32 protein-coding genes and 1 tRNA gene are annotated in these 42,837 nt (G+C 70.3%); 23 read left to right on the top strand and 10 right to left on the bottom strand.

Annotation, left to right across the window (positions count from 1 at the left end; all coding sequences use genetic code 11):
* The first annotated feature begins 6 nt into the window (after positions 1-6).
* Together MKK53_RS08930 and MKK53_RS08925 are read left to right on the top strand one after the other, a co-directional pair.
* A tRNA-Met gene (locus MKK53_RS08930) sits at positions 7-83 on the top strand.
* Positions 84-217: 134 nt separating this feature from the next.
* Positions 218-1,090 (top strand): polysaccharide deacetylase family protein, encoded by an 873-nt coding sequence (locus tag MKK53_RS08925; protein ID WP_243928343.1) that lies wholly within the window; start codon positions 218-220, stop codon positions 1,088-1,090.
* Positions 1,091-1,142: 52 nt separating this feature from the next.
* On the opposite strand, the gene MKK53_RS08920 is transcribed toward MKK53_RS08925, so the two are convergent.
* Complete coding sequence (locus MKK53_RS08920) at positions 1,143-1,952, bottom strand: TrmH family RNA methyltransferase (RefSeq protein WP_243928342.1); 810 nt, start codon at positions 1,950-1,952, stop codon at positions 1,143-1,145.
* Positions 1,953-2,679: 727 nt separating this feature from the next.
* On the opposite strand from MKK53_RS08920, the gene MKK53_RS08915 reads away from it, so the two are divergent.
* Both MKK53_RS08915 and MKK53_RS08910 read left to right on the top strand, forming a co-directional pair.
* Positions 2,680-3,792: a replication protein RepA gene (locus MKK53_RS08915; protein WP_243928344.1), complete on the top strand. Its 1,113-nt coding sequence runs from the start codon at positions 2,680-2,682 to the stop codon at positions 3,790-3,792.
* A gap of 82 nt (positions 3,793-3,874) precedes the next feature.
* A complete protein-coding gene (locus tag MKK53_RS08910) occupies positions 3,875-4,405 on the top strand; it encodes a winged helix-turn-helix domain-containing protein (RefSeq protein WP_243928341.1) in 531 nt (176 codons plus the stop codon).
* A gap of 64 nt (positions 4,406-4,469) precedes the next feature.
* On the opposite strand, the gene gspG is transcribed toward MKK53_RS08910, so the two are convergent.
* Entirely contained in the window at positions 4,470-4,916 is a 447-nt protein-coding gene (gene gspG, locus MKK53_RS08905) for a type II secretion system major pseudopilin GspG (RefSeq protein WP_243928340.1), read from the bottom strand.
* A gap of 193 nt (positions 4,917-5,109) precedes the next feature.
* Here gspG and MKK53_RS08900 point away from each other — a divergent pair, with 193 nt between their 5' ends.
* Together MKK53_RS08900 and MKK53_RS08895 are read left to right on the top strand one after the other, a co-directional pair.
* Positions 5,110-5,943 (top strand): hypothetical protein, encoded by an 834-nt coding sequence (locus MKK53_RS08900; RefSeq protein ID WP_243928339.1) that lies wholly within the window; start codon positions 5,110-5,112, stop codon positions 5,941-5,943.
* A 5-nt stretch (positions 5,944-5,948) separates the two neighbouring features.
* Positions 5,949-6,482 carry a prepilin peptidase gene (locus tag MKK53_RS08895; protein WP_243928338.1) on the top strand — a complete coding sequence of 178 codons (534 nt, stop codon included), beginning with the start codon at positions 5,949-5,951 and terminating at the stop codon, positions 6,480-6,482.
* Positions 6,483-6,660: 178 nt separating this feature from the next.
* Here MKK53_RS08895 and MKK53_RS08890 read toward each other — a convergent pair whose 3' ends face one another.
* Together MKK53_RS08890 and MKK53_RS08885 are read right to left on the bottom strand one after the other, a co-directional pair.
* Positions 6,661-7,875, bottom strand: coding sequence for a type II secretion system F family protein (locus MKK53_RS08890; protein WP_243928337.1), 1,215 nt, complete (start codon positions 7,873-7,875; stop codon positions 6,661-6,663).
* Positions 7,875-9,605, bottom strand: a complete 1,731-nt coding sequence (locus tag MKK53_RS08885) for a GspE/PulE family protein (RefSeq protein WP_243928336.1) — start codon at positions 9,603-9,605, stop codon at positions 7,875-7,877. Before MKK53_RS08885 ends, MKK53_RS08890 begins: the two co-directional genes overlap by 1 nt.
* A gap of 163 nt (positions 9,606-9,768) precedes the next feature.
* On the opposite strand from MKK53_RS08885, the gene MKK53_RS08880 reads away from it, so the two are divergent.
* From MKK53_RS08880 to MKK53_RS08870, 3 genes are read left to right on the top strand one after another with little or no spacing between them, the layout of a single operon-like run.
* Positions 9,769-10,848: a hypothetical protein gene (locus MKK53_RS08880; protein WP_243928335.1), complete on the top strand. Its 1,080-nt coding sequence runs from the start codon at positions 9,769-9,771 to the stop codon at positions 10,846-10,848.
* On the top strand, positions 10,845-11,375 hold the full coding sequence (locus MKK53_RS08875) for a hypothetical protein (protein ID WP_243928334.1): 531 nt from the start codon (positions 10,845-10,847) through the stop codon (positions 11,373-11,375). Before MKK53_RS08880 ends, MKK53_RS08875 begins: the two co-directional genes overlap by 4 nt.
* The gene (locus tag MKK53_RS08870; RefSeq protein WP_243928333.1) at positions 11,372-11,872 is read left to right on the top strand and encodes a hypothetical protein; all 501 of its coding nucleotides are present in this window, start codon (positions 11,372-11,374) and stop codon (positions 11,870-11,872) included. The genes MKK53_RS08875 and MKK53_RS08870 overlap by 4 nt, the downstream gene beginning before the upstream one ends.
* Positions 11,873-12,338: 466 nt before the next feature.
* Here MKK53_RS08870 and gspD read toward each other — a convergent pair whose 3' ends face one another.
* The 3 genes from gspD to MKK53_RS08855 form a co-directional block, all read right to left on the bottom strand.
* The gene (gene gspD / locus MKK53_RS08865; protein ID WP_243928332.1) at positions 12,339-14,771 is read right to left on the bottom strand and encodes a type II secretion system secretin GspD; all 2,433 of its coding nucleotides are present in this window, start codon (positions 14,769-14,771) and stop codon (positions 12,339-12,341) included.
* Between the two features lie 300 nt (positions 14,772-15,071).
* Positions 15,072-16,427: an HlyD family type I secretion periplasmic adaptor subunit gene (locus MKK53_RS08860; RefSeq protein ID WP_243928331.1), complete on the bottom strand. Its 1,356-nt coding sequence runs from the start codon at positions 16,425-16,427 to the stop codon at positions 15,072-15,074.
* Positions 16,427-18,163 carry a type I secretion system permease/ATPase gene (locus MKK53_RS08855; protein WP_243928330.1) on the bottom strand — a complete coding sequence of 579 codons (1,737 nt, stop codon included), beginning with the start codon at positions 18,161-18,163 and terminating at the stop codon, positions 16,427-16,429. Before MKK53_RS08855 ends, MKK53_RS08860 begins: the two co-directional genes overlap by 1 nt.
* A gap of 559 nt (positions 18,164-18,722) precedes the next feature.
* Here MKK53_RS08855 and MKK53_RS08850 point away from each other — a divergent pair.
* From MKK53_RS08850 to MKK53_RS08810, 9 genes are all read left to right on the top strand, one after another.
* Positions 18,723-19,427: a sugar transferase gene (locus tag MKK53_RS08850; RefSeq protein WP_243928329.1), complete on the top strand. Its 705-nt coding sequence runs from the start codon at positions 18,723-18,725 to the stop codon at positions 19,425-19,427.
* 205 nt (positions 19,428-19,632) lie between these two features.
* Positions 19,633-20,808 (top strand): glycosyltransferase, encoded by a 1,176-nt coding sequence (locus MKK53_RS08845; RefSeq protein WP_243928328.1) that lies wholly within the window; start codon positions 19,633-19,635, stop codon positions 20,806-20,808.
* A 480-nt stretch (positions 20,809-21,288) separates the two neighbouring features.
* Positions 21,289-22,959: an oligosaccharide flippase family protein gene (locus MKK53_RS08840; RefSeq protein WP_243928327.1), complete on the top strand. Its 1,671-nt coding sequence runs from the start codon at positions 21,289-21,291 to the stop codon at positions 22,957-22,959.
* Between the two features lie 530 nt (positions 22,960-23,489).
* Positions 23,490-24,443, top strand: a complete 954-nt coding sequence (locus MKK53_RS08835; protein ID WP_243928326.1) for a Wzz/FepE/Etk N-terminal domain-containing protein — start codon at positions 23,490-23,492, stop codon at positions 24,441-24,443.
* Positions 24,440-25,750: a polysaccharide biosynthesis/export family protein gene (locus tag MKK53_RS08830; protein WP_243928325.1), complete on the top strand. Its 1,311-nt coding sequence runs from the start codon at positions 24,440-24,442 to the stop codon at positions 25,748-25,750. The genes MKK53_RS08835 and MKK53_RS08830 overlap by 4 nt, the downstream gene beginning before the upstream one ends.
* A gap of 7 nt (positions 25,751-25,757) precedes the next feature.
* Entirely contained in the window at positions 25,758-27,173 is a 1,416-nt protein-coding gene (locus tag MKK53_RS08825; RefSeq protein ID WP_243928324.1) for a hypothetical protein, read from the top strand.
* A gap of 194 nt (positions 27,174-27,367) precedes the next feature.
* Positions 27,368-28,429, top strand: coding sequence for a glycosyltransferase family 4 protein (locus tag MKK53_RS08820; protein ID WP_243928323.1), 1,062 nt, complete (start codon positions 27,368-27,370; stop codon positions 28,427-28,429).
* 251 nt (positions 28,430-28,680) lie between these two features.
* Positions 28,681-29,589 (top strand): glycosyltransferase family 2 protein, encoded by a 909-nt coding sequence (locus MKK53_RS08815; RefSeq protein ID WP_243928322.1) that lies wholly within the window; start codon positions 28,681-28,683, stop codon positions 29,587-29,589.
* The gene (locus MKK53_RS08810) at positions 29,586-31,286 is read left to right on the top strand and encodes a tyrosine-protein kinase domain-containing protein (RefSeq protein WP_243928321.1); all 1,701 of its coding nucleotides are present in this window, start codon (positions 29,586-29,588) and stop codon (positions 31,284-31,286) included. The genes MKK53_RS08815 and MKK53_RS08810 overlap by 4 nt, the downstream gene beginning before the upstream one ends.
* 33 nt (positions 31,287-31,319) lie before the next feature.
* Here the strand turns inward: MKK53_RS08810 and MKK53_RS08805 are convergent, their stop codons facing one another.
* Positions 31,320-32,321 (bottom strand): glycosyltransferase family 2 protein, encoded by a 1,002-nt coding sequence (locus tag MKK53_RS08805; protein ID WP_243928320.1) that lies wholly within the window; start codon positions 32,319-32,321, stop codon positions 31,320-31,322.
* A gap of 643 nt (positions 32,322-32,964) precedes the next feature.
* On the opposite strand from MKK53_RS08805, the gene MKK53_RS08800 reads away from it, so the two are divergent.
* Positions 32,965-33,528 (top strand): acyltransferase, encoded by a 564-nt coding sequence (locus MKK53_RS08800; protein WP_243928319.1) that lies wholly within the window; start codon positions 32,965-32,967, stop codon positions 33,526-33,528.
* 45 nt (positions 33,529-33,573) lie between these two features.
* Here the strand turns inward: MKK53_RS08800 and MKK53_RS08795 are convergent, their stop codons facing one another.
* Positions 33,574-35,085, bottom strand: a complete 1,512-nt coding sequence (locus MKK53_RS08795) for an oligosaccharide flippase family protein (RefSeq protein WP_243928318.1) — start codon at positions 35,083-35,085, stop codon at positions 33,574-33,576.
* Between the two features lie 969 nt (positions 35,086-36,054).
* Between MKK53_RS08795 and MKK53_RS08790 the strand changes: the two genes are divergently transcribed.
* Both MKK53_RS08790 and MKK53_RS08785 read left to right on the top strand, forming a co-directional pair.
* Complete coding sequence (locus MKK53_RS08790; protein ID WP_243928317.1) at positions 36,055-36,987, top strand: hypothetical protein; 933 nt, start codon at positions 36,055-36,057, stop codon at positions 36,985-36,987.
* A gap of 32 nt (positions 36,988-37,019) precedes the next feature.
* A complete protein-coding gene (locus MKK53_RS08785) occupies positions 37,020-38,066 on the top strand; it encodes a glycosyltransferase family 8 protein (protein ID WP_243928316.1) in 1,047 nt (348 codons plus the stop codon).
* Positions 38,067-38,102: 36 nt separating this feature from the next.
* Here the strand turns inward: MKK53_RS08785 and MKK53_RS08780 are convergent, their stop codons facing one another.
* Positions 38,103-39,083: a glycosyltransferase family 8 protein gene (locus tag MKK53_RS08780; RefSeq protein ID WP_243928315.1), complete on the bottom strand. Its 981-nt coding sequence runs from the start codon at positions 39,081-39,083 to the stop codon at positions 38,103-38,105.
* Between the two features lie 984 nt (positions 39,084-40,067).
* Here MKK53_RS08780 and MKK53_RS08775 point away from each other — a divergent pair.
* Both MKK53_RS08775 and MKK53_RS08770 read left to right on the top strand, forming a co-directional pair.
* Positions 40,068-41,165: a glycosyltransferase family 4 protein gene (locus tag MKK53_RS08775; RefSeq protein ID WP_243928314.1), complete on the top strand. Its 1,098-nt coding sequence runs from the start codon at positions 40,068-40,070 to the stop codon at positions 41,163-41,165.
* Positions 41,166-41,745: 580 nt separating this feature from the next.
* On the top strand, positions 41,746-42,837 hold a 1,092-nt coding region (locus MKK53_RS08770), incomplete at its 3' end, for a glycoside hydrolase family 16 protein (protein WP_243928313.1).

Raw genomic sequence — 42,837 nt, 5'->3', positions numbered from 1 at the left:
GTTTGCCGCGGGGTGGAGCAGTCCGGTAGCTCGTCAGGCTCATAACCTGAAGGTCGTTGGTTCAAATCCAACCCCCGCAACCAAATCCCACACCACCACACCCGCCCCGTCGAAAGACAGGGCGGGTTTTTTCGTGCGCGCCGATGGCGGGAGAACAGGCCCCGAAGGGGCGCGGGTCCTTTGGAAACACCGCCCGGGGTGCGCTATCTCCGGTGGCATGAGCTTCCCCCATCACGGACGTTACCCCTACAGCGCGCTGCCGGACCGGCCGGTCTACGACTGGCCTGGGGGGAGGCGGCTCGCCGTCTACATCGCCCTCAACCTCGAGACCTTCGATTTCGGCGATGGCCTCGGGGCCGAGCTGGCGCCAGGGGGGCCGCAGCCGGACGTGCTGAACTACGCGTGGCGCGACTGGGGCAACCGGGTCGGCGCGTGGCGCCTGCGCGACCTGTTCGACGCGCTGCAGCTGCCCGCCAGCGTCCTTGTCAACAGCCGCCTCTACCGGGACTGCCCCGGCCTGATCGAGGCGTTCCGCGCCCGGGGCGACGAGATCGTCGGCCACGGGCGCAGCAACGCCGAGCGCCAGGGCACCCTCGACGAGGCCGCCGAGCGGGCGCTGATCGCCGAGGCGACGGAGGTGCTGACCCGGGAGGAGGGCCGGGCGCCGGAGGGCTGGCTCGGGCCCTGGATCTCGCAATCCCGGACCACCCCCGACCTCCTCGCGGAGGCGGGCTACCGCTACCTCCTCGACTGGTGCCACGACGACCAGCCGACCTGGTTCGCCACGCGCACGCGCCCGATCCTGGCGATCCCCTACCCGCAGGAGCTGAACGACATCCCGGCCATCGTGGCGCGCAAGGAGACCGGCCGGGACTTCGCCCAGGCCATCATCGACGGCTTCGACGAGATGCTGGCGCAATCGGCCGGCGCCCCCCTGGTGATGGGCATCGCCCTCCACCCCTACATCGTGGGCCAGCCCCACCGCCTGCGCCCCCTGCGCGCGGCCCTCGCCCACATCGCCGCGCACCGGGACCGGGTCTGGCTCACCACCGCGGGCGCCATCGCCTCCCACGCCGCCGCGATCCTCTGATCCCGGCCCCCACGGGGCGTCCGGGCGACGCCCCGGCGGGACGCCGACCGCCTCAGCCGCCGGAGCGACCAAGGGCGTAGAGGGCGATCGCCGCGGCGTTCGACACGTTCAGGCTGCGGATCGCCCCCGAGAACGGGATCTTGGCGAGGGTGTCGCAGCAGCTGCGGGTGCGCTCCCGCAGGCCCTTGCCCTCGGCGCCCAGCACGATGACCAGGGGCCGCGGGGGGACGAGGGTGTCGAGGGCGACCTCCGCGTCGGAATCGAGGCCGATCCGGGTGAAACCGCGCTCGCCCAGGGTGATCAGCGCCTCGGCCAGATTGCGCACGGTGATGAACGGCACGTGCTCCAGGCCGCCGGAGGCGGACTTGGCCAGGACCCCGGTGGCCCCGGGGGCGTGGCGCACCGTCGTGACGATGCCGGTGACGCCGAAGGCCGCCGCCGTGCGCACGATGGCGCCGACATTGTGCGGATCGGTGATCTGGTCGAGGGCGAGCAGCAGCGCGTCCTCCGGCATGGCGTCGAGGGCCGGGGCGGGGAGGGCGTCCGCCTCCAGATACAGCCCCTGATGCACCGCATCCGGCCCGAGGAGCCGCCCGATCTCCGGCGGCCGCACGATCTCCGGCACGATGCGCAGGGCCTCCCCGAAGGTCTCCGTGAGGCGCAGGGCGGCATTCTCGCTGGCCAGCAGCCGGCGCAGGCCCCGGCGCTCGTTGGCGAGGGCCTCGGCCACCGGGTGCCAGCCGTAGAGCACGACGGAATCCTCCGCCGCGGGACGGGGAGGGGGGCCGCCGGCATGGGCGGGGCGGCCGGGAAACCGGGGCCTGAAGGGCCGGCCGGGCTTGCGGGTGTCGGGGGGCGCCAAGGGGGGGACGGGCTCCTTCGAACCATGTCTCAACATACGAACCTTCGGTGAAGCGCCCGCCCCCGGTTTCGTCAAGTCGCGTCCGCATTCCCTCCGCCGAAGGGCCCCCCGATGTGGACAAGCGGGGGTTATTCCCTTCAAAACATGTTCATTCCTTCCGGCCGTTCCGTCCTTTAAAGCGGATGATCCTCGCCCGCATTAGGAAAGATATCAAACCAATGATATTCAGGAGTCAGTTCGGAAGGTTATATGCCGAGGGCCTTTCCCACGGTGCCACAAGGGGTTGAGGCCCATTCCGGTATCGGACTCTGCGCGGATGCGAATGCGACTCTGCGCAGGTCCGTATGGGAGTCTGCGCCGGGCCGGGCCGGGCCTGCATGGGATTCTGCGTGGCCGCGTATGCGATTCGGCGCGCCGCGACAGGGAAGAGTGTGAATAACGGGGAGAACGGGGCGTATCGAACTCTGCGTGCCCTCCCGGAGGGGCTCCCCCGGCGGTCCTGCATAGCCGCCGCCGGGGTGGGCCGGCGGGGCTCGGGCCCGTCCGGCGGGCGAGGCCGGCTGGCACGGCCGGGACCGTGGGCAGGAAGCCGGGCCGGGAAGCGGGGCGGGGATGCGTGGATTGCCGGGACAAGTCCCCCGGGCGGGCGCAGGGCGAGGGCGAATCGTGCCATGCCGGAGGATGGCGCGCCCCATCCGGGGCCGCCGGGAGCTGGGTGCGGGAGCCGATGGGGATCGAGGCCACGATCGCAGAGATCCGCGATCCCGACCTCCTGGCCGAACTGGAGGCGGCGCGGGGGGGCTTCCTGTTCGCGCAGATCGTCGCCCACCTGCACCACCGGCAGCGGGAGCGGAATGCGCAGGCGGCGGCCCTGGGGCAGGAGGAGGCCCGGCGGGCGGACCTGTCGCGGGACCAGCGGCGGCGGGATGCGGTGCGCCTCGTGATCGAGAACGAGCCCGCTCTGCCGGAGAACCTCCAGCACATCCATTCGGTGCTGGCCCTGTGCGGCCTGCCCTACCGGGACCCCGGCCCGGTGCGGGAATTCTCCCGCACCTACGGGCGCAACTCCCTCAACCTGATCGCCGGGCGGCTGAAGGACCCCACCACGGGCTCCTTCGAGCCCCAGGGCCTGCCCTACGGGCCGAAGGCGCGGCTGGTGCTCCTGCACCTCTGCACCGAGGCGGTGCGCCAGCGCAGCGCCGTGGTGCAGGTCGCCGACACCCTCTCCGGGTTCATGCGCGAGATGGGCTTCGCGGTGACGGGGGGCGAGCGCGGCACGATCCGGCAGTTCAAGGAACAGCTGAACCGGCTGGCCGCCTGCACCATGCAGATCGGCCTGTGGGACGGGCGCGACAGCGCCACCACCCTCAACGTGCCCCCGTTCCGCAGCCTGGAGCTGTGGCAGCCCCGGGCGGGGGAGGGGGAGGACGCCCAGGACATGGCGCGCACCGTCCGGTTCGACCAGGAATTCTACGAGACCCTGATCCGCCACGCCCTGCCCGTCGACATGCGGGCGGCGAAGGCGTTCTCCGGCTCGGCGCGCAAGCTCGACCTGCTGTTCTGGCTCGGCTACCGCCTCCGGGCCCTGCCCCGGCCCCTGCGGCTGACCTGGAACAACCTGCACCTGCAGTTCGGGGCGGAGAACGCCTCGATCCGCAGCTTCCGGCAGGCGTTCAAGGCCGACCTCGCCCACCTGCAGGAGGTCTTCCCGAAGCTCCCCGCGGCCCTCGACGACAACGGCCTCGTCCTCTCCCCGGCCGACGAGTCCGCGCTGCTGGTGCCGCCCCGGAAGGGAACGAAGAAGAGAACGGCCCACGGGCGCACGGAAGAGATGGAATAATCAGAGGGAAGACGATTTATTCCGTTGAACCGCCGGGCATACCGCGTTATTCCATCAAGGGAATTTAGGCGGTCGGAATGGAATGAGCCTGTCGGAACATGACGCGGAGGAACGGCTGGCCCAGCTGCGGCGGCAGCGCGAGGCCCTCGACCGGGAGATCGCCGACCTCGTCCTCTACCTCGAACTGGGCCGGCGCCTGAAGGCGGGGCCATCCCCGGCCCCGGCCCCGTCCCCGGCGGAGGAGAGGCCGGAGGCGGTGCCCGCCGCGGCACCCGTGGCGGCGTGGGGGATGCCGGCGGCCCCGGTGCCGGCCGCCGATCCGCCCGCCCGGCCGCGGCGCCAGGGGGCGCCCGAGCCCGTCGCCTTCGCGGAGGATCCCACCGGCGCCCGCCGGTACGGGCGCGCCCTGGTGGAGGCGGCTTGCGCGGTGCTCGCCGGGGCGGGCCGGCCGCTCCATGCCCGGGAGATCCACGACGCGCTGATCGGGCGTGGCTTCGCCATCCCGGGGCGGGACCCGGTGGCGGCGCTCAACACCCGTCTCTGGAAGCGCGCGGGCGAGGGCGGCCCCCTGCGCCGCCACGGCGAGGCGGTCTACGGCCTCGCGGAGGAGTAGGCCCCCGGGCCCTGCGGGGCGCCGCCCTGCACCCGCGACAGGGCCCGGCCCTTACGAAACCCCGTCAGTTGCTGGCGACGTCGGCCGAGTCGCCGGTGCCGCCGACCTTGCCGTCGCTGCCGAGGGAGTAGACCTCGTAAGGGGCGGTGCCCAGGCCGGGCGCGCGGTACAGGTAGGGGTGGCCCCACGGGTCGAGGAGGCCGCGGGCGTCGCGGACGTAGGGGCCGCGCCAGCCGGGGCCGGTGGGCTGCACCAGGGCCTGGAGGCCCTGCTCGGGGCTCGGGTAGCCGCCGAGGTCGAGGGAGTAGAGCTCCACCGCCTGGGCGATGTTCTTCACCTGGATGCGCGCCGTCTCGCCCTTGGCGCGGCCGAGATAGCCCAGCACCTGCGGCGTCACCATGGTCGCGATCATCCCGATGATCGCCAGGACGACCAGCAGCTCCACCAGGGAGAAGCCCGCCTCGCCCGCCCGCCCGTCGGGCACGGCGCCCCCGTTCCCGTCTTCGTCCATCGCCCGGCTCCGACAATACCTCTGCCTATAGGCATTCAGGATGACGGGGCTTTCTAAAGATTTCGCTGGCGCCTAACCCCTCGAGCGAAGGGTTTCGCGGGAAACGGCGGCTGGTTTTTCGCCTTTGTTAACGCGGTCCTGCGACAGAACGCGTGCATTTCCGAAGGGCGGGCCCGCGAGGGCGGCAGAGACGATGAGCGCTTCGCGCACGAGCATCCTTCTCCCCGTCGGCGCCGGCGCCGTCCTGGCCCTGGTCCTGGCCCTGGTGCTGGCCGCGGGGCCGGCCCTGGCCGAGCCCCTCACCCTCGCCCTCCCGGGCGCCCTGCCGCCGGTGCGGGTGCTGACCCTGCTCGTGGGGCTCCATCTGGTCGGGCTGTGCTTCGGCCTCGGCGGGGCCACGATGCTCGATTTCTGGATCCTGCGCTGGATGCGCTGGGGCGGCCTGCCGCCGGAGATCGCGCGGATCTTCCTGTTCGTCAGCAAGGTCTGCACGGTGGGCATCGTGCTGCTCTGGCTGTCGGGCCTCGGCTTCCTGGCCGTCTACGCCGCGGAATCCCCCGAGAAGTTCCAGAACCCGAAGCTGTGGGCGAAGATCACGGTGGTGGTGGTGCTCACCCTGAACGGGCTCGTCATCCACAGCGCGGTCCTGCCGGGCATCCTGCGCGACGTGGGCCGCCCGATGCTCGACGGCATCTCCGGGGCGCGCACGGGCATCTTCCTCGTCTCCGGCGCCGTCTCCGGGGTGTCCTGGTACACCGCCTTCGCCCTGGGGCTGATGCGCGAGCTGAACGGCACGGTGGCCTACGGGGTGCTGATCGGCCTGTGGCTCACCGGGGTCGCGGCGGCCTCCCTCGGCGCCTACACCCTCTGGCTCCACCTGCGCGAGTGGAGCGCCCTGCGCCGGGGGGCGCCCGGCCGGGGGCCCGCCGCGGCCGGTGTCGGGCGCGGGCGCGGCGGACGCATCCCGGCGAGCCAGTTCGTGCGGGTCGGTGCCGCCCCCGGGCCGGCCGTGGCCGCCCGGGGCTGAGGCGCATGGCGGGCGACTGCTTCGGGGCCGGCTGCCTCGCCCCGGCCGCCTGGTCCACCCTCCTGTCCGCTCTCCCGTCCGCGCCCTTGCCCACCCTCCTGCTCTTGCCGCTGACCGTGCCGGTGGCGGTGATCGACCTGCGGCGGCGGATCATCCCGGACGGGTTGAACCTCGCCCTGCTCGCGGCGGGGCTCGGCCTCGCCGCGTATCGCGCGCCCGATCCGCAGGCGGTGCTCCTGCGGATCGCGGAGGTGGCCGTGGCCTTCGGCCTGTTCTGGTCGGTGCGGGCGCTCCATGCCCGCCTGCGGGGTCGGATCGGCCTCGGCCTCGGGGACGTGAAGTTCCTGGCCGCGGCGACCGCCTGGACCGGCCTCGCCCAGGTGCCGCTGCTGATCCTGGTGGCGAGCCTCGCGGCCCTGGCGGGGGCCGGCCTCGCGGCCCTGGTGGGCCGGCGGATCGGCCGGGCGACGCGCCTGCCCTTCGGGCCGTTCCTCGCCCTCGGCCTCCACGTGGCGCTGCTCCTCCCGCCTCCGGCGTGAGGTGAGCGAATAGGGAGTAGCGAATAGCGAATAGGTGGGGGGTTGACGCACGCCCGCCGAACCGCATCATGCTATTCGCTATTCGCTATTCGCTATTCGCTATTCGCTATTCGCTATTCGCTATTCGCTATTCGCTATTCGCTATTCGCTATTCGCTATTCGCTATTCGCTATTCCCCCTACTGCGCCAGCTGCCCGACGCTCAGGATCGCGCCCATCACCGAGACGATGAGGCCGCCGATCAGCCCGCCGATGGCGACGGTGACGAGGGGGGTGAACAGGGCGAGCATCCCGTCGATGCGCTGGCGGGTCTGGGTCTCGTGCATGTCGGCGGCGTGGCCCAGCACGCTGCCGAGGCGGTTCACCTGCTCGCCGCTGGCGATGAGGTTGAGGGTCGAGGGGGCGTAGGGGCGCAGGCGCCCCAGGCCGGAGGCGAGGCTGCCGCCCTCGGTGAGGCGCTGCCCGGCCTCGTCCAGGGCGAGGCGGAACACCAGGTTGCCGGCCAGCGGCCTCGTGGCGGCCACCGCGTCCGGCACCGGCACCTGTGCCTGGAGCAGGGTCGCGAGCACCCGGCAGATCCGCCCGAGCTCGATCCCGACCACCACCTCCCGCACCAGGGGCAGGCGCAGGGCCAGGGCGGAGCGCGCGGCGGCGAAGCCCGGCCTCGGCCAGAGCCGCCCGAGCGCGAGGGCGGCGAGCCCCGTCCCGCCGAGGAGGACCGGCCACCACCCGGAGACGAAGGCGCCGAGGGCCCCGGCGGCGCGGATGGCGAAGGGGGGCGCCTGCCCGCTGCCCTCGAACATCGGCGCGAGCGCGGGCACCAGCACGCCGACGATCATCGCCACGGTGCCGATGGCCATCAGCACCAGCAGGCCGGGATAGATCAGCGCCGAGGTGAGGTGGCGGCGCACCGCGTCCCGGCGCTCCACGGAGGCGGTGAGGGAGGCGATCACGTCGGTGAGGGTGCCCGTGGCCTCCCCGGCCCGGACGATGTCCACCATGTCCGGCGGGAAGGCCTGGGGGTGGGCGGCCATGGCCCGCGACAGGGAGGCGCCGCCCACCACCCGCTCCAGCAGGTCGGCGAGGACCGGCTGCAGGGCCCGGGGGGCCTGCCGCTCGGTGAGGCGGAGGGCCCGGTCGACGGTGAGCCCGGCCCCGAGGAGGGTGCCGAATTCCCGCAGGAAGGCGACCCGGCCGGCATCGTTCACCCGGTCGCGGCGCAACAGGTCGCGCTTCCAGAAGGCGTCCGGCCCCGGGGCGGCGGGGGCGATGGCGAAGACCCGCAGGCCCTCGGCCTGGAGCTGCGCCACCGCCCGCTGGCGGGTCGGCGCCTCCACCTTCCCCGTGCGGGTGCGCCCGTCGGCGGAATAGGCCCTGTAGGCGAAGTGGCCCATCACGCGAGACCCTCGAGCACCCGGCCGACCTCGTCGAGGCTCGTCCGGCCCTCGAGGGCCAGGGCCCGCCCGCGCGCGGAGAGGGAGGTCATCCCGCCGGCCTGGGCCCGCCCGGCGATGGCCCGCTCCCCCGCCCGCTCGGCGATCATGCCTCGCAACTCCCCGTCGAGGAGCATCACCTCGGACACCACCATCCGGCCCCGGTAGCCGGTGCCGTTGCAGGCGGCGCAGCCGCAGGGCCGCCGGAGGGTGAAGGGGGGGCCGGGGGGCAGGCCGAGGGCGAGGCGGTCCCGGTCGGTGCCGGGGACGGTCTCGGCGCAGCCGTCGCACAGGCAGCGCACGAGGCGCTGGGCGACGACGCCGTTGAGGGTGGCGGCGAGGAGATAGGGCTCGACGCCCATGTCCATCAGCCGGGTCACCGCGGCGGCGGCCGAGTTGGTGTGCAGCGTCGAGACCACGAGGTGGCCGGTGAGCGAGGCCTGCACGGCGATCCGCGCGGTCTCGCCGTCGCGGATCTCGCCCACCATCACCACGTCCGGGTCCTGGCGCAGGATCGAGCGCAGGGCGGCGGCGAAGTCGAGGCCGATGGCGGGATGGGCCTGCACCTGGTTCACCCCCGCCATCCGGTACTCCACCGGGTCCTCGACGGTGACGACCTTGAGGTGGGGCCCGTTGAGGCGCTTCAGGGCCGCGTAGAGGGTGGTGGTCTTGCCCGAGCCGGTGGGGCCGGTGACGAGGACGAGGCCGTTCGGCCGGGAGGTCATCGCCTCGATCCGGGCGATGGCCGGGGCGTCGAAGCCCAGTCCCCCGAAATCGTCCACCCGGCGGGAGCCGTCGAGGACGCGCAGCACCACGCTCTCCCCGTGGGCGGTGGGCAGGGTCGAGACGCGGATGTCGACCTCCTGGCCCCGGTCGGGGGCCTTCATGCGCCCGTCCTGGGGCAGGCGCCGCTCGGCGATGTTGAGCCCGGCCTGGATCTTGATGCGGGTGGTGAGCGCCAGCTGCACCGACTTCGCCAGCCGCTCGGATTCGATGAGCACCCCGTCGACCCGGTAGCGCACCCGCATGTCGGCCTCCTCGGCCTCCAGGTGGACGTCCGAGGCCGACAGCTCGAAGGCCTTGCGCACGAGGCGGGCGGCCAGCCGCACGATCGGCGCCTGGCTCGCCACGTCCTGCAGCCGGGCGAGGTCGTCGTCCACCGGCCCGTCCTCGTCCGGGGCGGCGTCGCCGTAGACCGCCCGGTGCGCCCGCTCGAAATGGCCCGGCCCGATCAGGCGGCGCTCCACCCGCCGGTCGGCGAGGTGGGAGAGGGCCGTGGCGATCTCGGGATCGAACGGATCGACCACCGCCACGGTCAGGGTGTCCGGCCCGGCCGCCAGGGGCAGGACCCGGGCGCGGAGGCAGTAGTCGGCGCCGACCGCCTCCGGCAGGACCGGGGCGGCGGGCACCGCGTCGGGGTCGAGGATCGGCAGGCCCGTCGCCTCCGACAGGGCGGTGACGAGGGTGGCCTCGTGGATCAGGCCCATCTCCACCAGCAGCACCGGCAGGGCGCGCCGGCCGGGCAGGTCGAGGGCGGAGAGCGCCCGCGCGTGACCCGCCGCGTCCAGGGCCTCCCGCTCCGCCAGGAAGGCGATGAAGTTGGATGCCGCGTCGCGGGGGTCGCGCCGGCCGCCCCGCCGGTCGGGCTGGGAGCGCAGCGGGCGGCTCTTGGCGGCCCAGATGTTCAGCATCGCCCGGTCGTCCCGTGAGGAGATGCGGCGCGACAGGGGTGGTCGTGCCGGTCGTTCCGCCTGCATTCGCCTGTTTCGCGATCGAATGCTGTCGATACAACCTTAAGCGGTTAGCAATACCGGAGGCTTAACGAAGGCCCATGCGATCTTCCGGAGCTCGAGCGTGAACGCCCCCTCCGCCGTCCCGTCCGGGCTCCGCCTCCTGCTCGCCGGAGCCCGGAGCCCGCGGCTGCGGCAAGCCCTCGACGCGGCGGTCCACCTGTCGGGCTTCTCGGAGCCCCGGGCCGACCGGCTGCCCACCGCCCTGACGGTGCATCTCGGGGCGCCGGGGGCGGTGACGGTGACCGACCGCCGCGAGGGGGAGGTGCGGACCTACCGGTTCGCGGGCGAGGCGGACGACCTCGCCGAGCGCATCGCCGCCGTCGCCGGGGGGCGGGGCGGGGTGCGGGCCAAGGTGCTCCTCGACCCCGGCGCCTGCTTCATCCGCGCCCTCGACCTGCCGAGCGCGGCGCTGCCGCGGATGCGCGCCCTCCTCGCCGAGGAGCTGGAGGCGGCCACGCCCTTCCGGGCGGGGGCGGTCTACAGCGACTGGTTCGTGGAGGGCGAGGACGTCGCCGGCCGGACCCTGCGGGTGCGGCACGTGGTGATCAAGAAGGCGCGGCTCGATCCGCTGCTGGATGCCCTGGCCCGGGCCGGGCTGCCGGTGGGGCCGGTGGCGGTGGGCCGGGCCGAGGACCAGACCATGCCCGTCGATCTCCTGAGCCACGGGCACCGGGCGCTGCCGGCCCTGCTCGGGGGCGCCCGGGCGGGGGATCTCGGCCTGTGGCTCGGCGCGGGCCTCCTGCTCGCCCTGGCGTTCGCGGGCTGGCGGGCGCATCAGGACGCGACCCTGGCGGCCCTGGACGGGGCCTTCGCCGCCGCCCGGCACGCGGTCGTGCCGGTGCCGCCCCCGGTCCAGGCGGGCCTCGCGGTGATCGAGGCGGGCCGCGCCCCGCCCCTGGCCCGGTCCTGGGACGCCCTGGCCGCCGCCCTGCCGGACGGCGCCTCGGCGACGTCGCTGCACCTCGACGCGACGGGCGCGCTCCTCACCCTCACCGCGGGGGACGAGGCCGAGGCCCTGGCCGGCCTCGCCCGGGTGCCGGGCTTCGGGCCGCCGAGCCTGCGCGGCTCGCTGGCCGAGGCCCCGGGCCTCACGCGCCTCGTCGTCTTCCTGCCGCGGGCCGACCGGGGGGGCGTGCGGTGACGCGCCTCGCGGACCTCGCCCTGCGGCCCCTGCTGGTCCGCCTCGCCGGGGCCGGGGCGCTCCTCGCCCTGATGGCGGGGGCGGTCTTGTCCTCCCTCGACGCCTCCGGGGCGATCGAGGCCGCCCGCGAACGCCTGGACCGGGCGCAGGCGCGGGCGGCCCAGGCTCCCGTCGCCCCGCCCCTCGTGGCGGCGGACGGGGACGCGCTGCTCGCCGCCTTCCGCGGGCGCCTGGACACCCTGGCGGCGGACCGGGCGGTGATCGTCGATGCGGCCACCCTCGAGGCCGACCCCGCCCGGCCGGGCGTGCCGCGCCTGCGCGGGACCCTGCGGGGCACCGCCGAGGGCCTGCACGGGCTGGCCTACGCCCTGGAGACCGGCACGCCCCCCGTGGCGGTGGAGGAGGCCGATCTCGGCATCGAGCGACCGGCCGATTCCGAGATCGGCCGCCCGCTGCTCATGCGCATGGTGGTGACGGCCCGCGGGGTGGTCGTGCCGCCCGCCCCCGCCCCCCGGAGGACGCCGTGAGAGCCCTGCCTCGCATCCCGGCCGCGGGCGGCTGGGGGGCGCGCTGCGCCTTCGCCGTTGCGGCCCTGGCGGCCTGCGGTGCCTACGCCCTGCCGGCGGAGGAGGTCCCCGCCGTGACCCGCGCCGCGATCCTGCCGGCCGCCCCGGCCGACGGCTCGGCCCTGCGCCGGCCCCTGTTCGACCCCGGGCGGCGGTTCTGGACGGCCCAGGGCAGCCGCGACCTGATCCTGCGGCCCGACCCCACGGCCCCCGTGCTGAGGCTCCTCGGCCTCCGCCTGGACGGCGCGCAGGCCCGGGCCTTCATCGACGACGGCAGCGGCGACCAGACCTGGCTTGCCCAGGGCGAGGGGCGGGGCGACTGGCGCGTCGCCGCCATCGGCGCGGACCGGGTGACGGTCACCCAGCGGGGGCAGCGCTTCGACGCGGAGTTCCTCGGCCCGCCCACCACCCTGCGCCCGGCCCCCTTCGAGGACGGGCCGCCGCCCCTGCGGCGCTAGGGCATCGATCCAGACGAAGGCGTCAGCCGTGTCTGGAAAAAATTGATGCAAAAACAAGAAGCCAGGGCAGAGACGCATGAACGGAGTGAGTGCGTCACTGCACTAGGGCCCTCTCCGGTACCACCCCCACCCCTGCCCCTCCCCACCAGGGGGAGGGGACCCGCGCGGAGCCGCGGGACCACCTGATCCAGGGTGTGCGGAAGGCGCTCTCACTCGCCGCGCGGCGAACACGCCGTTCGAGGCCGCCGGAAACCCGGCCGGAGAGGTCGCCGAAGGGACATGCGATCGGGCAGGTCGCGACGTCCGGGGCCGATCTCCGCCGGCGGGGCGATGAGGGCTTCGCCGGCCTCCCCTCCCGGCGCGAGTCCTTTTTCTGTAATCCATGGATCACAGAAAATGGTCCAATCCCTTGTCTTTCCCGCATTTACTTGCGCCGAACCGGCATCCACTTCGGCGGACACTGCGTCTAGTCCATCATCCGCCGCAGCACGCCCTCGGTGCCGGGCAGCGGCATCGCCATGGGCGGGGGGGCGGGGACCGGGCGGACCGGCATCATCGCCCGGAACTGCTGGCGGAAGTCGTCGGAGATCTTGTCCGCCTCGGCCGTGCCGCGGATCACCTTCGGGCGGATGAACACGATCAGCTCCGTCCGCACCCGGATGTCGGCGCGGTTGCGGAAGGCCATGCCGATGATCGGCAGGTCGCCCAGGATCGGCAGGCTCTCGTTGGAGAGCTGCGACTTCTCCTGCACCAAGCCCCCCAGCGCCAGGGTGTGCCCGTCGTTCACCGCCACGCTCGTCGCCACCCGCCGCTGGCGGATCGTCGGCGAGTTGATGGTCGAGGTGGTGGTCGGCACCACGTCGCTGACCTCCTGGTTGATGTCGAGGACCACGAGGCCGTTCTTGTTCACCCGCGGCGTCACCGACAGGATGACGCCGGTGTCCTTCAGCTCGATCTGGTTGAGGATCGGCGCCCCGGCGGCCAGCGCGCTCTGGCCGCTCTGCTTCACGATCGGCACCTGATCGCCGATCTGCAGCTTGGCCGTGCGGTTGTCGAGGACGGTGATGTTGGGCGAGGACAGGACGTGGACCCGGGTGATGCCCTGGAGGGCGTTCAGCACCACGTTGAAGTTCGTGGCGCTCATCAGGTAGTTGAAGCCCGGCACGCCCCGGGTCGCGGCGCTGACCAGGGCCGCCGTCCCGCTGACGGCGGTGCCGGTGCCGGTGACGGGCACCGCCGAGCCGGCGATGCCCCCGGTGGCGCTGGAGGCGAGGTTCAGCCGGTCGCCCCGGTTCTGCAGGAACCACTGCACGCCGAACTGGAGCTCGTCGTTCAGCGTCACCTCGGCGATGACGGTCTCGAGGAGCACCTGCGTCGGCATCGCGTCGAGGCGGCCGAGGATGCGCAGGATCTTGTCGTACTGGTTGCGGGTGGCCGAGACCACGAGGCTGTTGTTGGTCTCGTCGGCCACGATGCCGATGATGTCCCGGCGCTGCGCCCCCACGGCCATGCCGTAGGCGCCCGTCTCGCCCCCGTAGGCGCCGGAGCCGCCCTGCAGCCCGCCGCCGCCCGCCCCGAAGGCCGCGCCGCCGCCGTAGCCGCCCGGCGCCGGCCCGCCGGACTGGCCGAAGCCCGGGGCCCCGCCGAGGGGGGCCGTGGCCGCGAGGCTGCCCGCGCCTCCAAGTCCCGCGCCCCCAAGTCCCGCGCTTCCAAGTCCCGTCGCCCCAGGACCCGTCGCCCCGAGCCCCGATTGGCCGCCCGCGCCGAATCCCCCCGCCGGGTCGCCCCCGAAGCCGGAGGCGCCGAGGCCCGCGCCCCCGCCGAAGCCCCCCCCGCCGAAGCTCCCCCCGTCGGGGCCGAAGCCGGCCCCGGCCCCCGCGCCGAGCCCCGCACCGAAGCCGGCCCCGGAGGAGACGTTCACGCTGGTGCCGGTCTCGGCGGCGACGACGCCCTGGAGGACAGCGGCGAGTTCCTTGGCCGAGCGGTTCTGGATCCGGTAGACGAAGAGCTGCCGCTCCCGGTCGCCCGCGAGGGTCTCCAGCTCCGACAGCCAGACCCGCGCCCGGTCGAGGTAGACCGCCCGGGAGCTGACCACGAGCACCGCGCTCAGGGCCTCGTTCGGCACGAAGCGGATGACGTCGCCGGTCCCGGCCGTCTCGCCGCCGAAGATCTGCGTGAGGTCGCGGGCGATGGCCCGGGGATTCGAGGAGCGCACCGGCAGCATCGCCGTCGACATGCCGCGCATCCAGTCGACGTCGAACACCTCGATGGTCTGGCGCAGGGTGCGGATCTGGCCGGCATCGCCGTTGAGGATGAGCACGTTGCGCGCCCGGTCGGCCCGCAGCAGCACCTCGCGGGGGGCGACCGAGGCCAGGATCGCCTGCATCTCCGCCGCCGAGATCCAGCGCAGGGGCACCACGACGGCGCCGGCCTCGGCGCCGGTCCCGCGGACCGGCTGGAGGCTGTTGCCCCCCGCCGTCACGATCTGCGCCATCCGGCCCCGGCGGCGCAGGGCGAGGCCGCGGCTGGAGAGGGCCCCCTCGAACATCGACAGCAGGGCCGCCCGGGTCACCGGCCCGCCCGTCTGGAGGGTGACCGGGCCGCCGGCCTCCGCGTCCAGGGTGTAGCCCCAGCCCATCGTGTCGGCGAGCACCGCCTTGGCGGCGACGGGGAGCGGGACCTCGACGAGGTTGAGGCTCACCATCCCGGCGGGGAGGGGCTCCTGCACCCCACTCTCGCTGCCGACCAAACGGTCGGTGCCCCGGGCGACCACGCCGGAGGCCCCGCGCAGCCCGCCGCCCGTGCCGTCCGGCACATCCGAGAGGGGTTCGGCAGCCCAGGCTGCGGTGGCCGCGGCGCACAGGATTGCCGCGCCCACGAACTTTGCGCGACCCTTCATACGACTGGAGGCTCCCGTTCCGGCAGCTGTGCCGTGGGAACCGGGATAGGCGAATGTGGTTAATAAACCCTTTATTTGCAATCTATAGCTGTTTACTTGCGCTCAAACTACACGCCTGAATACAGTGAAAGAGCAACCTGAAGTCGAGCATGACAGAAATGACCGGGTATTTGCATTCGCGTCCCCGCCCGGTCCTATAGGCCACCACCGGTTCGGTTCCGGGGCCTGCCCCGCGGGAAGACGGGGCGGACGTGGCAGGGGGGCTGGGGATGAGGGAGGGGTAGGGGAAGCCCCCCGCGCCTAGCGCTCCTTCCAGGCCTTGGCGACCTGATCGGTGAGGGGCTTCGTCAGGTAGGAGAGGACGGAGCGCTCGCCGATCTGCATGTAGGCCTCCACCGGCATGCCGGGGACGAGGCGCAGGGCGCCCATCGCCTCCTTGGCCCCGGCGTCGAGGCGCACCCGGGCGGTGTAGTAGGACATCCCGGTCTTGGGATCCTGGCTGACGTCGGCGGAGACCCGCACCACCTCGCCCTCCACCTCCGGCGTGGTGCGCAGGTTGAAGGCGGGGAAGCGCAGCATCGCGCTCTGGCCCAGGCGGACGTTGTCGATGTCCTGGGGCTGCACCCGCACCTCGACGAGGAGCTGGTCGGCCTGGGGGACGATCAGCATGGCCGGCTCGTTGGGGGTGACGAGGCCGCCCACCGTGTGGACGGTGAGCTGGTGGACGATGCCGTCCTGGGGGGCGCGCAGGTCGATGCGCATCAGCTGGTCCTGGGCCGCCACGCGCTTCTCCACGAGCTCCGACCACTTGCCGCGGATCTCGGCGAGGTCCTTGCCGACCTCGGTGCGCATCTCCCGGTCGATCTGGATGATCTGCAGCTCGGTCTCGGCGATCTTGCCCCGGGAGGAGGCGGTGGACGCCACGAGCTGCCCGCGCTCGCCCTCGAGCCGGGCCGCGTCGCGCTGCAGCACCGTCACCCGCGAGAGGGGGACGAGGTTCTTGGCATAGAGGTCGCGCACGCCGACGAGCTCCTGCTGGATCAGGGCGATCTCGCGGTTCTTGGCCCCGGTCTGCTCGCCGAGCCCCTGGATCTCCTGGCGCAGCTGGGCGATGCGCTCGGTGAGCTGCGCCTTCTGGCCCTCCCGGGCCGAGACCCGGGACTGGAACAGGCGCGCCTCGCTCTTCATCAGGTGGGCGACGGACGGGACCGTGCCGGCCCGGGCCACGAGGTCGGCGGGGAAGGCGACGGAGGCGGCCCCGTCGCGCTCGGCCTCGTCGCGGGCGCGGCGGGCGGCGAGTTCGTCGAGGGCGTTCAGCACGATCTCGAGGTTGGTGCGGATCTGGGTGCCGTCGAGGCGCACGAGCACGTCGCCGGCCTGGACCCGGCTGCCCTCCTGCACGCGGATCTCGCCGACCACGCCCCCGGTGGGGTGCTGGACCTTCTTGACGTCCGATTCGACCACGAGCTGACCGGGGGCGATCACCGCCGCCGAGACCTGGGTGAGGGCGGCCCAGCCGCCGACGCCCGGCACCAGCACGAGGCCGAGGCCCAGCGCCGCGGCGAGGTGGCGGCGGATCGAGGGGAGGGCGACGGGCGAGGGCGCCGCCAGGGGCACGCCGAGGGAGCCGATGGCGGACAAGGCGGCTTCTGTCATCACGCGCTCTCACGCAGGTTCGCGACGGCCGGGGCCTGGCCGGGGACGGGCACCTGCGCGGGGCGCAGGACATGCTTCAGCACCTCGTCCTTGGGCCCGAAGGCCTGGACCCGGCCCTCCGCCAGCACCAGCACCCGGTCGAGGGCGGCCAGGGCGCTCGGCCGGTGGGCGATCACCACGCAGATGCCGCCCCGGCGGCGCACCCCGAGGATCGCCTCGGTGAGGGCGGCCTCGCCCTCGGCGTCGAGGTTGGAGTTGGGCTCGTCGAGGACCACGAGGAACGGGTCGCGGTACAGGGCGCGGGCGAGCCCGATGCGCTGGCGCTGGCCGGCGGAGAGGCCGGCGCCGTTCTCGCCGATCGCCGTGTCGTAGCCCTCGGGCAGGCGCAGGATCAGCTCGTGGACGCAGGCCGCCTTCGCCGCGGCCAGGACGCGTTCGGGCTGTGCCCCGGCCTCGAACCGGGCGATGTTCTCGGCCACCGTGCCGGGGAACAGCTCGACCTCCTGCGGCAGGAAGCCGAGATGGGCCCCCAGCGCCTCGCTCGACCATTGGTCGAGGGCCGCGCCGTCGAGGCGGACCTGCCCGTGAACGGGCGTCCAGATGCCCACCAGCGCCCGGGCGAGGGAGGACTTGCCCGAGGCGCTCGGCCCGATCACCCCCAGGCCCTGGCCGGCGGAGAGGGCGAAGGTCGCGTCCTGCACCACGATCCGCCGGGGGCCGGGCGGGGAGACGGCGAGGGCCTCCACCGTGAGCTGCCGGGTGGGGGCGGGCAGGGCGTGCGGCCGGGGGGCCTCGGGCAGGCGGGCGAACAGGTCGGACAGGCGGCGCCAGCTCTGCCGGGCGGCGGCGAAGCTCTTCCAGTGGGCGATGGCGAGCTCGGCCGGGGCGAGGGCGCGGGAGACGAGGATCGAGGAGGCGATGATGATGCCGCCCGTGGCCTCGTTGTGGATCACCAGCCACGCGCCGAGGGCCAGCACCCCCGATTGCAGGGCGGTGCGGAACACCTTGGACAGGGCGCCGAACCCGCCCACCGCATCGGACGCCCGCTGCTGGGCGAGGCCGTACTCGCGGTTGACGAGGGCCCAGCGCAGGCCGAGGCGCCCCTGCATCCCGAGGGCGGCGAGCGCCTCCGCGTTGCGGCGGGAGACCTCGGCGAGGGCGTGGCGCTTCTGGGCATGCACGGCCGACTGGATCGTCGGGCGGCGCGTCGCCCGGTCGTTGAGGAGCGTGACCGCCACCAGCACGAGCATGCCGAAGATCGCCGCCACGCCGATCAGCGGATGGAACAGGAAGCAGATGGCGAGGTAGACCGGCATCCACGGCAGGTCGAACAGGGCGGGCGGGCCGCCGCCCGCGAGGAAGGCGCGCAACTGGTCGAGGTCGCGCAGGGGCATCCCCCCGTCGCCGCCGAGGCCGCCCCGGAGGGGGGCGCGGACGGTGACGTCGAACACGCGCCCGCTCAGGGATTCGTCCAGCGCCATGCCGATGCGCACCAGCACCCGGGCGCGGATCGCCTCCAGCAGGCCCTGGATGGCGTAGAGCATGAGGGCCAGCACGCACAGGCCGACGAGGGTCGGCACCGACCGGCTCGGGATCACCCGGTCGTAGACCTCCAGCATGAAGAACGAGCCGGTGAGGTAGAGCACGTTCACCAGCGCGCTCATGCACGCCACGCCGATGAACGCCAGGCGGCAGCGCTCGAGCGCCGAGGCCAGCGTGGAAGGGCTGCCTGTCATCGGGATCGCGACTCGCTGAGCGTGGCGGCGTGGATCGAATGCTCGGACGATTACTTGGAGGTCCGGTCCATCGACCCGGTCCTCCCCGTATCGGGACCATGCTCGGGGGTGATTAACAATGTCTGCGTCGCCGCCATGGCCGCCCCGCGACTCAATTGCGGCACCTTGGCGGGAGGCGTGGCGCCGCCGGACCGGCGGGACGGGCCGTCTACGTAGAATGCCACGCGCCCCCGGCCCCGACCGTCAGGGGGGCAGAATTATTTCCATGGCGGTTTTCGAGGCAGCGGCCGAGGGGGGCCGGCGGGGCCGGAACGGCGCCGGATTATTGCAATGCACCAAGGGCGTTGCGCGGGCCGGACGCTGCGCGCCGACGGGCCTAACCCCTTGAAGAATTTAGTCCTTGAAATCGAACCCCCCAAAAGGGTTCCATACTCAGAATCGAAAAAATTAGGCAAAGTGCCCGATCATCGAACTTGAGTTGTGCAACGCAATCTGCCATTCAAAATTTAATATCTCGTGAAAACTTGACGTCCTTGGCTGTGCCAGAGAGGGAAGCAGAATGCTGCATCACAACCTGCCCCTTGCCGTGCTGCGCTCCAAGGCGCCGTCCACGGTCGCACGGACGAAGGGCCGGTTTGGTCTGGGCCAGATCGTCGACAGGGCGCTCAAGCGCGCCTTCGACCTGAGCGTCGCGGTGACGTGCCTGCTCCTCCTGGCGCCCCTCTTCCTGCTGGTCGCGCTGACCATCTGGGCGGTGGACGGGGGCTCGCCCTTCTACAGTCATCGCCGCCTCGGCCGGCATGAGACGTTCTTCGGGTGCTTGAAGTTCCGCTCCATGCGGATCGACGGCGACGCGATCCTCAAGCGCCACCTCGCCGAGAACCCGGCCGCCCTGGCGGAATGGAACCGGACGCACAAGCTGAAGGACGACCCGCGGATCACCGCCATCGGGCACCTGCTGCGGAAGTCGAGCCTCGACGAGCTGCCGCAGCTGATCAACGTCGCAAGGGGCGAGATGAGCCTCGTCGGCCCCCGGCCGATCGTGCAGGCCGAGGTCGAGAAGTACGGCGAGGCGGCCTCCGCCTACTTCGCCGTGCGGCCGGGCCTGACCGGGGCATGGCAGGTGAGCGGACGCTCCGACACCAGCTATGCCGAACGCGTCCGGCTGGACCGCCAATACGTCGAGTCGCGCAGCTTTGCCGGCGATATGGTCATCATTCTTCGCACGGTCCCGGCGGTCTTCTTGGTCAAGGGTTCGTACTGATCTCCAGATTAACGCTCTTTTAATTTATCCTATCGCGCGATTGTGTAGTATCTCCGTCCCGCTATATGTTTGATCCACGAGGTCACGGCGGGCGCCAAGCCGCAAGCCGTGGCTTCGCTTTTCGGAGCCCCCAGGGCGTCGCCCGTTCCGGCCACCGGTCCGGCGCGCGCCTGCGAGGCTCCCCCCTGCTGCCCGGAGGACTTCCATGCGCGTCGCGATCATCCACTACTGGCTGGTGGGGATGCGTGGCGGCGAGAAGGTCCTCGAAGCCCTCGCCCGGATGTATCCCGAGGCCGACATCTTCACCCATGTGGTGGTGCCGGAGATCCTCACCGAGGACCTGCGCCGGCACACGATCAAGACCTCGTTCATCGCCAAGCTTCCGCGGGCGTCGCGGATGTACAAGTCGTACCTGCCGCTGATGCCGCTGGCGCTGGAGCAGCTCGACCTGCGCGGCTACGACCTGATCATCAGCAGCGAATCCGGCCCGGCCAAGGGCATCATCCCGCCCGAGGGGGCGGTGCATGTCTGCTATTGCCATTCCCCGATGCGGTACATCTGGAACATGTACCACGATTACCGCGAGGGGGCGGGGCCCCTGGCCAAGCTGTCGATGCCCCTGCTGACCCATTACCTGCGGCTGTGGGACGAGAGCTCCGCCGCCCGGGTCGACCGGTTCGTGGCCAATTCCAGCACGGTGGCCGCGCGCATCCGCCGGTACTACCGGCGGGATTCGGGGGTGGTCCACCCGCCGGTCGACATCGACGCCTTCGCGCCGGTGGCCCCCGGGGAGGTCGGCGACTACTACCTGATGGTGGGCGAGCTCGTCCGCTACAAGCGGCCCGACATTGCCGTGCGCGCCTTCAACAGGACGGGCCGGCGCCTCGTGGTGATCGGCGGCGGCGAGATGCTGGCCGAGCTGCGGGCGCTCGCCGGGCCGACCGTGGAGATGCTCGGCTCCCAGCCCTTCGCGCAGCTGCGCCACCACTACGCCCGGGCCCGCGGCCTGATCTTCCCCGGCGAGGAGGATTTCGGGATCGTGCCCGTGGAGGCGATGGCCAGCGGCCGCCCCGTGGTCGCCTTCGGCCGCGGTGGCGCCACCGAGACGGTGGTGGACGGGCGCACCGGCGTGTTCTTCGACGAGCAGAGCGAGGACGCCCTGATCGACGCGATCGACCGCCTGGAGCGCCTGACCCTGGACCCGGCCGACATCGTGCTCCACGCCCGCCAGTTCAATCCGGCCCGGTTCGAGCGCCAGATGCGCGAGGCCATCGGTGATGCCTGGGCCAAGGCCTACGGGCAGGCGATCCCCGAAGCCGGCCCGGCGGCGGGCGAGGGCGGGACGGTGCTGCGCAACACCAAACGCCCGGCATTTGGGTGAGGGCCGCAGGCCCATGCCTCGCTCGGGCCGCTCACGCATTCGTGAGGCCAGGGGGCGGGCCGGTCGGCGTTAAGCCGAAGGATGCAAGGCGCGACGCCGCTCTCGGGGAACTGGCCATGACCGCGACCCACCGTTCGCGCCTCACACCCCACCGCTGACCCTGGCGGCGGGCGGTGGCGAGCAAGCCGGAGCGGCGGGAGGCGGGCCCGCCCGACGCGTCCCGGGGTCCTGGTCGGGCGTCCGCCCCGCGGACGGCCGGGGGACGCGGTCCCCGTCCCCGGCATCCCCTTCACCGCGCCCGATACGGGGGCGACGCGTTCGCCCTGGCGGGCTACTCTGCGGCCGACCATATGCGAATCAAGAATGTCTCGTGACCATTTAGTTGACAGATTTGATATCATTATTCGGAACACGATAGAGTCCATCGGAGACACGACGCCTGCAATCCGGCGCGACGTCTATGATTACGCTCGGAAGTCGTTGATCCATCCCGCATGGCCGGACAGGCCGGGCTACCCCCGCGGCGGCGACGCGCCGCTTCAGAACCTTGAGACGGCGATCGCCCGGGTCGAGGGCGAGTTCCTCCTGCGGGAGAGCCAGCTCGCCGTCGCGCAGGGGCCCGTCTCGATCACGCAGGATCTGGCCCCGGAGGCCGCCGTGGCGGCAGGGCCGGAGCCCGATACCGGGCCCGCCGGTCATCCCCCGGTCCGCACCAAGACCTTCCTGAGGAATATCGGGGCCGGCAGTACGGTCAGCCTCGTGAAGATCGCCATCCAGCTCGCCCTGCTGCCCGTCATGGCGCACCTGCTGGGACCGCGGGAGTTCGGGATCTACGCCCTCGCCATCCCCGTCGTCGCCTTCCTGGCGGTGATCGCCGACGGGGGCGTGGGCCTGTCGCTGGCCCGGGACCAGACCAACTCCCCGGTGATCTGGTCGACGGCGTTCTGGGTCCTGATGGCCTCCGGAATCGGCCTGTCGCTGACCGTCGCCGGGAGCGGCTACGTGCTCGCGCTCATCTCGTCCGAGCCGCAGCTCAAGACCATCATGCTGATCCTGGCGGTGAGCTTCCCGTTCCTGACCCTCTCGGTACTGCCCGTGGCGCGGCTGATCCGGAGCGGAAACCTCGTCTCCTGTTCCATCGCGGACCTGATCTCGGTCGTCACCAGCGCCCTCTGCGCGGTCGGCCTGGGGCTGCTCGGCTTCGGCGCCAAGAGCCTCGCCTTCCAATACATGACCGGCTACGTGATCCGGGCGATCATCCTGAACTGCTACGCCTTCGAGCGGCCGCAGGCGGTGTTCCGCCCCTCGGCGATCCGGAGCCACCTGACCTCCGGCGGCATCCTCATGGGCGGGCGGGTCGCCGACCTCGGGCTCCGCTTCGGGGAGAACCTGCTGTTCGGCAACGCCTTCGGGCCGGCGACCCTCGGCGCCTACAACTTCGCCAACCAAGTGCCGCGGTTCCTGTTCGAGGCCTTCAGCAACCCGAGCTGGTCGGCGCTCTATGCCCAGACCCTCGGCGAGGAGCGGGAGCGCCTGCTCACGCTCTATTACAAGGTCTGCCGCTTCATGGCCTTCGTCACGTTCCCCATGGCGGCGGTCCTGGCGGCGGCCAGCGCCGACGTCATGGCGCAGGTGCTCGACCCGAAATGGCTCGAAGCGGGGGTCTTCCTCCGGCTCCTCGCGCCCGGATACGCCATCGCCGCCACGGCCTCCATGGGCACGGCCCTGCTCCTGGCCCTCAACGCCAACAAGACCTTCTTCGCGACGACGATCATCCTCGGGGCCGGCCGGGTCGCCGCGGTGGCGTCGGGGCATTTCCTGCCCGCCTGGCAGGCGGTCTCGCTCGTCACCCTCTCCAACGTGGTCTTCGCGGCGTCGGTCTTCGTGTTCGCCAGGCGATTCGCGGGCGCGCGCCTGCGGGCGGTCGCCCAGGATCTGGCGGGGCCGTTCTTCGCCAGCGTGTTCAGCGGCGTCGTCTGCTGGAGCATCCTCAATTTCACCGGCAACAGTATTCCCGCGCTCAGCGCCGCCATCGCCACGGCGGCCGCGAGCTACGTGGTGGCGATGTTCGCCATCGACGGGCGCAACCTCGGGAGCGAGCTGGCATTCCTGAAGGGCGCGATGGGCGACATCGTCAAGAAGCGCGGCTGAGTACGGCAAACGCGGCGGCCGGGGCGGCCCCCGCTCTTGAAAAGTTGTATCGAGAAGGTTGTCACAATCCAGAGATGGGGCTATCCCATGCCCTCCATATTGCAATGCACACAGGCCTTGCCGGGCCGGCGAAACCGGTGGGGCCGCCCGGTGCCGGCGGCCCCCGGCGGGGGGCCCTGCGAGGCCGGGGGCCGGAGACGGATCGACCCATCCGGACGTGTCCGCCTCCGGGCCACCGCGCGCCCGTGAACGGTCCGCCCCACGCGTGAACCGCCATCGCACCGGACGATTTCCGGAGCCCGTTGTGATAGTCTGTCCACGCGTCGGCCGTGACCGTGCCGATACGACCTCGAAACAGCGAACCGGGAGGACTCCATGTGCGATGCGGTTGTCCACTTCTGGTTATCGGGGGCGCGGAATGGCGCGGCGGTGCTCGGCCGGGGGAGCGGGGGCCCGCCGTCCCGGAGCGCGCGGGGAGGGGCCGTGAGAGCGGGCGCCATGCCCGGGGGCGTCACCGACGGCGCGACGCGATGATGGACGCCCGTTCCGGCACCGGCTCCACGGGGGCATCGTCTCCCTTCTGGGCGGGCCAGCGCCCGGTCCCGGACGTGTCGGCGAACATCGTGGCGACGCTCGCCCACCTGCGCCGGAACCTTCCGTTCCTGACGCTCTGGATATTGCTGTTCGTCGGGTGCGGGGCGGTCTACGCGAAGCTGCTGCGGCCGGATTACATCGCCACCACGCAGGTCCTCCTGCAGCCGCGGGTCGTCGTGAACGACGGACCCGAGAACCTGCGGCGCTACCAGCAGCTGATGATCGACGGCGTCCAGTGCGAGACGGAGCTGCACGTGCTGCGCTCCGAGCAGCTGCTCTTCCGCGTCTTCCAGGCCCTGAAACTCGCCGAAGCCCCCGAGATCCGCGAGGGGGTGGACGGCGTGTGGGCCTATCTCAGCGGCAAAGTCGATCAGTTCGAGCGGCTGGTGACGCCTGCCCAGGATTCGACCCAGGCCTTCAACGTGTTCAAGGGGCGCGTCCGCTCGCGCCGGCTCGGCCTGTCCTACGTGATCGAGATCTCCTACCGGGCCTACAGCGCCCAGCAGGCGGCGCGGGTCGTGAACTCGATCGGCGCGGCCTACGCCGTGTACCGGCTGCGGGGCGTGATCTCCCGGGAGCTGCGGCGGGGCGTCTACCGGGAGAGCCGCCTCGCGGGACTCCAGACCGAGATCATGGCCGCGGAGGCGGGGATGCGCTTCGGCACCATCCCCGACAACGCCCTGGCCGACGCCGACGTGCGCCTGCTCGGACCCGCGAGCCTGCCGCTCGGCAGCGTCTTTCCCAAGGCCACCCCCATCCTCTTCATGATGGCGGGCCTCGGGGCCGTCACGGGACTGCTGATCGTCCTGCTCTCGCGCAGGAAGACCGTGCCGGTCGCCCGTCGTCGCGCCTATCGTTCACATTCGTCCAACGATGCGAGGATCGCATGAAGGAGCTTCACTGGACCCTGCTCCGGGTCGCCGCCACTTTCCTGCTGGCGACCGGTGCGGCCCGCGCGGAGGAGCCGTACCGGCTGGGTCCGCAGGACCAGATCCAGATCAAGGTCTCCGACCTGCGCGCCGGCACGGGGGAGGCCTACCAGTGGCAGGCCTTCGACGGCGAGTTCACCGTCGGCGCCTCGGGCAGGGTGTCCCTGCCGGTCGTGGGGGAAGTGGAGGCCACCGGGCGCTCGACCACGGAGATCGCCAACGACGTGGCGGAGCGCCTGAAAGCCAAGGCCGGCTTGGCCACCAAGCCGGACGCCTCGGTCCAGATCGTGAAGTTCCGGCCGTTCTACGTGATGGGCAGCGTCGAGAAGCCCGGGGAGTACGAGTACCGGCCCCAGCTCAGCGTCCTCCAGGCGGTCAGCATCGCGGGGGGGCTGCAGCGCGTGCCCACCGACATCCTCCTGTCCTTCGTGCGCGAGGGGGTGACCTCGCGGGGGGCGATCCAGGAACTCTCCGCCACCCGCCTCGCCCTCCTCGCGCGGCAGGTGCGCCTCGACGCCGAGATCAGGGACGTGCCCCTCGTCTTCCCGCCGGAGATCGAGACGCGCTCCAAGGAGCCGGAGGTGGCCCGCATCATCCGCGAGGAGCGCCTCGCCCTGGAGACCCGCCGCGCGGCCCTCGCCTCGCAGATCGCCAACCTGAAGCAGAACAAGGAGTTTCTGTCCGAGCAGATCACCTCGCTGACCGCCAAGGATGCGACCACCGGCGAGCAGCTCGACATCATGAAGCAGGAGCTGGCGCGCATCTCCGGCCTCGTGAGCAAGGGGCTCTCGGCGATGCCGCGCCAGATCGAGACCTCGCAGACCATCGCGACCCTCGAATCGAACCGGCTCGACGTGCAGATCGCGGTGATCCGGGCGCGACAGGACATCTCGAAGGGCGAGCGCGACATCCTCGACCTCAAGGACCAGCGCCGCAACACGGCCCTTCAGGAGGCCGCCGAGACGCGCATGAGGCTCAACGAGACCATGGCCAAGCTCGAGGCGGCCAAGAACCTCCTCTACCAGGCCGAGATCCGCTCGCCCGCGACGGTGCTGGCCAATTCCGACTCCTACTCCAAGCCGGAATACATCGTCCTGCGCCGCTCCAACGGCGTCGCCAAGACGCTGACCGTGGGGGAGGACGACCTGCTCCAGCCCGGCGACGTGGTGCGGGTCCGGCCGCGGCTTCCCGACAACATCGACGCGACCGTGCCGCCCGCGGGCAGCCGAGGGGCCCGCGCCTCCGGCGCGACCGCGAACGACTTCTGAGCGGGCGATGAGCTGGCCGGCCGCCGTCCTCTGGGTGCTGATCATCGCCATGGCCTTCGCGCGAGGGCCGGGCCTTCTCTATCTGCTGATGATCAGCAGCGTGTTCGGGACCCTGCAGATGCTGCCCGGCGGCGGCGGGACCACCCTGCTGCCGCAGACGGCCTGCGGGCTGGTGTTCGTCGGCAAGGTGGCCATCCAGCGCGGCAACGTCCTGCGCGGCATCGAGGTGGCGCTCGATCCCCGGCGGCTCGCCCTGTTCTCGGCCTTCCTGGCCTACGGCGTCTTCGGGGCCTTCGTGCTGCCGCGGATGTTCGCGGGCCTGTTCGAGGTCATGCCGGTCAGCTCGGCCTATTTCGGCGCCGACATCCTGAAGCCGGCCGCCGGGAACATCACCCAGTCCTGCTACATGATCCTGTCCTTCGCCGTGGCGCTGTCCTTCGCGGTGATCGGGCAATCGGAGGTGACGCGCGACCATTATCGCCGCGCGCTCCTCTACGCGGCCTATGCCCTGGTCTGCACCGGGTTCCTGGACCTCGTGTGCTACACCCTCGGCCTCGGGGCGCTGCTCGAGCCGTTCCGCACGGCCACCTACTCCCTGCTGATCGACGTCGAGGCCGAGGGCGTCAAGCGCGTGGTCGGCCTGATGCCGGAGGCATCGACCTACGGCACGGCCTGCGTCAGCATGCTGGCGGCGCTCACCTTCATGCGGCCCCTGTACCGCGCGGGCAGGGAACGGCTCCTGGTCCTGGGGGCGATGGGCCTCCTCGCGCTGATGGCGATGCTGTCGACCTCCTCCACCGCCATCGTCGGCATCGGCCTGTTCGGCCTGGTCTACGGGCTCGATCTGCTGGTCCGCTTGGTCAATCCCCGCAACCCGCGGCGTGGCCAGCTCAACATCGAGATCCTCATCATCTTCCTCGCCCTGGTCGGCATGTTCGTCGCCTTCGTGCTCAAGCCGAACCTGTTCGACCCCGTCCTGTCGATGGTCGACTCGCTGGTGCTCCAGAAGACGAACACCGCGTCCTATGCCGAGCGCAGCTCGTGGAACCGGATCGGCTGGCAGGCCTTCATCGATTCCGGCGGCCTGGGGGCCGGGCTCGGCTCGATCCGGACCTCGAACTGGGGCATCTCGATCCTCGGCAGCACCGGCGTCCTCGGCGCCGTGCTGATGTTCGGCTTCATCACGCAGCACCTCGTGGCGGTCCCCGGCAGGGTCCCGCAGCACGTGCTGACCTTCACCACCGCCCTGAAGCTCGCGCTCCTCCCGTCTCTGGCGATGAGCCTCCTGTCCGCGACCATGCCCGATATCGGCATCGCCGCCGCTTCCGTCCTCGGCCTGCTCGCCGCCGCGCATGCCCCGGCCGGCGCCCGCGTCCCCCGCCAGGGCCCGGCCTCGCCCGAGCCGGCCCGTGCCCTCGCCTGACGACCGGGGGGCAGGACCGGCGGTCCCGGCCCCCCGCGATCCCGCACCGATCCGCACTCGAACTGCCTGGAGCCAGAAATCCTGATGACGGGGATGCGTCCGGCCTGTCGGCGAACTCTCACCGCGATCCTGTCGCCCGCGCCCGCCGACGTGCCGGCGGGGCGTCGGCCCGCCGCACGGGAGCATGCGCCCCGGTGACGGCTTTCGCGATCAACGGCCGCTTCTACGGCCAGTCCGTCACCGGCGTGCAGCGCTACGGCCGCGAGATCCTGTCCGAGGTCGACCGCATCCTGCAGGAGCGGGGGCAGACGGCGGAGATCCTGGTCCCCGCCTCCGTCACGGCGCTGCCGGCCTTCGGGGCGATCACCGCCCGCCGCGTCCCCGGCGCCTCCGGGCACGCCTGGGAGCAGGCCATCCTCCCCGCCCGGGCGGGGAGGCCGCTCCTGAACCTCTGCAACACCGCCCCCCTCGCGGTGGGGCGGCAGATCGTCTGCATGCACGACACCAACGTGTTCGACGAGCCCACCAGCTACAGCCTGGCCTTCCGCCTCCTCTACCGCGGCCTCTTCCCGGCCCTCGCCCGCCGGGCCGCCGCGATCACGTCGGTCTCCCGGTTCTCGGCCTCGCGGCTCGGCGAGTGCCTGGGGGTTCCGGCCCGCGGCATCACCGTGGCGCCCAACGGGCACGAGCACGTCTTCCGCTGGGACGCGGCGGCCTCGACCCTGGGCGAGCGCCTGTCCGGCATCCGCCCCTTCGTCCTCCTCCTGGGGAGCCGCGCCCGGCACAAGAATGTCGGCTTCGTCCTGCGGCAGGCCGGGGCGCTCGACGCGCTGGGCGTCGACCTCGTGGTGGCGGGCGGCTCCGCGGAGATCTTCGCGCAGACCGAGTCCGTGGTGGCCGCCAACATCCACCAGCTCGGCTTCGTGAGCGACGACGACCTCGCATGGCTCTACGGCCACGCCCTCTGCCTCGCCTTCCCGTCGCGCTCGGAGGGCTTCGGCATCCCCATCGTGGAGGCGATGGCGCTGGGCTGCCCGGTCGTCGCCTCGGACCGGTCCTGCCTTCCGGAGATCTGCGGGGACGCGGCCCTCCTGGCGGGGCCGGACGACGCCCCGGCCTGGCTGGCGCATGTCCGCACCCTCGCCACCTCGCCGACCCTGGGCGACGAGTTGCGCGCCCGCGGCACGGAGCGCGTGAAGGCTTTCTCCTGGAAGTCGTCGGCGCAGACCTATCTCGATCTTCTCGGCAAAATCTGAAATGAGCGCGGCGCGGCTGTCGGATACTCTGATTCGGCCAGCCTCGTCGGGGTGGGTCGATGGCGCCCGCGCGCGCCTTTCTGTATCTGTGTGCCTTCGGCAGGCGATCCACGGACCCCGCTCCGGCATGCGGCGGCGGATATCGGCGGCCGGCGGGCGATGCCGGGGCAGGCCGTCCGTCCCGGCAGGGGGGCCGGGCGCGGCGCCAGCCCCGGTGGCCCGTTGATTGCGTGAGAAGAGACCTCGGACCGATGACGAGCACGATGGACACGAGCGCTGCCGGCCCCGAGACGGCCCGCGTCTGCGTCGGGATCGCGACCCTCGGGCGCCCCGACCAGCTCGCGTCCATGATCGGCAACCTCGCCCGGCAGACCGTGACGCCGCACACGATCATGATCTGCTGCACGAAGCCCGAGGATGTCGGCGCCGTGGCCGCGCACCCGCACGTCACGGTCCTCTACGATCAGCCCGGCTCCTCGCGCCAGCGCAACGCCATCCTGGCCGCCCTGCCGCCCGGGACGGACTGGGTCGTGTTCTTCGATGACGACTTCTACCCCGACCCGCGGTGGATCGAACGGGTGGACGGGGCCTTCCGGCAGGACGCCTCCGTCGTGGGGGTCACGGGCCACGTGGTGGCCGACGGCATCCTCGGACCCGGCCTCGGCCAGGACGAGGCCCTCTCCCAGGTGGCCGCCCACGATCCGGCCGCGAGCGACTACGTCCTCGACGCGTTCAGCCCCTACGGCTGCAACATGGCCTTCCGCTGCAAGGCCATCGAGGGGATGCGGTTCGACGAGAGGCTCGTGCTCTACGGCTGGCTCGAGGACCGGGATTTCGGCGCCAGGCTCCGGAAGCGGGGCGGGCGGCTGATCAAGCTCGGGGCGGCCTACGGCGCCCATCTCGGCGTCAAGCGCGGCCGGGTGTCCGGGCGCAAGTTCGGCTACTCGCAGGTCATGAACCCGGTCTACATGCACCGGAAGAGCACCATGACCACGGCGCAGGTGATCCGGCAGATCGGCCGGAACATGTCGGCCAACCTCGTGAAGTCCTTCTGGCCGGAGCTCTACATCGACCGGCGCGGCCGGCTGGTCGGAAATCTCATCGCCGTCGGCGATCTTCTGCGTTTACGTCTGACACCGGAACGGGCCGCCACCCTATGAACTTCAACTCGACCGTGATCCGCCCGAGCGATCCGCAGCCCGAGCCGATGCCCGGGCTTGAGCATATCGACATGCGCAATCCGGGGGACGACCCGGGCGCCACGGTGATCGGCGACCTGATCGCGGCCGTGCGCCGGAAGGCCCTGGGTCTCGTCCTGTGGATCCTGTCCTGCCTCGCCGTCAGCGTCGCCTACACGGCGTCCACCCGGCCCGAATTCGTGGCGTCGGCCCAGATCGTGCTCGAACCGCGCCTGCGCCTGCCGCCGGGCACCGACGCGGCGGCGGCGGCGGCCGCCGCCGCCCCCACCCTCGACAGCGCCCAGGCCGAGAGCCAGCTGCAGGTGATCCGCTCGGCCCGCAACCTGCGCTACGTATTCGACACCCTCAACCTCAAGGACGACCCGGCCTTCGCCGACAAGGGGCCGGGCCTGATCGGCCGGAGCGTGGGGGTGGTCATGTCCCTGCTGCCGGTAGGGGGGCAGGCGACCTCCTCGCCGGAAGAGGCGGCCAACCGCGCCCGCGAGATGGCCTTCCAGAACTTCGCCGACAGGGTCCAGGTCAAGCGGCTCGGGCAGTCCTACGTCCTCGAGGTCTCCTTCCGCGGCCCGACGCCCGAGATGACGGCCCGCCTGACGAACTCGATCGCGGCCGCCTACATCCGCGACCAAGTCCTCGTCCACGCGGTCTCGGAACAGCGCGGCACCGAGTTCCTGCAGGGCCGCATCTCGCTGATCCAGTCCGAGAAGAAGGCCGCGGACGAGGCCGTCGCCACCGGCGTGATCTCCGACTTCCAGTTCCCGGATTCGGACGCGCGGATCGTCGGCTCCGCCCCCCAGCCCCTCAGCTCCACCTACCCGCAGACCAAGCTGAACCTCCTGCTCGCCCTGGTCCTCGGGCTCGTCACCGGCGTCGGCGCCATCGCGATCGCCCACAACTTCGATCGCATCCTGCGCTCCCCGGCCCAGGTGCGGCGCCTGCTGGGGATCGACTGCCTCGTCGTCATCCCGCGCTACCGGACGGGCATCCTGAAGACGACGACGGCCCTCGACCAGCCGGACTCGGACTTCGCCCTCGCTCTCCGGCTGCTCCGGACCATCCTGTTCTCCGCGGGCGGCAAGCCCCAGTATGTCTCGATCGGCTTCGCCTCCTGCCAGGACGGGGACGGCTGCAGCGCGATCGCCGCCAACCTCGCCCGCCTGCTCGCGGTATCGGGCACCGACGCGATGCTGGTGGACGCCAACCTGCAGAAGCCCGACCTGACCCGCCTCCTGGCGCCGTCGGCGCCGTCCGGCCTCGACGAGCTGCTCCTGTCACCCGCGGTCGGCGGGTCCTTCAAGGAGGTGGCGATCGCCCCCTCGCTGGGCTTCGTGCCCGCCGTGGCCGCGGGACGGCGGGCCAGCCCGAACGCGTTCCTCGGGACCCACGCGATGCGGGCCGCCCTGACGCAGGTCAACGGCAAGCGCGACATCATCCTCGACCTGCCGACGCTCAAGGCCTCCTCGGACGCCCAGGCGGTCGGCAGCATGCTCACCGGCGTGGTGCTCGTGGCCTCCCTGAACCGCACGAAGCTCGATGAACTCGCGGAGGCGATCCGGGCCATGCGCTCGGCGAACAGCCGCGTCCTCGGGGTCGTCCTCAACAGCCCCGTCCGCGCCCGGCATGCGTGGCACCAGGGGGGGGCGAAGGCGTCGTCCTGACAGGCGGGCGAGGGGGGCCCGGCCGGCGGCGCGTCAGGACAGGATCATCCTGAAGAATTCCGCCGTCGTCCGGCGTCCGGTGCCCATGCGGAACTGGATGAGCTTCAGGGCGAAGGTTTCCGAACAGAACTTCAGGCAGACGAAGAGCGCGAGCAGCTTCAGCTTCGTGCCGAGGCTCATCCGCTCGACGATCAGCGCGCCGACGAGGAGGCGGAGATGCCGGAATGTCGGCCGCTCGCCGCGGACGATGGCGTAGTACAGGCTTCTCTCGAGATAGAAGTAGGCCCGGTCCGGAGCGAGCGTGATCCCGTCGTAGCCCCGCGCCCGGATGATGGCCTGCAGGTGCCGCATCCGCAGCATGAAGCGGTCGACCTCGTGCTTCAGCACCTCGGGCTTGAGGAGCCCGCCCATTCCCGAGATGTTCTCGCCGTGGATGCGGTAGCAGCCGAGCTGCTCCGACAGGCTGACCACGTCGCCGTAGAACGGCGCCGCGAACAGGGCCACGCCGTCGACGGCCCGGTCGTACTCCGCCTCCTTCACGAGTTCGCACACGTCCCGGCGGAACACGTTGCCGGAGGTGGGCGGGCAGCGGTAGACCCCGGTCCGCGCCACCTCCTTGATGAGCCGGTCGCGCAGCCTGTAGTTCCACAGGTTGGGATGGGCCTCTCCGAAGCTCGCGCCGCGCGCGTCGATCTTCGTCAGCGAATACTGTAGCTTTGCGACATCCTGGTCCAGCCGTTGGATAATTTTGGCGAGGGATCCGGGTTTGAGCTTGTCATCCGCGTCCAGGCACAAGATGAACGGGGCCGTCGTATGCTCCAGGCCGGCGACGAAGGCGCGCCGTCCGCCGCCATTGGGCACGCGATACGCGCGAACACCCCAGCTCTGGATCACTTCCCAAGATTTGTCGGTGGACTGGTCGTCGATGACGATTAAATCGCACTCGGGGCAATTCTGGCTGACAACGCTCTCAATTGCTTCGCCGACGAAATTTTGATAATTATAACATGGAATTATCACACACAATTTGTGCATTTCTTAATCCTGCCGCCCGGCACGCAAATAGATCGATTTGGTCCCGAACATATTAGCTAATCTATATCACTTGACTTCTTCGAGGTAATCATAGTGCTTTGATTATAAACCTGTCAAGAATCATAATCATCTCACTAGTTGACTGTCCATGCGGAACGATTTTTTTGGGGCTTGACGCCGACTCTTTTTTAATTTGGCCCCCCGGCAGGTCTTGCTTCGTTTTGCTTTGCCTGCAGCCCCCCGGTCGGCATCCCCTGGGACGGGGCGATGTGACCTTCCCCCGTCCGGCGCCCGATTCCCCTCCGGGGGGCTCCGGACGGGGAGACCCCTGCCGGCCCTCGCCTCCGGTGCGGCCTCGCCCATCACGGCGGCGCGCCCATGCGTCGTGTGCACCGTCCGGTCGGAGTTTCATCGACCGGCCTTTGGTGCTAGAGAGTCAATGGCCGGAAATGGCGCTCATTTCATGCACCGATACTACGTATATTTCCTGAATTGTTGCTGTTCTCGGTTATCGGAGAGGGTTCGCCCCGCGCGATATTCTGGATTGGCTGCATCATCGGACGGTCCATGATGACGCATCCGGCGCACGGACGGTCCGACCCGATGAGCGGGCGGGATCGTCTACGATCGGTCGAGTCAACCAATGTCAGATTTCTTTCACCGGTCATTCGATTACATCCTGTCGAGTGAATTGATCCCCGTCTTCCTGCGCATGAAAGTGATGCGGATGCGGGGCTACAATTTCACGTCGGATGCGTGCATCTGGGCGCATCACATCATCAAGTCCAAGCAGATGAGCTTGGGACGCGAGAGCTTCATCAACATAGGTTTCTTCTACGACGGCGCGGGCGATCTCGATATCGGGGATCGTGTGCGGATCGGGCAGTTCGTCCGGGTCCTGACGGCGACGCACGAGATCGGGCCGAGCGAGCAGCGCTGTACCATGCAGGCGGTGGTGAAGCCGGTGAGCATCGAGGACGGGTGCTGGGTCGGGGCCAACGTGACGATCCTGCCGGGGGTCGTGGTCAGGAAGGGCTGCGTGATCGGCGCGAACTCCCTGGTCACGCGGTCGACCGACGAGAATTGCCTCTACGTCGGCAATCCGGCCCGCAGGATCCGGAGGATCAAGGACGGCGGCGAGGTGGTGGCTCTTCCGGTGGAGGCCGGATCCCTGGTGCCGATCCTGCCGCGCGTGGCGCGGGCGTAGGGCAGGGGCGCAAGGCAGGGGGCGTAGAGGGCAGGGGGCCGCCCCTCACCCCCTCCGCGTCAGGAGGCGGACCAAGGCGAGGCCCTCGTTCATCACCCGGCGTCCGTCGAGGGCGAGGAGCAGCAGGCAGTAGAGGGCGAAGCCCCCGGCCATCGCCAGCGCCGCGCAGACGAGCGTCGGCGGCAGGAGGCCGAGGAGCAGCCCGCATCCGATCCCGGCCACGGCGGCGGACCCGCTCGTTTTCGCGAGGCTGGACAGGAGCGGCGCGGCGGCGACCATCCGGTGCCGGGCCGGCACGGCGATCATCAGCCCGGAGAAGACGATGTGGACGAGGCCGATGCCGGTGACGACGACGACCGGCGAGAGGCTGCCCCCGACATAGACGGCGCCGATGCGGCCGACGAGGAGCACGAAGGTGATCCAGAACAGGGTCCAGCCGAACCCCCGCGCGAGGAGGATGGCGCCGCTCTGCGCCGAGACGACGTTCAGGATGTAGAACGGGATGAGGATCTGCAGAAGGACCGAGGCCTCCTGCCATTTCGGCCCCAGCAGGGACGCCACCAGGATGGGCACCGCCGGAGGGAGGATGAAGGCGATGGGGGCCAGGAGGAGCGACAGGATATAGGTGAGCTTCAGGTGGACCGCGGCGACCCCGGCGCCCTCCTCGCGGAGGCTGTGCGCGTAGAGCGCCGCCCAGATCGGGTTCGAGGCGGCCTCGCCCAGGAAGCGCGGCACTTGGTTGGCGAACGTGAAGGTGCCCAGGGCCGCCACCCCGAAGGCACGGCCGTAGATCAGGTTCTCGATCAGGCGGCCGGAGAAGTCCGCGAGGCGGCTCGCGATGATCGAGGTCCCCATCGAGATGTGATGCCTGATCTGTGACAGCTTGAACTCGAAGGTCGGCCTCACGAAGGCGCAGGCGTTCAGGATGACGGCGCGGATGAAGAAGGTCGAGACGTATTGCGCGGCGAGGCTCATCGCCCCGGCGCCCTGCAGGGCCAGGATGACGGCGACGACGCTTCCGATCAGGGTCGCCGTCACGTCCGCCGCGGAGAGGATGAAGAGGCGCCCCTGCTGCGTGATGCGGGCCGAGGGCAGCATCGACGCCGTCAGGAACAGCAGGCTCAGCGAGAGCGTGGCCATGATCGTCCGGATCTTCGGCTCCCCGGACATCTCCGCCACCACGAAGCCCCAGCCCGTCACGATGCTCGCGAGCAGGATGCCGACGCCGGCCATCAGCCAGAAGGCCGTCGACCACACCACGGAGGATTGCGTCCGCTCCCGCGCGAGCGACACGCTCATCCCGGCATCGGCGAGGATCGTGAAGAAGGCCACGGTCGGCAGGGCGAGGCCGTAGATCCCGAACTCGGCCGGGCCCAACAGCCGCGCCATCACCGGCAGCATCACCAGCTGAACCACGACCTTGATGATGTTGCCGCTCCCGCCGGCGATCACGTTGATCGCGAGCTGGCGGGCGCCGGCTCTTTCGGGGGGGGCCTTGCGCGCGGCGGGGTCGAGGAGCGCCCCTTCCGGATCGGATCGAGAATCGGTGCTACCCATGGGCCTGCCGCAGCACCTCCCGCGTCCCGCCGCCATCTGCCGCCCCGGCGCCGGCCGGACCCGTATAAGCGCCGCCGCGGGGGCGGTCGAGGTGCGCCCCCCGGCGAGGCGGGCGGCCCGCTCCGCCCCGGGGGGGCACCGGGCCGTCGGGCGCGGGAACCATTCCGCCCTCGCCCGCCGTTGAGGGGGCTGGCCCCGCCGGGCCCTTCGCCCGCCCGGCCTGCGCATCGGCCGTCGCCATGGGGGAGCGGATGAGGAGACGGCCTGGATGGCATGCCCGCCCCCTGCCGCGGCCTGCGCCGACCCGAGCCGTCCCGCAAGCATCCGTGGCCGGAGACGCCGCGTGCCCGCCGCCAGCACTTGCGGCGAGACCGTCGAGCCGGATCTTTTCGCACTCGCGCGGGAAATCTGGCACCGATCTCACCCTGTATAACATCGGTTGCCTTTTCCGGCGCCATATCGACGATCAAATGATCCGTCAATTCTCGACTTGAGGCGTAAGTGATTGTGATTTATGCAAAACGAACGTTCGAATATCCTCCTTTTCGTAAAGGTCGGATGGCGCGGAAAGGGGGAGCCGATCGTCTGGCCGAATGTGGTCCGCCGGCGCGCGCCGATCGGGATCGTCTTGTCTGCGACGGCGCCGAACCAGCTCCCTCACCGAAATAACTGTAAACAATAGTTCACGGAATTTCCCGACCACAGATCTCTATGCTCGCCACGCCTCATTCGGGGACCGCGCGTCTTGTCGACCTCACAACTTTTTGTGGTGCCAATTGAAAAAAATCTTGCGATAAATTTGGATAGCGCATTAAAAATTCACCAAGCCGGCCGAGCGCGCAGCCGATTCTCTGCATTCCGGAAAGTACGTAATCAATCTAATGACAATTTCTGTCGGATCGCTTGCTGGCAATCATCGACCGGCCATCCGTTGCACAGTCGCCGCCGCGGCAACACCGGGCTTTGAGAATGCGTAAGAGGACGAATCTCGTCATCACCCGCGCCGGCCCGGGGAGTCTGCACCGGCAGTGGCTGCATCCGCAGGAGGCCCGCAACTTCGACGTGCTGGTGACGTCGTATCACGGCTCGCCGGCGGAGGAGGCCGTCGATGGCGTCGAGGTCGTCTTCCTGCCCGGCAAGAAGGTGGAGGGCTGGCGCAGGATCGTGTCGCACTATGCGGAACGGCTCGAAGGGTACGAGCGGATCGCCTTCCTCGACGACGACATCGCCTGCGATGCCACCGCGCTGTCGGCCTGCTTCGACATCGGGCGTGACTACAACCTGGCCCTGTGGCAGCCGAGCCTGACGTGGAGCAGTTATTTCACCTACGGCGGAACGCTGCACAACGACAATTTCAAGCTGCGCTACGTCAATTACATCGAGATGATGTGCCCGTTCTTCACCCGCTCTGCCCTGAAGCAGATCGAGCCGACCTTCTTCCTCGGGCTCGAGAGCGGGATCGACCTCCTCTGGTGCAGCCTGATTCCGCCGCAGGACAGGCGCTGCGCCATCATCGACGAGGTTCAGGTCCTGCACACGCGGCCCGTCGGCCGGGACAAGGCCGCGAACGGGTTCACCCATCACTCCTACGAGGACGAGATCGAGACCTGCCTGAAGCATTTCAGGATGCCGTGGCCGAGCCTGGTCGCGGGCGGTGCGGTGCTGTCCAACGGCGGGGCGGCGTCCCGGCTCTCGATCGCGTGGCGGGTGCTCTCGCTGATCCGGGCCCTCAGGGTCACGCCGGACCCCCGGGGGCTGCGGCAGATCTTCGATCACATCAGGCACCAGATCTTGCGCCGTCAGGTCTACAACGAATGCGCCACCGATATCCTCAAGACCATACCCGACCTCGCCACGGATCGAGGGGACGCGGTCCCCTTCCCGCTCAAGGCCAAATCATGACCAAGGCGTAAGTCATGACCAAGGCGTAAGTCATGGCGGGCGGTCCGTCTGCGGATACGGCGGCCTCATCCGACATGGGCCGGCGCGGAGGCCGAGGTGCCGTATCCTGGTCGACATGGAAGGAGGAAGGAGGGGGAATGTCGGCGAGTTGCTGGTGTTATACGGTCAATCAAAACTATCTGCTTCCCGCCCTGGTCAGCGCGTTGCAGCTGCGCGCGTATACGGACCGCCGGGGGGACCGCATCGTCGTCGTTCTCATCGACGATGAGGGCGAGGTGTCGCGCGAGGCCGCGGAGGCGATGCGGCCCTGCGGGATCGAGATCGTCGTCGTGCCGCCGTCCCTGATGATGGGCTATCCGCTCTACTGCGCGAGGCTGTTCCTCTGCCAGATCATCGATTGTTCGCGGTTCGATTTCATCAATTACATCGATGCCGACACCCAGTTCGTCGGCGAGGTTGCGGCCTTCGCCGACGCGAACCCGCGGCCCGGCAGCATCCTCGCCGTTCCGGACATCATGTCGATCGTCATCGACCATCCGTCGAAGTCGTTCCAGGCCCATGGCACGTATTTCACGCAGCTCGGCATTCCGGAGCACCACCAGCGGATCTATTTCAACACCGGAGTCATGAAGTTTCGGCCGTCCGATTGGGGCGCCATCTCGAAGGAATGTCTCGCCTTCCTCAGGCGGCACGGCCTGGCCGACCTGCGCTACCCCGATCAGGACGCCCTCAACATCGTCATGGACGGAGGGCAGACCCTGGCGTCCTTCCGGTGGAACTTCCCGGCCTTCTTCATCGGCTGCGGCTTCGAGGGCGTGGTCGAGCCGAGCATCCTGCATTTCATGTCGCGCCCGCGGCCCTGGGACGGTCCGTTCCCGCCCTGGGGCGCGGCGGCCCACCAGCCGTACCTGCGCTTCGTCGAGCGGTTCCCCCAGCTCCAGAACCTGTTCGCGCCGTCGCGGAACGTGCGCATGATGCGCTACATGCTGCAGCAGCTCTTCAAGGTGAAGACGGAGCCGTGGGGAACGGCGTTCATCCGCGAGCGGGTCGCCGCGTTCGAGGCGCGGGCGTTCGTCTGAAGGCCCGGCCGGGCCGGCACCCGCCGGCCCGCCGCGTCAGCCGAAGCGATGCGCCTGGACGTAGGTCCGGAAGAAGCGGTGGTTCTCGATGACGTGTGACGGCGCCACGATGCCCGGCGCGTCGAAGAGCATGTGGTGGATGAGCCGGTTCCGGATCTTCCTGTCTTGCCCGGGGCTGTTGATCGGCATGAGCGGCGGCAGGGCGGGCGCGCTGGCGACGAAGGCGCGGTAGGCGTCGGTGAGGTGGCGCGGCCAGGGATGCCACCGCGTGTTCCACGGCTTCGTCGCACCGCTGAAATGGAGGATCCGCGGCGAGACGTGCAGGCCGAAGCCCATCAGGCGGAAATCGGTACTGAAATTGTAGGCCGGCGAGATCCACTGCACGGCGCCCTGGCACACCACGTTGAGCGCCGACTGATCGAAAAACACGCATCGCTCGGGATGCGCGCGATAGAAGGCGAAGGCCTCGTGGCCGACCCTGCCCCATGTGGCGCGCTCGGCCGCCATCACGCCCGCGTTGAAGTAGCGTTCCGGCACCACCGCATCGAGCCCGCTCTGATAGGCGCGAAGCTTCCGGGCGTAGTCCGTGTGACCCTTGAGGTTGATGAACAAGCCGTCCAGGGCGGCGGCGACCTTGCCCGACGGAACCCGCAGGCGGAACAGGTCGGTGATGTCGCCGCAGAGGTAGGTGTCGCCATCGACGTAGAGGATGTGCGCGTAGCGACTGGGCAGGATTTCGGCCAGGAGCAGGCGCCCCAGGGTCGCGGCGGTGAAGTGGTTGTCACCGGAGCTGACGGACCCGAAGAGGCGGGCGAACTCCTTCGAGGAATCGATCAGGGCGATGCCGTGCGGCTGCAGGAACAGCCCGATCGCGTCGAATTCCGAGGACGAGAGGCCGCCCGCGACGACGACGACATCCGTCAGGCCCTTGCCGGCCTGTGCGTACTGTATCGCGGCGTGGATCGTGGGGACGATGAAGTATCTATCGGAAATAAAAACTGTCGCGTGATCGTCCACAATCATTACTCTGTGCCCCCTGACCGAACCGGCGCGGTGCTGTTCCAGGCTCTCGCACGATGATCTGTCTTGCTAACGGTCATCCGCGGCGATGGAAGCCTCGATCGCGTCGGTCCACCCCAACGAACGACTAACCTATCGCCCAAGTCGATCAGTTCACCGGCGCGACCGGAGACTGATTCCGCGACATCGATGGTCTTGGTGATAGATGTTTGATCGGGGCAATTCAGCAGCATCAGTCAGTAATTTTGCACAGTTCGGGCGTAGGTTCTGTCGGATCGACCTCGCGGTGGGTGTCAGCGTCCAATTTCGGCCGTCTCATCGCAAGGAGATCATACTTCCTCTCAGTAGCGCCGGCAACGCCTTCCGTATACTCATGATTTGATTTCTCAACATTTGTGCTGAACGGCGGGACCTGCCGCCTCAGCACTTCGCCCTGTGTTCGGGGCCGATAATCCCGTTGCGGGCGCAGTTCCCGCCGGGGCACCCTGGCTCATCGCAGGCGGGGAGGCCGGGCCGCCGGCTGAAATCCGGAGGAGGGGCTTCGAGTTCCAGCGGGGCGCGATGCCGTCACACCGATGGCGTTCCTGGTCGTGATGCCGATCACAAGGCGCATTATAAGTCATGGCCGGCGTCATCGGTGATCCAACCCGAGCGCGGATCGTCATCCAGCAACATTCTCGCCCTATACCCGCCGATCTCCAGACAATTTTTATGGAACCGTCGCCTCGCCCTGACGCTTTATCCCGTCACAGCCAGATTTTATTGAGCAAGACCGCGTTCATATTGCCTCATTTGATGTGATTTATCGCTTTGGACAACCGATCATGTTCAGCACTCGCCGCTCACGGGCCAGCTCCGTCCAATCAGCCGGTTCCTCGTCCCATGTATGAGGCCGTAAAAGACCGCATCTCATCGGGCGATTCGTCTTCGAGGGCGAACGCATCCGCGCCGCTGAACGAACCTTCGCGCCAGGGAGGCGAGGTGGCCGGGCGGCCGTTGAAGGTCTTCGTGCATCTGGCCGCCGACAAGGACCTCAAGGTCTGGTCTGAGGCATGGCGGGCCGGCACGCTGGTCGGCATCAACGACGAGACACCTTACGGGTACGGCCGCGCCACCCGAATGGGGTGTGCGATCGATTTTTCGAAGACCTCGCGCGAGTGGTTGCCGACCAAGGTCCTGCGGCTCGGGTTGCGCGTCATCACCGGGTTCGATCTGCTGCACGCGTGGCGGCAGCGCCGGGACCTCCTCGACGCGGACATCGTGTGGACCCACACCGAGTCGCAATATCTTGCCGTCGCCGCCCTGGTCTCCCTCTCGACGCGGCGCCCGAAGATCCTGGGCCAGAGTGTCTGGCTGTTCGACCGCTGGAAGAGCCTCAACGCCCTCCACAAGGTCCTCTACCGGCGCCTGATCCGGCATGTGGACGTGCTGACGGTCCACTCCTCGGAGAACCTCGCGGTGGCCCGGGCGCTGTTCCCGGGCAAGCGCGTCCTGCTGGTGCCGTTCGGTATCCCGTCCGAGCGGATGACGGCCCCCGTCGAGCGGCCGGGCCAGCCCCTGCGGATCCTCTCGGTGGGCAACGATCGCCATCGCGACTGGCCATGCCTCGTCGAGGCGCTCGACGGCGTGCCCGGCGCCTCCGCGACCATCCTCTCCGGTTCCGCGCCGCACGCGCTCATGAAGGGCCGGCCGAACCTGCAGATCATGCAGGCGCGGTCCAACACCGAATTGTTCGCGCAGTTTGCCGAGGCGAGCGTCGTCTGCGTGCCGCTGCAACCCAACCGGCACGCCAGCGGCATCACCGCGATCCAGGAGGCGGTCCTGGCCGGGGTTCCGGTCATCGCCACCGCCACGGGGGGCCTTGAGGACTATTTCGGCCCGGACACCGTGCGCTACGTGCCGCCCAACGATCCGGTGCGCCTGCGGGAAGCCCTGCAGGAGATCGCGGCGGACCCCCAGGGCGCCCGGGAGAGGGCGGTGCGGGCGCAGGCCCACATGTCCGAGGCGGGGATCGGGGCGGAGTCCTTCGTCCGCCGCCATGTGGAGATCAGCCGGGAGCTGCTCGGCCCCTCGCTGTAAGCGTCCCGGCCCGGGCGTGGGCCGGGTGCCGTCGTCCGCGATGCCGCCCGCGGCCGCGCGCCCGGTCGCAGACGAGCCCTGCCCGTGAGCGCCCCCGTCGGGGGCCATCCCCGCAGGCCGCCCCCGTCCGTCTGTGCGGGCAGAGCGAGGCGATCCAGGGACGCGCGCGGTCTTCGCGCGCGGTCTTGCGGCGTCCCCTCACCCTGGATTGGGTCTCCGCCCTCGCGAAAACGGGGGCGGATCACGCCGGGCGATCCATCCTGCCCGGCCCCCACCCTCGCCATCGCCGGAACGATTGACCTCCCCCCGCAGGCCGCCCCGGCCCAGGCGACCGGGACGCGCCGCGCCACGAAGGTGGTGCGACCGGTAGACTATGGTCGCTGCCGACCCAGCAGAGTTTGCTCAAGTATGCGAACGACGCTTCCGCGACATTAACTAGAAGACTATTAAGCGTCACAGCCTCGGCCGCCATTAATATTTCTTAGTGCTCCCGCATACGATGTTGGTGGAGCGACGCAGCAGTTTGCTGAAAATTGCGACAAAATCGAAGTAAATTATTACTGATCTCAGGGGCGCATCCTTGCTTGACCTCACGGGCTACAAGCTGACGTTCGATGACGAGTTCAACGCACGCAGCATCTCGCAAACCGGTGCGGGGACGACCTGGGCCGACATCCGCTCCGATTGGCGCTACGACGCCAATTCCGACATCGGGTTCGGGCATTCTTCGTTCGTCGATCCCGCCTCGGGCTACGATCCGTTCAAGGTTCAAGGCGGCGCCCTGTCCATCACCGCCGTCCCGGACAAGACCCCGTCGGGCTATCCCGGCAGCTGGGAGTCGGGGCTGATCACCACGAAAGGCAACTTCTCGCAGACCTACGGGTACTTCGAGATGCGGGCCGACCTCGCCGACGCGAAGGGCGGCTGGGATGCGTTCTGGCTGCTGCCCGACAAGCCGGCGGCCAACCCCAGCAACCTGCCGGGCTGGCAGGAGCTCGACGTGGTCGAGCACTATGGCGCCAACAACAAGGGCGTCTACAGCACGATCCACACGACGGACCAGACGCCCAACATCCCCTGGCAGCAGAACCGGCAGGTCTATAGCGAGACCGCGCAGGCCGGCGGGTACCACACCTACGGGATGGATTGGCAGAAGGACAAGATCAGCTTCTACGTGGACGGGAAGTTCGTCGGCTCGCAGGCAACGCCGAGCGACATGCACGGCCCGATGTACCTCCTGGCCGATCTCGCCACCCAGAGCGACGCGGACGCGGCTGGCGTGCCGATCACCACGAAGATCGACTACATCCGGGCCTATTCCAACAATCCGAACGCGGTGGCCGTGACCCAGGGGGCCGTCTCGGCTCCGGACGGACAGGATCCGGGCCTCTACGGCGCGACCGCCGCGGGTTCCGCGACTCCGGCCAAGACCACGGCCACGGCCACGGCCACGGCGGCGACCACGACGACGGTCACGACGGCTGCAGTCGCGGCGGCCGCGACGCCGTTCACCACCAGCATCGGTACGGGATCGGACACGCTGGTCCTGAAGCTGAGCGAGGATGCCTACAAGGGCGACGCGCAGTACACGATCTCGGTGGACGGCAAGCAGGTCGGCGGCACCCTGACGGCCCACGCCTCGCATGCGGCCGGCCAGTCCGACACGATCACC

Origin of the sequence: Methylobacterium sp. J-076, assembly GCF_022829405.1 — a bacterium.
Taxonomy (GTDB): domain Bacteria; phylum Pseudomonadota; class Alphaproteobacteria; order Rhizobiales; family Beijerinckiaceae; genus Methylobacterium.
Note: the sequence above shows the minus strand (reverse complement) of the source record. Positions and strands in the feature narration are given on the sequence as shown.

Coding starts and splice junctions, on each gene's coding strand:
- MKK53_RS08830 (WP_243928325.1), top strand. CDS start 24,440: ATGAAGGAGCTTCACTGGACCCTGCTCCGGGTCGCCGCCACTTTCCTG.
- MKK53_RS08895 (WP_243928338.1), top strand. CDS start 5,949: ATGGCGGGCGACTGCTTCGGGGCCGGCTGCCTCGCCCCGGCCGCCTGG.
- MKK53_RS08785 (WP_243928316.1), top strand. CDS start 37,020: ATGGCGGGCGGTCCGTCTGCGGATACGGCGGCCTCATCCGACATGGGC.
- MKK53_RS08815 (WP_243928322.1), top strand. CDS start 28,681: ATGACGAGCACGATGGACACGAGCGCTGCCGGCCCCGAGACGGCCCGC.
- MKK53_RS08845 (WP_243928328.1), top strand. CDS start 19,633: ATGCGCGTCGCGATCATCCACTACTGGCTGGTGGGGATGCGTGGCGGC.
- MKK53_RS08825 (WP_243928324.1), top strand. CDS start 25,758: ATGAGCTGGCCGGCCGCCGTCCTCTGGGTGCTGATCATCGCCATGGCC.
- MKK53_RS08910 (WP_243928341.1), top strand. CDS start 3,875: ATGAGCCTGTCGGAACATGACGCGGAGGAACGGCTGGCCCAGCTGCGG.
- MKK53_RS08800 (WP_243928319.1), top strand. CDS start 32,965: ATGTCAGATTTCTTTCACCGGTCATTCGATTACATCCTGTCGAGTGAA.
- MKK53_RS08900 (WP_243928339.1), top strand. CDS start 5,110: ATGAGCGCTTCGCGCACGAGCATCCTTCTCCCCGTCGGCGCCGGCGCC.
- MKK53_RS08850 (WP_243928329.1), top strand. CDS start 18,723: ATGCTGCATCACAACCTGCCCCTTGCCGTGCTGCGCTCCAAGGCGCCG.
- gspD (WP_243928332.1), bottom strand. CDS start 14,771: ATGAAGGGTCGCGCAAAGTTCGTGGGCGCGGCAATCCTGTGCGCCGCG.
- MKK53_RS08805 (WP_243928320.1), bottom strand. CDS start 32,321: ATGCACAAATTGTGTGTGATAATTCCATGTTATAATTATCAAAATTTC.
- MKK53_RS08925 (WP_243928343.1), top strand. CDS start 218: ATGAGCTTCCCCCATCACGGACGTTACCCCTACAGCGCGCTGCCGGAC.
- MKK53_RS08835 (WP_243928326.1), top strand. CDS start 23,490: ATGATGGACGCCCGTTCCGGCACCGGCTCCACGGGGGCATCGTCTCCC.
- MKK53_RS08855 (WP_243928330.1), bottom strand. CDS start 18,163: ATGACAGGCAGCCCTTCCACGCTGGCCTCGGCGCTCGAGCGCTGCCGC.
- MKK53_RS08915 (WP_243928344.1), top strand. CDS start 2,680: ATGGGGATCGAGGCCACGATCGCAGAGATCCGCGATCCCGACCTCCTG.
- MKK53_RS08795 (WP_243928318.1), bottom strand. CDS start 35,085: ATGGGTAGCACCGATTCTCGATCCGATCCGGAAGGGGCGCTCCTCGAC.
- MKK53_RS08790 (WP_243928317.1), top strand. CDS start 36,055: ATGCGTAAGAGGACGAATCTCGTCATCACCCGCGCCGGCCCGGGGAGT.
- MKK53_RS08810 (WP_243928321.1), top strand. CDS start 29,586: ATGAACTTCAACTCGACCGTGATCCGCCCGAGCGATCCGCAGCCCGAG.
- MKK53_RS08890 (WP_243928337.1), bottom strand. CDS start 7,875: ATGGGCCACTTCGCCTACAGGGCCTATTCCGCCGACGGGCGCACCCGC.
- gspG (WP_243928340.1), bottom strand. CDS start 4,916: ATGGACGAAGACGGGAACGGGGGCGCCGTGCCCGACGGGCGGGCGGGC.
- MKK53_RS08860 (WP_243928331.1), bottom strand. CDS start 16,427: ATGACAGAAGCCGCCTTGTCCGCCATCGGCTCCCTCGGCGTGCCCCTG.
- MKK53_RS08885 (WP_243928336.1), bottom strand. CDS start 9,605: ATGCTGAACATCTGGGCCGCCAAGAGCCGCCCGCTGCGCTCCCAGCCC.